This window comes from Erysipelatoclostridium sp. MSK.23.31 (assembly GCF_019125875.1).
GTDB lineage: Bacteria > Bacillota_I > Bacilli_A > Erysipelotrichales > Coprobacillaceae > Thomasclavelia > Thomasclavelia ramosa.
This window is the reverse complement of record NZ_JAHOCB010000019.1, coordinates 1-57,671: the sequence shown is the minus strand read 5'-3', so window position 1 is coordinate 57,671 and position 57,671 is coordinate 1. Positions and strand designations below refer to the sequence as shown.

Annotated in this window: 50 protein-coding genes and 1 pseudogene (1 of these 51 running past the window's edge); 43 read left to right on the top strand and 8 right to left on the bottom strand. The window is 30.8% G+C overall.

Going from position 1 to position 57,671, the window contains the following annotated elements; all coding sequences use genetic code 11:
* The 4 genes in view from KSU54_RS09915 to KSU54_RS09900 are tightly spaced (at most 8 nt apart) and all read left to right on the top strand, a layout consistent with a single transcriptional unit that may run on beyond the window.
* A protein-coding gene (locus KSU54_RS09915; RefSeq protein ID WP_003537805.1) for an aspartate carbamoyltransferase catalytic subunit crosses the window boundary here: on the top strand, window positions 1-692 show its 3' portion. The gene continues 181 nt to the left of window position 1, outside the view; 692 of the gene's 873 nt are visible here — the last part of the coding sequence; its start codon lies beyond the left edge, outside the window; the stop codon is at window positions 690-692.
* On the top strand, window positions 685-1,953 hold the full coding sequence (locus KSU54_RS09910) for a dihydroorotase (protein ID WP_003537806.1): 1,269 nt from the start codon (window positions 685-687) through the stop codon (window positions 1,951-1,953). Before KSU54_RS09915 ends, KSU54_RS09910 begins: the two co-directional genes overlap by 8 nt.
* An 8-nt stretch (window positions 1,954-1,961) precedes the next feature.
* Window positions 1,962-2,717 carry a dihydroorotate dehydrogenase electron transfer subunit gene (locus KSU54_RS09905; RefSeq protein ID WP_003537807.1) on the top strand — a complete coding sequence of 252 codons (756 nt, stop codon included), beginning with the start codon at window positions 1,962-1,964 and terminating at the stop codon, window positions 2,715-2,717.
* Window positions 2,710-3,627, top strand: coding sequence for a dihydroorotate dehydrogenase (locus KSU54_RS09900; RefSeq protein WP_003537809.1), 918 nt, complete (start codon window positions 2,710-2,712; stop codon window positions 3,625-3,627). The genes KSU54_RS09905 and KSU54_RS09900 overlap by 8 nt, the downstream gene beginning before the upstream one ends.
* 434 nt (window positions 3,628-4,061) lie before the next feature.
* Here the strand turns inward: KSU54_RS09900 and KSU54_RS09895 are convergent, their stop codons facing one another.
* The gene (locus KSU54_RS09895) at window positions 4,062-7,214 is read right to left on the bottom strand and encodes a family 20 glycosylhydrolase (RefSeq protein ID WP_117792168.1); all 3,153 of its coding nucleotides are present in this window, start codon (window positions 7,212-7,214) and stop codon (window positions 4,062-4,064) included.
* Between the two features lie 343 nt (window positions 7,215-7,557).
* Between KSU54_RS09895 and KSU54_RS09890 the strand changes: the two genes are divergently transcribed.
* The 21 genes and pseudogenes from KSU54_RS09890 to KSU54_RS09795 all read left to right on the top strand — a co-directional run.
* Window positions 7,558-8,340: a MurR/RpiR family transcriptional regulator gene (locus KSU54_RS09890; protein WP_008792948.1), complete on the top strand. Its 783-nt coding sequence runs from the start codon at window positions 7,558-7,560 to the stop codon at window positions 8,338-8,340.
* Between the two features lie 164 nt (window positions 8,341-8,504).
* Complete coding sequence (locus tag KSU54_RS09885; protein ID WP_003537812.1) at window positions 8,505-10,649, top strand: ATP-dependent helicase; 2,145 nt, start codon at window positions 8,505-8,507, stop codon at window positions 10,647-10,649.
* 78 nt (window positions 10,650-10,727) lie between these two features.
* On the top strand, window positions 10,728-12,722 hold the full coding sequence (gene ligA / locus KSU54_RS09880; protein WP_009009806.1) for an NAD-dependent DNA ligase LigA: 1,995 nt from the start codon (window positions 10,728-10,730) through the stop codon (window positions 12,720-12,722).
* 44 nt (window positions 12,723-12,766) lie between these two features.
* The gene (locus KSU54_RS09875) at window positions 12,767-13,840 is read left to right on the top strand and encodes a CamS family sex pheromone protein (RefSeq protein WP_020994476.1); all 1,074 of its coding nucleotides are present in this window, start codon (window positions 12,767-12,769) and stop codon (window positions 13,838-13,840) included.
* A 10-nt stretch (window positions 13,841-13,850) separates the two neighbouring features.
* A complete protein-coding gene (gene gatC / locus KSU54_RS09870) occupies window positions 13,851-14,141 on the top strand; it encodes an Asp-tRNA(Asn)/Glu-tRNA(Gln) amidotransferase subunit GatC (RefSeq protein WP_003537815.1) in 291 nt (96 codons plus the stop codon).
* Window positions 14,141-15,589, top strand: a complete 1,449-nt coding sequence (gene gatA, locus KSU54_RS09865) for an Asp-tRNA(Asn)/Glu-tRNA(Gln) amidotransferase subunit GatA (RefSeq protein WP_003537816.1) — start codon at window positions 14,141-14,143, stop codon at window positions 15,587-15,589. Before gatC ends, gatA begins: the two co-directional genes overlap by 1 nt.
* A gap of 5 nt (window positions 15,590-15,594) precedes the next feature.
* Window positions 15,595-17,028: an Asp-tRNA(Asn)/Glu-tRNA(Gln) amidotransferase subunit GatB gene (gene gatB, locus KSU54_RS09860; RefSeq protein ID WP_008792950.1), complete on the top strand. Its 1,434-nt coding sequence runs from the start codon at window positions 15,595-15,597 to the stop codon at window positions 17,026-17,028.
* A gap of 49 nt (window positions 17,029-17,077) precedes the next feature.
* Window positions 17,078-17,821, top strand: a complete 744-nt coding sequence (locus KSU54_RS09855) for a hypothetical protein (protein ID WP_022008190.1) — start codon at window positions 17,078-17,080, stop codon at window positions 17,819-17,821.
* 37 nt (window positions 17,822-17,858) lie between these two features.
* Window positions 17,859-19,205 carry a 23S rRNA (uracil(1939)-C(5))-methyltransferase RlmD gene (gene rlmD, locus KSU54_RS09850; protein ID WP_003537822.1) on the top strand — a complete coding sequence of 449 codons (1,347 nt, stop codon included), beginning with the start codon at window positions 17,859-17,861 and terminating at the stop codon, window positions 19,203-19,205.
* 338 nt (window positions 19,206-19,543) lie between these two features.
* Window positions 19,544-19,813 carry a hypothetical protein gene (locus KSU54_RS09845; protein WP_009009811.1) on the top strand — a complete coding sequence of 90 codons (270 nt, stop codon included), beginning with the start codon at window positions 19,544-19,546 and terminating at the stop codon, window positions 19,811-19,813.
* On the top strand, window positions 19,779-20,045 hold the full coding sequence (locus KSU54_RS19435; RefSeq protein ID WP_199414797.1) for a methyltransferase family protein: 267 nt from the start codon (window positions 19,779-19,781) through the stop codon (window positions 20,043-20,045). The genes KSU54_RS09845 and KSU54_RS19435 overlap by 35 nt, the downstream gene beginning before the upstream one ends.
* A 117-nt stretch (window positions 20,046-20,162) precedes the next feature.
* The gene (locus tag KSU54_RS09835) at window positions 20,163-20,339 is read left to right on the top strand and encodes a hypothetical protein (protein WP_003537825.1); all 177 of its coding nucleotides are present in this window, start codon (window positions 20,163-20,165) and stop codon (window positions 20,337-20,339) included.
* 142 nt (window positions 20,340-20,481) lie between these two features.
* Window positions 20,482-21,015, top strand: a complete 534-nt coding sequence (locus KSU54_RS09830; protein WP_003537826.1) for a methylated-DNA--[protein]-cysteine S-methyltransferase — start codon at window positions 20,482-20,484, stop codon at window positions 21,013-21,015.
* A 275-nt stretch (window positions 21,016-21,290) separates the two neighbouring features.
* Window positions 21,291-21,656, top strand: a complete 366-nt coding sequence (locus tag KSU54_RS09825) for a hypothetical protein (RefSeq protein WP_003537829.1) — start codon at window positions 21,291-21,293, stop codon at window positions 21,654-21,656.
* A 185-nt stretch (window positions 21,657-21,841) separates the two neighbouring features.
* Window positions 21,842-22,771: a hypothetical protein gene (locus tag KSU54_RS09820; protein ID WP_003537832.1), complete on the top strand. Its 930-nt coding sequence runs from the start codon at window positions 21,842-21,844 to the stop codon at window positions 22,769-22,771.
* A 292-nt stretch (window positions 22,772-23,063) separates the two neighbouring features.
* Window positions 23,064-23,198 carry a hypothetical protein gene (locus tag KSU54_RS19150; protein WP_256184929.1) on the top strand — a complete coding sequence of 45 codons (135 nt, stop codon included), beginning with the start codon at window positions 23,064-23,066 and terminating at the stop codon, window positions 23,196-23,198.
* A 4-nt stretch (window positions 23,199-23,202) separates the two neighbouring features.
* The gene (locus KSU54_RS09815) at window positions 23,203-23,958 is read left to right on the top strand and encodes a class I SAM-dependent methyltransferase (protein ID WP_117792170.1); all 756 of its coding nucleotides are present in this window, start codon (window positions 23,203-23,205) and stop codon (window positions 23,956-23,958) included.
* A 519-nt stretch (window positions 23,959-24,477) separates the two neighbouring features.
* Window positions 24,478-25,092, top strand: coding sequence for a sugar O-acetyltransferase (locus tag KSU54_RS09810; protein ID WP_117792172.1), 615 nt, complete (start codon window positions 24,478-24,480; stop codon window positions 25,090-25,092).
* A gap of 475 nt (window positions 25,093-25,567) precedes the next feature.
* Window positions 25,568-26,749: an AbiH family protein gene (locus tag KSU54_RS09805; RefSeq protein WP_008792954.1), complete on the top strand. Its 1,182-nt coding sequence runs from the start codon at window positions 25,568-25,570 to the stop codon at window positions 26,747-26,749.
* A gap of 25 nt (window positions 26,750-26,774) precedes the next feature.
* Window positions 26,775-27,200, top strand: a complete 426-nt coding sequence (locus tag KSU54_RS09800; protein WP_009300813.1) for a nucleotide triphosphate diphosphatase NUDT15 — start codon at window positions 26,775-26,777, stop codon at window positions 27,198-27,200.
* Window positions 27,201-27,447: 247 nt separating this feature from the next.
* Window positions 27,448-27,636, top strand: a pseudogene (locus tag KSU54_RS09795) (DNA alkylation repair protein); the annotation flags it as partial.
* A gap of 529 nt (window positions 27,637-28,165) precedes the next feature.
* Here KSU54_RS09795 and KSU54_RS09790 read toward each other — a convergent pair.
* From KSU54_RS09790 to KSU54_RS09780, 3 genes are all read right to left on the bottom strand, one after another.
* Window positions 28,166-28,543, bottom strand: coding sequence for an HsmA family protein (locus KSU54_RS09790; protein ID WP_009300811.1), 378 nt, complete (start codon window positions 28,541-28,543; stop codon window positions 28,166-28,168).
* Window positions 28,544-28,559: 16 nt separating this feature from the next.
* On the bottom strand, window positions 28,560-29,399 hold the full coding sequence (locus tag KSU54_RS09785; protein ID WP_009010121.1) for a DUF2871 domain-containing protein: 840 nt from the start codon (window positions 29,397-29,399) through the stop codon (window positions 28,560-28,562).
* 72 nt (window positions 29,400-29,471) lie between these two features.
* Window positions 29,472-30,029: a TetR/AcrR family transcriptional regulator gene (locus KSU54_RS09780; protein ID WP_003537845.1), complete on the bottom strand. Its 558-nt coding sequence runs from the start codon at window positions 30,027-30,029 to the stop codon at window positions 29,472-29,474.
* A gap of 187 nt (window positions 30,030-30,216) precedes the next feature.
* Between KSU54_RS09780 and KSU54_RS09775 the strand changes: the two genes are divergently transcribed.
* The 17 genes from KSU54_RS09775 to KSU54_RS09710 all read left to right on the top strand — a co-directional run bounded on the left by KSU54_RS09775 (window position 30,217) and on the right by KSU54_RS09710 (window position 49,548).
* Window positions 30,217-30,354: a hypothetical protein gene (locus KSU54_RS09775; RefSeq protein ID WP_003537846.1), complete on the top strand. Its 138-nt coding sequence runs from the start codon at window positions 30,217-30,219 to the stop codon at window positions 30,352-30,354.
* Between the two features lie 182 nt (window positions 30,355-30,536).
* Window positions 30,537-30,659, top strand: a complete 123-nt coding sequence (locus KSU54_RS19145; protein WP_003537847.1) for a hypothetical protein — start codon at window positions 30,537-30,539, stop codon at window positions 30,657-30,659.
* Between the two features lie 25 nt (window positions 30,660-30,684).
* Window positions 30,685-31,485: a MurR/RpiR family transcriptional regulator gene (locus KSU54_RS09770; protein ID WP_003537848.1), complete on the top strand. Its 801-nt coding sequence runs from the start codon at window positions 30,685-30,687 to the stop codon at window positions 31,483-31,485.
* Window positions 31,486-31,536: 51 nt separating this feature from the next.
* Window positions 31,537-32,985 carry a glycoside hydrolase family 1 protein gene (locus KSU54_RS09765; RefSeq protein ID WP_003537849.1) on the top strand — a complete coding sequence of 483 codons (1,449 nt, stop codon included), beginning with the start codon at window positions 31,537-31,539 and terminating at the stop codon, window positions 32,983-32,985.
* 97 nt (window positions 32,986-33,082) lie between these two features.
* On the top strand, window positions 33,083-34,087 hold the full coding sequence (locus tag KSU54_RS09760; RefSeq protein WP_117792174.1) for a choloylglycine hydrolase family protein: 1,005 nt from the start codon (window positions 33,083-33,085) through the stop codon (window positions 34,085-34,087).
* Window positions 34,088-34,221: 134 nt separating this feature from the next.
* Window positions 34,222-36,729, top strand: coding sequence for a ribonucleoside-diphosphate reductase subunit alpha (locus KSU54_RS09755; protein ID WP_009300807.1), 2,508 nt, complete (start codon window positions 34,222-34,224; stop codon window positions 36,727-36,729).
* 9 nt (window positions 36,730-36,738) lie between these two features.
* On the top strand, window positions 36,739-37,779 hold the full coding sequence (locus tag KSU54_RS09750) for a ribonucleotide-diphosphate reductase subunit beta (RefSeq protein ID WP_003537856.1): 1,041 nt from the start codon (window positions 36,739-36,741) through the stop codon (window positions 37,777-37,779).
* Between the two features lie 280 nt (window positions 37,780-38,059).
* Window positions 38,060-38,329, top strand: a complete 270-nt coding sequence (locus KSU54_RS19430) for a DUF6688 domain-containing protein (protein WP_418361539.1) — start codon at window positions 38,060-38,062, stop codon at window positions 38,327-38,329.
* A complete protein-coding gene (locus tag KSU54_RS19425; protein WP_117792176.1) occupies window positions 38,317-38,523 on the top strand; it encodes a DUF6688 family protein in 207 nt (68 codons plus the stop codon). The genes KSU54_RS19430 and KSU54_RS19425 overlap by 13 nt, the downstream gene beginning before the upstream one ends.
* Before the next feature lie 534 nt (window positions 38,524-39,057).
* On the top strand, window positions 39,058-39,756 hold the full coding sequence (locus KSU54_RS09745) for an ABC transporter ATP-binding protein (protein WP_008792963.1): 699 nt from the start codon (window positions 39,058-39,060) through the stop codon (window positions 39,754-39,756).
* A 12-nt stretch (window positions 39,757-39,768) separates the two neighbouring features.
* The gene (locus KSU54_RS09740) at window positions 39,769-42,015 is read left to right on the top strand and encodes an ABC transporter permease (RefSeq protein WP_117792178.1); all 2,247 of its coding nucleotides are present in this window, start codon (window positions 39,769-39,771) and stop codon (window positions 42,013-42,015) included.
* A 41-nt stretch (window positions 42,016-42,056) separates the two neighbouring features.
* Window positions 42,057-43,010 carry a helix-turn-helix domain-containing protein gene (locus KSU54_RS09735; protein ID WP_003537862.1) on the top strand — a complete coding sequence of 318 codons (954 nt, stop codon included), beginning with the start codon at window positions 42,057-42,059 and terminating at the stop codon, window positions 43,008-43,010.
* An 83-nt stretch (window positions 43,011-43,093) separates the two neighbouring features.
* A complete protein-coding gene (locus tag KSU54_RS09730; protein WP_003537863.1) occupies window positions 43,094-44,857 on the top strand; it encodes an ABC transporter ATP-binding protein in 1,764 nt (587 codons plus the stop codon).
* Window positions 44,854-46,593: an ABC transporter ATP-binding protein gene (locus KSU54_RS09725; RefSeq protein WP_117792181.1), complete on the top strand. Its 1,740-nt coding sequence runs from the start codon at window positions 44,854-44,856 to the stop codon at window positions 46,591-46,593. The genes KSU54_RS09730 and KSU54_RS09725 overlap by 4 nt, the downstream gene beginning before the upstream one ends.
* Before the next feature lie 136 nt (window positions 46,594-46,729).
* On the top strand, window positions 46,730-46,957 hold the full coding sequence (locus tag KSU54_RS09720) for a DUF6110 family protein (protein ID WP_117792183.1): 228 nt from the start codon (window positions 46,730-46,732) through the stop codon (window positions 46,955-46,957).
* 7 nt (window positions 46,958-46,964) lie between these two features.
* The gene (locus KSU54_RS09715; RefSeq protein ID WP_117792185.1) at window positions 46,965-49,088 is read left to right on the top strand and encodes a heavy metal translocating P-type ATPase; all 2,124 of its coding nucleotides are present in this window, start codon (window positions 46,965-46,967) and stop codon (window positions 49,086-49,088) included.
* 103 nt (window positions 49,089-49,191) lie between these two features.
* The gene (locus KSU54_RS09710) at window positions 49,192-49,548 is read left to right on the top strand and encodes a metal-dependent transcriptional regulator (protein WP_003537869.1); all 357 of its coding nucleotides are present in this window, start codon (window positions 49,192-49,194) and stop codon (window positions 49,546-49,548) included.
* 1,104 nt (window positions 49,549-50,652) lie between these two features.
* On the opposite strand, the gene KSU54_RS09705 is transcribed toward KSU54_RS09710, so the two are convergent.
* The 4 genes from KSU54_RS09705 to gpmA all read right to left on the bottom strand — a co-directional run bounded on the left by KSU54_RS09705 (window position 50,653) and on the right by gpmA (window position 55,902).
* On the bottom strand, window positions 50,653-52,392 hold the full coding sequence (locus KSU54_RS09705; protein ID WP_009300804.1) for an ABC transporter ATP-binding protein: 1,740 nt from the start codon (window positions 52,390-52,392) through the stop codon (window positions 50,653-50,655).
* Between the two features lie 2 nt (window positions 52,393-52,394).
* Window positions 52,395-54,140, bottom strand: coding sequence for an ABC transporter ATP-binding protein (locus KSU54_RS09700; protein WP_117792187.1), 1,746 nt, complete (start codon window positions 54,138-54,140; stop codon window positions 52,395-52,397).
* Window positions 54,141-54,206: 66 nt separating this feature from the next.
* Window positions 54,207-54,821 carry a TetR/AcrR family transcriptional regulator gene (locus tag KSU54_RS09695; protein ID WP_117792189.1) on the bottom strand — a complete coding sequence of 205 codons (615 nt, stop codon included), beginning with the start codon at window positions 54,819-54,821 and terminating at the stop codon, window positions 54,207-54,209.
* Window positions 54,822-55,149: 328 nt separating this feature from the next.
* A complete protein-coding gene (gpmA, locus tag KSU54_RS09690) occupies window positions 55,150-55,902 on the bottom strand; it encodes a 2,3-diphosphoglycerate-dependent phosphoglycerate mutase (RefSeq protein WP_003537875.1) in 753 nt (250 codons plus the stop codon).
* Window positions 55,903-56,331: 429 nt separating this feature from the next.
* Here gpmA and KSU54_RS09685 point away from each other — a divergent pair, with 429 nt between their 5' ends.
* Window positions 56,332-57,522: an MFS transporter gene (locus KSU54_RS09685; RefSeq protein WP_003537876.1), complete on the top strand. Its 1,191-nt coding sequence runs from the start codon at window positions 56,332-56,334 to the stop codon at window positions 57,520-57,522.
* The last annotated feature ends 149 nt before the right edge of the window (window positions 57,523-57,671 follow it).

Sequence of the window (57,671 nt, the reverse complement as noted above, 5' to 3'; positions counted from 1 at the left end):
GTTGTCGAACTCAAAATTTTGAAGCAGCAAATTCAAGCGTTCAAAAAGGAGAAACTTTATATGATACGGTTAAGTTTTTTGAATCAATTGGGTGTGATGCTGTCGTAATTCGCCATCCCAAGGAAAACTATTATGAGGATTTAATTGAAAGAATTAAGATTCCTGTTGTCAGTGGTGGTGATGGAACTGGGAATCATCCAAGTCAATCTCTTTTAGATTTAATGACAATTCGTGAAGAATTCGGTCATTTTGAAGGGTTGAAGATTGTAATCGTTGGGGATATCGTTCACTCTCGAGTCGCTCATAGTAATTATGAGATAATGCAGCGTTTAGGAATGGAAGTATATACTAGTGGACCACGTGAATTTGAAGAAGCTGGATATAACTATGTTGATTTTGACAAAATTTTACCAGAAGTTGACATTGTGATGTTATTACGAGTACAACATGAACGTCATCATGATTTGATGCGATTAACGACTGATGAATATCATCAGATGTTTGGCTTGAATCAAAAACGTGTTGATAAAATGAAAGAAGGGGCGATTATAATGCATCCAGCACCATTTAACCGTAATGTTGAAATAGCTGATGAAATTGTTGAATGTGCACAAAGCCGTATTTTTAGACAAATGGAAAATGGTGTATTTGTAAGAATGGCATTATTAAATCGGGTGTTAACAAATGACTAAAATATTATTCAAAAATGGTAATGTATTTTATCATAATAAACTCCAAAAATTAGATGTTTTGATTGAAAATGATCGTATTGCAGCAATCGCTCAAGAATTAACGGATGCTGATGAGATTATTGATTTAAAAGGTAACTTATTAACACCTGGATTTGTTGATATTCATGTTCATTTAAGAGAGCCTGGATTTGAACACAAAGAAACTATTGCAACCGGGACTAATTCTGCTAAATACGGTGGTTATACTCATCTAGTTGCAATGGCTAATACAATCCCATGTATGGATGATGTAGCCACAATTAAAGATTTTGCTTTGCGGGTAGCAAAAGATGCGAAGGTACATACTTATACATATAGTGCAATTACGACTGAATTAAGAGGTCAAGAACTAGTAGATTTTGATGCTAATAGTAAAGAAGAAATTGTAGTTGGTTTTTCAGATGATGGTCGTGGAGTTCAATCATCTATGATGATGGAAACGGCAATGAAAGCTGCAAAAGCGAATAATAGTATTATTGTAGCTCATTGTGAAGACGAAGCTGAATTACAGCCAGGTGCTTGTATCAACGATGGTAATTATGCAAAAGAACATAATTTAGTTGGAATAAATAATGCATCTGAATTTAATCATGCTGTTCGTGATTTAAAGTTGGCAAGTGAAATCGGAAATCGTTATCATATTTGTCATATATCAACTAAAGAAACAGTAGCGGCATTAACCGAAGCTCGGAAAACAAATCCATTAGTTAGCGGTGAAGCATGTCCACACCATTTAATTTTAACTGATGATAATATTAAGGATATGAATCCCAATTATAAAATGAATCCACCGCTTCGAAGTAAAGAAGATTTAGCGGCATTGATTCAAGGAATCAATAATGGGGGTGTAACTGTAATTTCTACTGATCATGCACCACATGCGATTGAAGAAAAAAATAAACCAATCGACAAAGCTCCATTTGGAATTATTGGGAATCAACATGCATTTAGCTTAATGTATACATATTTAGTTAAAAAAGGACTTATTTCTTTAGAAAAAGTTTTGACATGTATGTCTATAAATCCAGCAAAGGTAATTGGAATCGAGCATGATCTAGAAGTTGGGTTAAAGGCAAATCTTGCTGTTTTTGATTTAGAAGAAGAATATGTAATTACAAAAGAAAGTATTAAATCAAAATCAATTAATACACCATTTCTTGAAACTAAGTGTTTTGGAGCATTAAAGTATCATGTTTTAGATGGTAAAGTTACAAAAATATAGGAGGCATTATGGCAAACTTACATGGGATGATGAAGATTACAAGCATTAAAAATATTGCAGATGATGTATATGAAATGATTTTAGAAGGTGAAGGAGCTAAATATATCAGTGCTCCGGGCCAATTTATCAATATTAAAATCAATGATAGTTTACAACCTTATTTAAGAAGACCGATGTCAATCAGTGATTATGATGATAGTCATATTGTGATTGTTTTTAAAGTAGTTGGAGAAGGAACTAAAATCTTAAAAAATAAAGAAATCGGCAGCTATTTAGATTGTTTGATTGGGTTAGGTAATGGATTTACCATTAAGGATGGTAAAGCTTTATTGATTGGTGGTGGATTAGGAACACCACCCCTATATAATTTAGGTAAAAAGCTTGCAGCCAAAGGAATAGAGATAACGACAGTACTAGGTTTTGGCAGTGCAAAAGATGTTTTTTATCAAGAAAAATTTGCTGAATTTTCTAATGTTTTTGTCGCAACAATGGATGGCAGCACCGGAACAAAAGGAACGGTTGTTGATGTAATTAAAAATGAAGGATTGACTTTTGATAATTATTATACTTGTGGACCAGAACCAATGCTAGATGCTTTAGCACTTAATTATCCAGAAAATGGGCAATTATCATTTGAAGCTCGGATGGGATGTGGCTTTGGTGCCTGCATGGGATGCTCTTGCAAAGTTAAAACTAGACCATATAAAAGAATCTGCGTTGAAGGACCAATCTTAGAAAGTAACGAGGTGATTGTAAATGGCTAATTTAAAAGTATCTTTACCTGGTTTAGAAATGAAAAATCCCATTATTCCAGCGAGTGGAACATTTGGGTTTGGATATGAGTTCGCAAAGTTTTATGATATCAATATTCTTGGTTCAATGATGCTTAAAGGGACTACGTTAGAACCTCGCTATGGGAACCCTCTACCTCGAATTGCTGAAGGACCAAGTGGTTTGTTAAATGCAATTGGTTTGCAAAATCCTGGTGTTGATGCTGTTATGGCTGAGGAATTAGAAAAACTAAGACCGCTATATAATGATAAAGTAATTGCTAATATTGGTGGTAGTGCACCTGATGATTATGTCGAAACTGCTAAAAGGATTTCTACTCATGACATGGTAGGAGCCTTAGAATTGAATATTTCATGCCCGAATGTCCATAGTGGTGGAATTCAATTTGGAACTAATCCAGAAATGGCAGCTGATTTAACACGTCGAGTTAAGGAAGTTTCTAAAGTTCCAGTTTATGTTAAATTATCACCAAATGTTACTGATATTGTAGCAATGGCTAAAGCAGTTGAAGCGGCTGGGGCTGATGGTATAACGATGATTAATACTTTAGTAGGGATGCGCTTTGATTTTAAAACAGGAAAACCAATTATTGCTAATAAGACGGGAGGATATTCGGGACCCGCAATTTTCCCGGTTGCTCTAAGAATGGTTTATCAAGTAAGTCAAGCAGTAAAGATACCAGTAATTGGTATGGGCGGGATTCAAAATGCCCGTGATGTTATCGAAATGATGTCGGCTGGTGCAAGTGCTGTTGCAATTGGTTGTCAGAATTTAATTGATCCATATGTATGTGAAAAAATTATTAATGATTTAGAACCATTATTAGAACAAATTGGTATTAATGATATAAATGATTTAGTTGGACGTTCACATAAATTTTAATAAAAATACTAGAGTTTATTTTAATACAAACTCTAGTATTTTTATTTATTGTATCGTTTTTCTTTTTTATCGAGTATTACTAAACTAAATAAGGCAGTTTTTAGTAAATTTAAATATAATAAATTATTGCTATCTCTAATTTTAGCAGTTATTTATTCCAAATCAAATGGTTTTATAGTAGAAGTTTCATTTTTAGTATGAATATAGTTATTAGGGTCAACGTTTTCATAATTATAAATCAAATCATTAAGATTATTTAAATAATATTTTCTGATTAATATAATGGTTTGTTTATATATGCTTGCACTTAATTAAATTGTATAGCCTATTATTGAGGTTTACAAGATGATAAATTATATTCAATATTTGAAAAATGAGCCAAGTATTGAACATAGAAAAAACCTCACTAAACATAGTGAGATTTTTTGAGTGTTTTAGTTATGTCTTTTCTTTTTTAATACTAATGGTAATACTAACGCACCCATAATAAATAATGAAGTGTATAGAGCGATATTTGTATTATCACTAGTTTTGACGTTACCTTGTTTAACATCGTCTTTTTTATTAGCATCTGGAGTGTTAGGTGTAGTTGGCTCTGCTGGAGTAACTTTAACTAAATTATTGATGGCATTTTGTAAGTTGTCATATGCGGTTTCAATTTCGGTAACAGTGGCAACTTCATTGGCTGCAACAGCTTTTACATCAATAAGAATATTAGCTAATGCTGCCCAGCTTTCACTAGTGTATTCTGCACTATTCAATGATTCAGCTTTATTAATTAATTCGTTAAGGGCATCTTTATTTGGTTTTAGTCTTAGCTGTAAGAAGGCTCTTACTAATTTATCGTGCGCTTCTTGAACTTCTGGTTCTAAAGCATTTTGATTATTAACAACAACTTTAGCTTCATCTAAAACAGGTAACATTGCATTCCAAGTGCTTGTTAGATAATCTTCAGCATTTAGTTTAGCAATTTTTTTAATTAAATTTTCTAAATCAGTTTTATCACCTTTTTTGAAAGATAATTTTTGCATTACGTCACTTAAACGGTCAAACGATGCATTTACTTCTTCTTGCGTAGCTAAAGAAGTTCCATTGATCTGTTGAGCTTCTGCTAGAGCGGCTTTAAATTCTGTAACTACAGCAGGAACAATAGTATTTAATTCTGCTTCAGTAACTTTAAGTGCTTCCTCAATTGCAATATTTAAAAGATTCTTTTTAACTACTACGTACTCAACATTTTCGTAATTATAAATCAAATCATTGATAATATCTGTGTAGAAACTATCTTTTTGATAATTAGCAGGGTTTGCTTTAACATCACTGATCATAGCATTTAAATTATCAATATTTTCTTGAACTGCAGTATTTGTTGTAGTTTTGTCAGCCAGAGCGGTTTCGATTTTATTTATTACTAGATCTAGATCAGTCTTGTTGTAGTTGATTTTTGATTGTGTAAATAAATCATCACGTGGTGATCCAAGTGTATACATCAGTCTTTCAAAGCTTTCGTAATCCATTTCCTTTTGATATTCTGCTCCCCATGTTTTTAATGCAAATCCAGCATAACGTGGGAATAGTGTCCTAGTCAAAATATATTCTGGTACATACCCGTGGGCATCATCCCAAATTGGGAATACTTGTCCTAATGACTTGTCAAGATTTTCTGTTAATACTTCATCATTTCCATAATGATATGATGATTTTGAATAATGATATCTTGTAAATTCTTCATATGTCCGTTTTGGTAATGGACGGTCTAGTTTGCTCTGTCCTTGTTGTGGCCATAAATCATGATAGTTTGATGAAGAACTTGACATGATTGTATATCCAGCATTAGCTGTAGTACTGGCTTTGATTGATCCGTACATTCCTCCAGCCCAGAAATCAACAATTAGACGGCTGTCTAATGGTACTATTCCTCCTAAATCAAAGATGTTGTCATTCCATACTAGTACTTTTAAGTTTTGTTTGATTAGTTCGTCTCCCGCTTCATTGAAGAAAAGTTTGATAGCATCATGGTCTGTCGCAGCTTCATTTCCTGTCACTTGACGTGCCCATTCCTGTAAAACTGTTTTACCGGCAGTTGTATAACCACTTTGGAAATATTCATCACCACCGATATGAATCGTTTTAGCATGGAAGAAATCTGCTGCTTCTTTATAAACAGAGATCATATATTCACGAACTTCCTGTTTAGAAAAGTCTAATGCTTTGGTTGAACCAGGAATGCACCATCCGCTATGGAAATTTGCTTCTTGTTCAGCGTGACCTGGGAAGTCGATTTCAGGAATAACTTCGATATTGAATTTAGCTGCATAGCTGACTAATTCATCAACTTCTTCCTGAGTCCAAAATCCACCTTTACGGTCAACAAAATCAGCAGCAATTTTCGAATCATAACGAATACCCTCGTTGTCTTTAAGTCTCAGCTGTAAGATATTCTGTTTGTAATATGCCATTTGTTCAATCTGATCTTTTAACCATTGAATTGAATAGTATCTTCTTCCAGAGTCGACCTGAAGCCCACGAACAACTTGATCACTGTAATCTTGAACAGAACCAGCAGGAAGGCTTTTTCTTTGAGCGAAGGCCTGCAATATAGTCATTGCACCATTTTGAATACCTTGAATGTAGTCAGAATGGATGACAGTTTTGTCTTGATCGATATCGATTTGATAGGCATCGATTTTGCTTGTTGTTACAGCTGCAGGAAGTTCAAAAGTGATTGGCTGTTTAACTAAAACAATACCTTCACCTTGTGAGGCATCAGTAACAGTTTTGATCGTATAGTCTTTGATCAGCCCTTTTTTAACCATACTGTCGGCTAGATATTGGGTCTTAGCTTTACTGAATTCATCAGTTGAAAAAACTTGCTTAGCTGTATTTAATTTATAAATTTCATTTCCATTTTTTTCAAAATTCTGAACAGCAGGGACAGTTTCTGGGAATTCAGAGAAGTCTGCATCATAGTTGATAGAAGCTTTCTCTTCAACTGTTTTGTTTTCTACTTTTTCAATTTTGAAATCATCGATATAGAAAACTCCAGAACCTAAGTCATTACCAGTCCATTCCATATAGGCAAAACCGTAAATTTCATTAGTTCTAGGACCAGTAGTGATAGTATGTTCATTAGTCTGCCACTCAGTGCTGACCTTTTGGTTAGTTTGGATATTAGAAGCAAGCTGCCAAGGAGACGTAGTATGCTTACCTTCAATATCAAGAACTCCGGTAGACATCTTTACTCCGGATTCATTCCAGTAATGGGTAGTAATCTTGTATGTAGTGTTAGGCTCAACGTTATGGAAAATAACATTAACACTACCTTTACCATAATTATAACGCCAGATAGGAACTTCAGAAGGATTTTCAGGTTTAGGATTCCCAACTTTGATAGAGTATTTTCCGTCAAAAGCTTTTTCGTCAGTTCTGACAGCTTTGTAGAGTTGAACTTCATTTTTATCAATTTCGTGTTCAAAAGACGGATTAGTAATTAGTGGAGCATCGGCAGCTTTAAGTGGACCGACGTTGATCGACATAGCCATAAGTGAGGCCATGACAATCGGTAATAATCTCTTTTTCTTTTTCATATATCTCTTTCCCTTTCATGATATGATAATAAATAAAATATAGCAGTTATTTGCGATAACACCTCCTGATTAATATGATGATTTGTCTATACATTTCTGTATCTAACTAAATTGTAAAGGGCATGAGGAAATGTTACAATATAGAAAATTGCAAATGATTTTTAATTTTTGAATAGATTTTCAAAAATAGAATATCTTTTCACTTCTTGAAAAGTAGTGTTATAATAATGGCATGGGTTAGTGCTGTTATAGTTTTATGAATAAGAGGGGAACAATAAAAGCCAAAAAATTTTGAAGTAGTACGGGAAAGGAGGATATCGAGGAGATTCCTCGATAACAGACAATGGCTGGTTTTATTTATAAACTGCAAAATATTGTAAACACATCACCAGATAGCGATGATACAAATATAAATATCGCTAGATGCATTTTAAAAAATATTGATAAAATAAAAAAACGGACTTCATTGCAAGATTTTGCTGATATTTGTTATACATCACAATCAAGTATTAGTCGTTTTTCGCAGTATTTAGGTTATGCAAATTTTAATGATTTTAAAGCTGACTGTATTGGGATTCAAGAAGAAACAGATGAAATGATCATAGATACTCGAGCGACTAAAAAAATTAATTGTGTTGACTATGCCCAAGCAATTTCTGAAAGTTTAGTAAGAATGCAAGAAACATCAATTGATCAAGAAATTGAACAGTTGTGTGAGTATATTCATAACGCTAAAAGAATTTTTATTTTTGCAACTCATATTCCTGGCGATCTTGGCTGCATTATGCAACGTGCAATTTTAACAACGGGTAAGTTTATTGAATTTTATCCTCGTAAAGAGCATCAAATGGAGGTTGCTAAGCAAATCCGTCGAGATGATCTCTGTATTTTTTTATCATTAGAAGGGACATTATTAATGGAAAAAGCAATCACTATTCCAGCAATTATTTCATTAGCTAAAAATGTTCTGATAACTCAAAATGTTCATATTAAATTTTCAGAACAATTTACACAAGTAATTGGTTTAGGTGGGCATGATAGTGAAAGTATTGGAAAATATAAGTTATTGTTCTTTATTGATTGTTTGTTAAATCGTTATTATCATAAGTACATAGTAAATAATTAAAGTAGAAGTACAGTTATTTGGACAAATAACTGTACTTTATTTTTAAAGGATATTTTTAGGTGTTAAAGAAAAAATATCTTGAGAGAAATAATCTTGAGAGAAATAATATTTTATATATCTTTTATATTTAATATCATATATAATATATCGGTGGTGGTGATTAGATGGAATTAGATGAATTATTAAATAAAAATCAAAAAGAAGCAGCAACATATCTTGATAGTCATTTGAGAATAATTGCTGGAGCAGGATCTGGAAAAACACGGGTGGTAACGTATCGAATTGCTTATTTGATTGATGAAATCGGTGTTGACCCGCGAAAAATTCTAGCTATTACTTTTACTAATAAAGCGGCAAACGAGATGAAAGAACGAATTACATCATTATTAGGACCTCATGCATTAGGTTCGTTAGTTTGCACAATTCATTCATTATGTGTCCGAATATTAAGACGACATATTAATGTGATTAATTATCCAAGTAATTTTATGATTATGGATGAAGAAGATCAAAAAGCATTAATTAAAAAAATTTATAATAATTTAGATATTGATGCAAAAACAATCAGTATTAAAAGTATGATTGCATCCATTTCAAATTATAAAATGGCTAATATTGATCCTGAACGAGCAATGGAATTAGCAGGTCAGTTTCAAGGTGAAATAAAGAAAGCTAAAGTATATAAAGAATATCTTGAATATCAAGAAAATCATTTTATGCTTGATTTTGATGATCTTTTATTAAAAGCAGTATATATTTTTGAAAATTATCCAGATGTATTAGAAAAATGGCAGCATAAATTTCAATACATCCATGTTGATGAATTTCAAGATGTTGGCAATATTGAATATCGTTTAGTTAAATTGATGTCACAAGACGCAATTACTTGTGTTGTAGGCGATCCTGATCAAACCATCTATTCATTTAGAGGGGCTAATGTTAATTATATTCTTGATTTTGATAAAGATTTCAAACCTTGTAAAACAGTGATTTTAGACCAAAATTATCGCTCTACGGGAAATATTTTAAATATTTCCAATAGCTTAATTCGTAAAAATCGAAATCGATTAGAAAAAGACCTTTATACTGAGGCTACTGGTGGTAGTGAAGTTATTCATTATATGGGAAAGAGTGAACAGGAAGAAGCAGATTATATTTGTAGCCAGATTGAAAAAATAATTAGTGAAGTTGACGGAGTCAATTATCGCGATTTTGCAATTTTATATCGTGCTAATTATTTATCTCGAACAATTGAACAGAGTATGATTAGTCATGGAATAGATTACCGGATTTTTGGTGGTTTGAAATTCTTTAGTCGAAAAGAAGTTAAAGATGCATTGAGCTATCTGCAGTTAGTATGTAATGATGAAGATCTTGCATTCGAACGAATCATCAATGTTCCTGCTCGGGGAATTGGAAAAAAAACATTAGAAAATATTCAATTAGTAGCTTTGAATAATCAGGTTAGTTTGTATGAGGCGTTGACACTATTTAGTGATCAAATTAAGCTGTCATCAAAAGCCAAAAAAGAAATAATCACATTGGTTAAAGCTGTTGAAACAGCAAAACAGTCAAGTCTGCCGCTTCATGAAATGTTTGAAAATTTGATGAACGATGTTGGATATATTGATATGTTGAAAAAGGATTTAGAAGATAATCGAATTGATAATATTCATGAGTTACAACGGTCAATTTATGAATTTCAAAATCAAAATCCTGATATTGCAACAATTGAAAATTATTTACAAGAAATTTCATTATATACAGATAATGATAATTTGGATGATGGACAATATGTCAGTCTGATGTCAATTCATATGGCTAAAGGTCTAGAGTTTGATTACGTTTTTGTTTTAGGTTTATCGGAAGGGATTTTCCCAAGTTTCAGAGCATTAAGCGAATCAGATGAAGGATTAGAGGAAGAGCGGCGTTTGGCTTATGTTGCTTTTACTCGAGCAAGAAAACAATTGTTTTTGACAGATAGTGAAGGCTTTAGTTTTGTAACAGATTCTCCTAAAATTTCAAGTCGCTTTATTGATGAAATCGGGAGTGAGGGGATTAAGCATGTAGGAACAAAGCCACGATTTAAAACAGCAAACTTTATTAATACAGCTCCAACTAAAGAAGAATTAGTAGGGAATAATGAAGTGACTGACTGGTCAAATGGGGACTTTGTTTTACATGATACTTTTGGTAAAGGTGTTGTTGTTAAAGTCAATGGTAATACTTTAGATATAGCTTTTGAATTGCCTGCTGGTTTAAAGACTTTGATGGCAAATCACAAAGCATTAAAGAAACTAACAAATTAATGTGCTAAACGCACATTTTTTGTTTTATAGTTATACGTATTTTGGTATAATAGTTAAGATTAAATTAGGAGTGAGATAATGGATGATTTAAGTAGATATAAGGAACTAAAAGCAACAATTTTATATCATAATGATCGTTATTACAATCAAGATAATCCAGAGATTACTGATTATGAATACGATATGATGATGCAGGAATTAAAAGGATTAGAACAAAAACACCCTGAATATATTACTAGTGATTCACCGACTCAAAAAGTAGGTGGTAGTGCAAAGCGTGAAGCTGGTGTACTCGTACGTCATAATGTGCCGATGTTATCATTGCAGGATGTATTTTCTAAGGAAGATGTAGATGCATTTGTTGCGGATATGCAAGAACAACTGGTAGATCCGACTTTTGTGGTTGAATACAAGATTGATGGGTTGTCAATGGCATTGCGCTATGTCAATGGTAAGCTTGATGTTGCTGTTACTCGTGGTGATGGTGTCTTACAAGGTGAAGATGTTACTGTTAATGCTAAAGTAATCAAGGATGTAAAAAATACTTTAAAAGAACCGATTGAATATCTTGAAGTCCGTGGTGAAGTCTATATGACCAATGAAGCATTTGATAAAGTTAATGAAATTCAGGAAATTAAAGGGAAGAAACTTTTTGCGAATCCTCGCAACTGCGCTGCTGGAACGTTAAGACAGCTTGATAGTTCAATTACTAAAGAGAGAAATTTATCAATGTTTGTTTTTAATATTCAAGATGCTAAAGGCAGAGAATTTATAAGCCACAGTGAAGGATATGAATATTTAAAACGGCAAGGAATTAAAATCATTGAAGATTATAAAATTTGTAAAACAGCTAAAGAGGTTTGGGAGGCAATTGAGGCGATTGGTGAAAATCGTGATAAACTTGGATATGATATTGATGGTGCTGTTGTTAAAATCGATAGTTTTGCTGATCGACAAAAACTCGGAGCAACAGCTAAAGTACCTCGTTGGGCAGTAGCTTATAAATATCCGCCTGAAGAAAAAGAAACAAAATTATTAGCAATCGAATTGTCAGTAGGTAGAACTGGAAGAATAACTCCAACAGCCATTTTTGAACCAATTCGTTTATGTGGAACGACTGTATCTCGAGCAACTTTACATAATCAGGATTTTATCGATGATCTAGATGTGCGGATTGGTGATACGATCGTTGTTTATAAATCTGGTGAGATAATTCCCAAGGTTAAAGGAGTCGTTAAAGAAAAACGCCCCGCTGATAGTGTTCCATATGTAATTGGCAATACTTGTCCAGTCTGTGGAGCTCCAGCTGTACGTGAAGGTGATAATGCGGATATAAAATGCACGAATCATAGCTGTCCAAGTAAGTTAGTTAGAAATATTGTTAACTTTGTTGGACGTGATGCTATGGATATTAAAGGTTTTGGCTTTGCTTATGTAGAAACATTAGTGGATCATGGTTATTTAAAAGATTTAAGTGATATTTATGGTTTAATTGATAAACGTCAGGAATTACTTGATAAAAAAATTATTGGTTTAGTTAAAAGTACAGATAATTTATTAAATGCAATTGAAGGTAGTAAAAATAATGATGCAATTAAATTGCTAACGAGTTTGGGGATTAGTAATGTGGGAAAATCTGCTGCTAAAAGTTTAATGAAAAAATTTAAAAGTATTGATAATTTGATGAAAGCTAGTTATGCTCAGTTGATTGAAGTCAATGATATTGGTGATATTAGTGCTATGGCAATTATAAATTACTTTAAGAATCCTGATAATCAGGCAGTTGTTCAACGTTTAAAAGAGTATGGAGTTAATATGAATATTATCGAAGCTCAAGATGGCGATGAACGTTTTGATGGCAAAACATTTGTCGTAACAGGGACATTACCAACTCTTTCAAGGAAAGCCGCAAGTGAATTGATTGAGAAGCATGGCGGTAAAGTCTCAGGTTCGGTGTCCAAAAAAACGGATTACTTATTAGCTGGTGAAAATGCGGGAAGTAAACTTACCAAGGCCCAAAATTTGGGAATTAATGTAATTAGTGAAGAAACTTTACTAGAGATGGTGAAGTAGCTAAAATAGTGTTATAATGCACTGTATAAAGGAGGAACACTAGAATGAAAAAAATAGTGGCTTTATTAGCGATAGCATTGGTGCTGAGCGGTTGTAGTGATGCTAAAGAGACCGTTGAAAATCAAACAGCAAATGATGTATCCACTACCGATAGTTTAGATGATTCATTTTATCGAGTAGTTAATCTTAATACGAATTTAAGTCGAGAAGATTATTATACTGCTTTTGGAAATACTATGGATTTTCAAACAATTGGACGAGAATTACAGATTTTATCTACTGATCATTTCTCAACTAATGATTATTATATGTCTGAAGGGCAATATCTTAAAACGGATGATATGAATCAATTATTAAAACGCTCTGAGGATACTAGTAAATATCCTTATACCTTACAAGCACAGCGGGGAACTACTATTGGCGGAGTTGCAAATCCAATCATGGTAAGTACAGTGCATGAACAAGATTATTATGAAAAAAACGGATCTGAATATGTCTTAAAGGGTCTATCATTAGCAATCGTACTAGATCCTCGTGATGAAAAAAATGAACGTTTAGACACCTCATTAGATGAATCGTTAGTTGTTGATTTTGGGCGTGAAGCAATTAGTAAATTATACAAATATTTACAGAGTAAAAAAGACTTAAAAGATATTCCTGCTAATATTTGTGTTTATTATGCGACTAATACTAACGAAAGTGATATTAATGGTCGTTATATTTTAAAAAGTTATTGTGATGGCAGTGTGGGAAATATTGAAACATTAGATTACAAAAATTATATGTTTACAAGTACAGAAGCAACTGCTGCTGATGAAGATACAGCATCACAATTTGAAATTTTTAAAAGTAATATGAAAAAAGCTGCAACTGAGGCAGTTGGTGTAATTGGCTATGGTCGTTATAAAAATGGTCAGATTCAGTCAATGAAAATAAATTTAAAAGTAAATATTAAAACATATACTGAATTGCTTTATTTGATTTCTACTGCAGCTGATGAATTAAATACTCAATTTAGTGGTTTTGATATTAAAGTATTAGTTAGTTCACAAGATCAACTAGAGGCATTGATTGTTAAAGATAAAGGTGAAGATGCGAAGAGTATCTTGTTGTATTAGGAGGTAATTTATGGAAAATAAAGAAGAAATGTTAAAAAAGCTTGGATTGAAAACAATGTTTAATATTACTGATGCAGAAATGCCAGAGTTAGTAGAAGAATATGAGATTTTTATGAATCACGTTGCCGTATTAGAGAAAATAGACACTGATGGTAAGGCACCATTAGCATATCCTTATGAAATTGAGACATGCTTTTTACGTGATGATGAACCGATTGATGTAATAAGCCGAGAAGATGTTTTAAAAAATGCTAAGAGTGTTCAAGATAATCAAATTAAAGTACCAAAGGTGGTGGGATAATGAAAGTTTATTCAATTGAAGAATTGCATAATTTAATCGTTAATCAAGAAATAGATTTAAATGAATATTATTATGATTTATTTAAAGAAGTGGAATTTCAACAAAATCGCTTAAATGCATTTGTTACAATCACTAAAACTCAAGCAATGGATAATATTAAAGAACTTAAAATATCTGATGAAGAAATATTGAAAGGGATTCCTGGAGTATTTAAAGATAATTACAATACTAAAGGAATTAAAACGACAGCTTCAAGTAAAATGCTAGAGGATTATGTACCAGTTTACGATGCTGCGGTTGTTGAAAAATTATATAATGAAGGTGTTAGTTTAATTGGTAAATCAAGTATGGATGAGTTAGCAATGGGTGGTACTAACAAATCCGCTCTAACTGGGCCTGTATATAATCCGTGGGATTCATCAAGGATAGCGGGAGGATCATCAGGTGGCAGTGCAGCACTTGTTGGTAGTGGGGTTGTTCCATTTGCCTTAGGTAGTGATACCGGAGATTCAATTCGTAAACCGGCTGGATTCTGTGGTGTAGTTGGTTTCAAGCCAACTTGGGGAAGAATTTCAAGATTTGGTGTTATTCCTTATGCCTCAAGTTTAGATCACGTAGGTGCTTTTACTCGAAATGTTCGTGATATGGCAATTGTAACTGAAGCATTAGCTGGTCGTGATGAAAGAGATATGACTTCAAGCACACGGCCAGTACCACATTATTTAAAAGAATTGAATAGTGATATTAGGAATATGAAAATTGCTGTTTTAAAAACAGTTAGTAATGAAATTAGAAATGATGATATTAAAAATAATTTCAACCATGTAGTTGCAACCTTAAAACAATTAGGGGCATGTGTCGAAGAGGTAGAAATTCCAGTTCATCTAGCTAAAGCAATTTTACCAACTTACACGATTATCGCTAATAGTGAAGCAACAAGTAATCATTCGTGCTTAGATGGAATTAAGTATGGTGATCGGCAACCTGGTTCATCAACTGACGAAGTAATGATTAATTCTCGAACTGATGGATTTGGTGCTCATATTAAACGTCGTTTTATTTTAGGAAATTTAGCCTTAGCTACAGAAAATCAGGAACGGATGTTTAGAAAAGCTCAACGAGTACGTCGTTTGATTGTAGAAGAATTAAATAAAATTTATGATAATTATGATATTATTTTGACTCCTAATGGTGGTAGTGTAGCCCCAAAACTTGATGAAGCAAATGATGATCGCCTATCAGATGAATACTTGATTTTAGAAAATCATTTAGCTTTAGGAAATTTTGCTGGGACGCCAAGTATTTCAATTCCGTCTGGTTTTAGTGAAGGAATGCCGATTGCTATAAATCTGATGGGACGTTTATTTGAAGAACAAACAGTATTAAATGTCGCTTATGCTTTAGAACAAGCATTAGGATTTGAAAATCAATATTCAAGAGAGGGGTAGAGAGAATGAATTTTGAAACTGTTATTGGATTAGAAGTTCATTGTGAACTTAAAACAAAATCGAAAATGTTTTCTGGGGCCCCAGTAACATTTGGTGAGGCACCAAATACAAATGCCAATATCGTCGATATGGGGATGACAGGGGCAATGCCGGTACTAAATAAATCTGGTGTTGAATTTGCGATACGGGTATGTAGTGCTTTAAATATGGAAATAGATGAACTGGTACAATTTGATCGTAAAAATTATTACTATTCAGATTTACCAAAAGGATTCCAAATTACGCAAGATCGTTTCCCAATTGGGCGAAATGGAACAATGAAGATTGAGGTAAATGGTCAAACACAAGTAATTGAAATTGAAAGATTACATATGGAAGAAGATACTGCAAAACAATTACACTTTGACGATTATTCATTGATTGATTATAACCGAGCTGGTATTCCGTTAATTGAAATTGTTACTAAACCGACGATCCGCAGTGGTGCGGCAGCAGCTGCCTATTTAGAAAGATTAAGACAAATTTTCTTATTTACAGAAGTTAGTGATGCTAAAATGGAAGAAGGCTCAATGAGATGCGATGTCAATGTATCAATTCGACCATATGGTAGTGAAAAATTTGGTACAAGAACAGAAATTAAAAATTTAAATTCAATTTCAAATGTACAAAAAGCAATTGAATTTGAAGTTGCTCGACAAGAGAAAGTCTTAATTAGTGGTGGTGAGGTACTCCAAGAAACACGCCGTTATGATGAAGATAGTAAAGAAACTGTAGTAATGAGAGCTAAAGGTGATGCAGTAGATTACAAATATTACCCAGAACCAAATATTTTACCTATTCGATTGAATCATCAATGGGTTGAAGGGATTATTGAAAGAATTCCAGAGATGCCAGAATCACGAGTAGCTCGATACATAAATGAATACAAAATTCCTAAAACTGATGCATTGATACTTGTTCAAACTAAAGAAGTTTCGGATTTCTTTGATGCGACAGTTGCTTATACTAAGCATTATAAAATTGCATCTAACTGGTTATTAGGCGAGGTACAAGCATATTTAAATAAAAATAATTTGATTATTACAGATACTAATATAACTCCTGAGTATTTAGCAAAAATGATCAATTATATTCAAGATGGAACAATCTCAAGTAAACAAGGAAAGAAAGTGTTTGAAATCTTGATGAATGAAGGTAAAGATCCAGAAATTATTATTGAAGAAAATAATATGAAACAAATTTCTTCACCGGAAGAATTAACTAAAATTATTAATGAAGTTCTTGATAATAATCCTCAATCAATTGAAGATTATAGCAATGGTAAAGATCGAGCTGTGGGATTCTTAGTTGGACAAATTATGAAAAAAACCGGTGGTCAAGCTAATCCTGGTCTTACAAGTAAATTACTAATTGAACTATTGAAACAAAGAATTTCATAATGTACAAATAATTCTATATTTGGTACAATGGTTGAAGGAGGATATAAATATGTCTCAAAGAAAAAGATTTAGTTTTGATGATGAAGTAGATGATACAATTGATCTATCAAAAGATGATCTTAAAAATTCATCAATAACTAATAATGATAAACCTTCAAACGACAATGTCTTTGCTGATGAAGATGGTTTAGATGCCAAAGCTTATCCTACTGATAACGGGGGAGATAAATCAATGAAAAACAAGAAGAAACGCAAGTTTAAAATTAAGAAATGGCAAATTGCATTAATTGCTTTTCTATCAATAATTATTGTGTTCGTCATCTATGTATTTGTTGCTGGAGGAAATGATGGACCAGTTTATGGTGATCGTTGTGCTTCTTTAATTGCAATTGACAAAAGTAAATTTACAGGAGTTGAAGATGCAATCAAAGCAGACCCAAGCGTTAATAGTATCAATATTGAAGTAGATTGTCGAATTGTTAAAATTAGTATGAATTTTGTTGATAATACTTCTTCAGATACTGCTAAACAACTGGCAACAAACGCCTTACACACATTAGATGATACTTTAGGTGAAAATAAGGAAGAAGGTAGAGCATATAGTAATTTATTTACTACTGCTAATGGCCGTGGACAATACAACGTAGAGTTTGTTCTAACGAGCAGTGGTGATACTAATTTCCCTATATTTGGTACTAAACATCCAAATAGTGATGATATTACTTTTACTGGAGCTAATGTAGTTGATCAAGCTGCAACTGATCGTGCGGCTAATACGAACGCTAATCAATAGACGAGCATGGCTCGTCTTTATTTATGAGGAGGACTAAATGAAAAAAAATGATTATTTTTATGGTGAATGCACAGATTTAACTCACGATGGTCAAGGAGTTGTTAAGATTGATAACTTTACATACTTTGTAAAAGGTATGCTTACGGGTGAAAGAGGACGGCTAAAAGTAATAAAGGTATTAAAGAATTACGGAATTGCACGTTTAATTGAATTAGAAGTTACTTCAAAATATCGTATTGATCCCAAATGCTCTGTCTTTAGACCATGCGGAGGCTGTCAGTTACAACATCTTAATCCTCAAGGACAGATGATTTATAAAACAAAACGGGTCAAAGATTGTTTAGAAAGAATCGGGAATTGTAAAGTGGCGGTAAATGATTGTATTATGATGGAAAAACCGTGGCATTATCGCAATAAAGTTCAAATGCCAGTTGGAGTTAAAGGAAATCATTTAGTAACTGGTTTCTATAAACAAAAGTCTAATGAAATCATCCCATGTGAAAACTGTTATATTCAAAATGAATTATCAAATCAGATAACTAATCGAGTTAAAGAATTAATGGAAGAGTTTAAAATTTACCCATATGATAAGTTAGCTCATCAAGGTAATATTAAGCATATTTTGACTAAACACGGTTATCATACAGACGAAGTAATGTTAGTACTAATTAGTTATCGTAATAAAATTAAAGATATAGATAAATTAGTGGAAATAATTACAAAAGAATTTCCAATGATTAAAACAGTTATTCAAAATATTAATCATCGCACTGATAATGTAATTTTAGGTGAACAAGAAGTCATTTTGTTTGGTAATGGATATATTTATGATACTTTATTAGGTAATAAATATAAAATTTCTTTAAAATCTTTTTATCAAGTTAATCCAATCCAAGTAGAGAAATTGTATTCAAAAGCAATTGAATTTGCTGGTTTATCTAAAGAAGACATAGTTTTAGACGCATATTGTGGAATTGGAACAATTACATTATCAGTAGCCAAATACGTAAAAAAAGTGTATGGTGTTGAAATCGTTGAAACGGCAATTGATGATGCAAAAAATAATGCAGTTTTAAATAATATTAGTAATGCTGAATTTAAATGTAGTGATGCTGGTAAATATATGCTAGAACTAGTTAATCAAGATCAGCATTTAGATGTTGTCTTTGTTGATCCACCACGTAAGGGGTGTTCAACAGAATTTTTGGATAATTTGATTCAAGCAGAACCCAAGAAAATAATTTATATTTCTTGTGATGTAGCTACTCAAGCACGTGATATCAAGTATCTTCAAGAATTTGGGTATCATGCTGATGTCTGTCAGCCTGTTGATATGTTTCCTCACACAACACATATAGAAAATATAGTTCGTTTGTCAAAATAGCCATGATAAAAATAATTACTAAACAGATTTCCTAAAAGAAGTCTGTTTTTTTATAATTTATGACGAGTAAATTGATTTCAATTGTTCTAAATCTATAATTATAGTAAAATTAGATAACCTAATAAAAGCGGGCGACTGATTGTGAAAAAATGGTATAATGAAGAATATGAATTTACAATTGAAGTAACAGTTTTTACGTGGGAATAAAGCAGAACATTATTGCTGTAATGGTGAAGAAATTGGTGATAAATACACTTGTACATATGGTTGCTCTAAGAGGTAATGATGATCATGTTTCCAATTATAGGGGTAGTTAGATTAGAAATAGGGGAAACAAAATGAATGCATTTATTTTACTTATTCCTTTTTTATTAATAGCATTTATTAACGAAGGTGCAATCAAACGGGCTGGATATTTTGCTCCACTGCAAGGCAATGAGAAAATAGCTTATGTAATTTATCAGATGGCCAATATCGGAATATTTATATATTTTTTCTTATCAGTAATAATTGATTTATCTTGGCAGTTTTGTTTAGGTCTACTGGTTTATTTGTTAGGATTGGGAATGTGCATTGTTTTGGTTAAAGATTTTTTATCCAAGAAATGATGGCTTAAATACTAACGAGATTTACCGTTTCTCTCGAAATCCAATGTATATGTCATATTTTATTTTCTTTTTAAGAACCGTATTATTAACACAATCAATAATCTTATTTATAATTTTATTACTATTTCAAATCTCTATACATTGGGTTATTCTTTCAGAGGAGCAATGGTGTATCAGCAAGTTTGGAATTGCTTATGAACAATATATGAATCAAGTAAGAAGATATATATAGTTAAATAAAGAATTATAAAAAGAACAATAATAAATATTAGTAGCATACTTATGATGTCTTATTGTTGTTTTGAAGTAATATTAATGGTATACTGAGTTCCAGTATAGAGGTGCGAAAATGAAAATAGAGTTTAAAATGTCTTATAAATTAGGATTATTAGAATTTAAAGTTGGCGATCAACTAGAAATTAGTAAGAACACTATATTTGAAAGTATAAATGATAAGTATTATATGTTAATTTTAAAAGGATTGCGTTATGATCTTCTTAAAGAAGATATTAAAATTATTCAATAAAATATTTAATTTGGCTATATCTTAGTGATTAGCCATTTTTTGTTATGGAAAATAAACTTAAAATAATTTTATTATCTGTGCTATAATAAATATTACTAATAAACATTTAATATTTAACAATTATTATTTATAAGGAGGAAATATGCAATACATATCTAAATATACTTCACCGTTAGGAGCAATAACATTAGCTAGTAATGGTGAAGCATTAACAGGTCTATGGTTTGATGGTCAAAAATATTTTGGCGCTAATTTATCAAAAGAATATAAGAACGTAGAGTTACCAGTATTTAAACAAACAAAGGAATGGCTTAACTTATATTTTAATGGTCAAAAGCCAGATTTTATTCCTCTTTTGGCTCTTCAAGCAAGTGAATTTCGTCTTGCTGTATGGCAAATATTGCTAGAAATACCATATGGACAAACCCTCAGCTATGGCGACATTTCAGCCGTTTTAGCAAAGCAAAAAGGTTTAAAAACAATGTCAGCACAGGCTGTTGGCGGTGCAGTTGGACACAATCCGATCTCAATCATTATTCCTTGTCATCGAGTCGTTGGAAGTAACGGAAACTTAACTGGTTATGCTGGTGGTCTTGAAAAAAAGATTGCACTGCTTCAATTAGAAGGAGCGGATATGGGAGCGCTGTTTACTCCTAAAAAAGGGACAGCATTATAAGTTAATTAAACTTAAAAATGGAGGCATTTATTATGAATGATTTTGTGAATCTTATTAAAGATGAAGTTATAAAATCTCCATTTTATTATAGTCAAGGGTACCAATATAGGGATTGGAGATTACTGTTTTATTAATTTTGATTGTATTTTTTAGATTTGAATATAATAACCTTGAGTTACCATGTAAGAAATATATAATTTATGCAATAAATTGTAACAAATAAATGAATATAGTATAATATATTTAAATATTATAGGAAAGAAGGAATGTAGTTTATGAACAAAGAAGTATTAAATTATATTGCTGAAAAGACACGTGAATTGATTGTTGCTCCAACTTGCAGTAATGAAACAAAGGAAGCTGCCCAAGCATGGTTAAATGCGATTGGAACAGAAAGCGAAATGGCTGAGACTAAGAAATATATCGCTGAATTAGAAGAAGATATTATGCCAATTGATAATTTAATTAGGTTTGCTGGTTCTGACAATGGTAAAGCTTATTTTGGTGAAGAAAATGCTAAAAATATTGAAAGCCATGCTAAAGAAATTAAAGCTAACGGGGCTAAATATTGCGATTGTCCGGCTTGTTTAGTTGTTGCTCAAATTCTTGAAAAGAAGTCTGAATTATTTAATGAAAAATAATAGGTTTATGAAAATATTGTTCCTTTAGGAACAATATTTTTATTTAAAATGTAAATCCTTTTTACAAAAATATTCTTTTTTAAGGATTGATTTGTAAAACCTCTTCTAAATAGACTTTAATGTATTTAAGTAAATAAAATATGATGTTAAATTAAATGCAAGAAAATATTAGAGGAGGAGTTTAAATGAGAGCAGTAACAACAATATTTCCTGTTATATTTATGATTGGAATAGGAACTTTTTCAAGAATAAGAGGTTTTATTACACCAAGTCAAAAAGATGGAGCAAATAAAATAGTATTTAATATTTTATTTCCAATAATGATTTTTAATATCCTTTTTACTTCTAAGCTAGAGACTTCAGCTATTTTTATTGTTTTATATGTGTTTATTGCATATTGTGTTATTTTGTTTATTGGAAGATTTATAATAAATTTTACTGGGGAAAAATTTGCTCATATTTCACCTTACTTGTTAACGACATGTGAAGGTGGTAATGTAGCTTTGCCCTTGTATCTATCAATTGTAGGGGCTTCAAGTAATACTGTAATATTTGATTTAGCAGGTGTTTTTATGGCTTTTGTAATTATTCCAATTATGGTTGCAAGAGCGGGTGCTGGTGAAACAAGGATTAGGGAACTTATTAAAACAATTCTAACTAATTCATTTGTAATTGCAGTTATTTTGGGGTTAGGACTTAATTTATTAGGTACATATAATTTTTTATCAAACAGTTCATATTTAGGAATATACAGTAATACAATCACCCAAGTAACAGCACCGATTGTAGGCGTAATTTTATTTATCATTGGGTATGATTTGAATATCAATATGGAAATATTGGGAGCAGTGTTAAAATTGTTAGTTGCTAGAATTATTTTTTATATTCTAGTGATTATTGGTTTCTTTATCTTCTTTCCAGGGCTTATGATTGATAAGGTTTTTATGATTGCAGTTTTGATTTATTTTATGAGTCCTACTGGTTTTGCTATTCCAATGCAGATTTCCCCTTTATATAAAAGTAATGATGATTGCGGTTTTGCTTCGGCAATCATTTCTTTGAATATGATAATCACTTTAGTAGTTTATGCTTTGATCGTTGTGTTTATTGCTTAATGTTAGTATTGTTAATAAATTTTTGATATGGCATAATGAAAATATATTATTATTGGAGATAGTTTATGGTTATTTGATTTTAACATATTTTTAGTAGCCGTAAGAGAAGAAAATATGACTAAAGCGTCTAAATTATATATTCAATTTAGCTGATATTGCTATGGTGGTTGATGCAGTTGGAAGAAGAATTAGGTGTAAAACTATTTAAGAGCAACAATCACAGCATTTATTTAACAGATGAAAGAAAATTGTCTAGTAACGGGCTCAAGAAATTGTTAATTTAACTAAAAAGGTGCAAGAAGAACTTATTAAAGATGACATGGCTTTATCTGGTGTTATTACGAGAGGTTGTGGTGGAATGCAAAGTATTGAAGAAGCAACAAGATTAATAACTGATAAAAAAGACTTATCAATAAAGGAGTATTAATAATATGGATAGTACAATAAAATTCGATGGCCTAGCAAATCTTTATGAGGATGGTAGACCGGAGTACCCGACTATATTAATAGAAAAGTTATATACTGACTATGGTTTTAAATCAACATCGATAATCGCAGATATAGGTGCTGGAACTGGTAAATTTTCAAAGCTGTTATTAGAACAAGGTAGTAAGGTTTTTTGTGTCGAACCTAATAAAGATATGAGAAATGAATTAGTCAATAAATTAAATAAATATAATAAATTGCATGCTATCAATGGAACTGCTGGTAATACTACGTTAGATACTAGTTCTGTTGATTTTATTATATCTGCTCAGGCATTTCATTGGTTCAATGTTCATGAGTTTAAAAGAGAATGTAAGAGAATCTTAAAATTAGAAGGGCGGGTAGCATTGGTTTGGAATGTACGAGAAATGGAGTCACCATTGAATCAAGAGTGCTTTCAAATTTATAAACAGTATTGCCAAAACTTTGTTGGTTTTAATGGCGGGATTAAACGCGATGATGAAAGAATAAAGGAATTTTTTGATATGCACTATAAGCGTATGGAGTTTCCAAATCCTTTATTTTTTGACCAGAAGGGTTTTATTAAGCGCTGTATCTCAGGTTCATATTCTTTAAAAAAAACTGATCAGAATTATTTTGAATACATTGCTGCCTTAGAAAATGTATTTGATAAATATAGCAATAACGGACAGTTAGTAATGGAGAATAAGACGGTTGTTTATATAGGAAGATTAAAATAAATGTAGTTCAATGTCAATGAGAAATACTTTTATAGCTTTACCATTAGTTAAAGGGGCATATATGATTATATAGTCATAAAAGCGCTTTCTTAATTTAGGCGGTAATAAGAAGGAAGAGATGGCCATGTACCATAGATTCCCAACTAAATATCTTGAATTAGAATTGACTGAAACAATGGTCTTTGCCTAACTAGAAGTTTTTAGTAAAATTATTGAGAAAATTCATTAGGCTGGATTCAACTACTCTATGGATGATTTTGGAAGTGGCTATTCTTTTTTAGGAATATAAAAAGATTCAGATATCGTTAAGCTTGATGGTACATTCTTTTCTTCTGAAACGATGAATAAGGGGAAAGAAAATATTATTGATAAGAAATAGTGATTAAATCACTGAACAAATTATTTATAGTTAACATTTTGATAGCATTATCAAACATTAGATACTATTACATTGATTAAAGCTATATTATAATATAATTGGATTTAAAATTTGAGATATAAATGTAAGGGAGTTAAACCATGGGCTTTAATGATGAAAGAAAACGAATGAATGAGGGTGAACTTTATCGTTCAAATGATGCGGAAATTCTAAAAGAACAACTACAGTGTGTAGAAAAATTATATGATTATAATGTAACAAGACCTTCAGAAAAACAAAAACGTAAGGGATTGCTAAAAGAAATGTTTGCAGTGATTGGTGATGGATGTCATATTGAACCACCATTTCATGCTAATCGGGGTGGGAAGTATGTACATTTTGGTAAAGGAGTATATGCCAATTTCAATCTAATTTTAGTAGATGATGTTGAGATTTATGTTGGTGATTATACTATGATGGGTCCAAATGTTACAATTATTACTGGAACTCACCCAATTTTACCGGAATTAAGAAAAGAAGCATATCAATTCAATCTTCCAGTTTATATTGGTGAAAATGTATGGATTGGTGCTGGAACAATTATTTTACCAGGTATTACAATTGGTGATAATAGTGTTATTGGTGCTGGAAGTATTGTAACAAAAGATATTCCTAAAAATGTTGTTGCTTATGGGCAACCATGCACAATTAAACGGGAAATAAATGATCATGATAAAATTTATTATTATAAGGAAAGAAAAATCAAAAGTGTTTAATATTTTTGATTTTTTTATTTATGGATTAAATACGTATTACTAATAATATTAGTAATAGCTTTAGGTTTAAGCTATAATATAAAAGTATAATGTAATATTATTGTGATCCAATCCAAGAAGATAGTAAGATGCTTAAAGAAGCAAAGAATGAGGATTTAGAAGCACTACCAGAACTTTATACACAATTTGAAAACGTGGTTACTGCTTAAGCATTGGAAAGTTAGCCCTTGTTCAATGACTCTAAATCAATATGCCTAATCAAATTAATATTAATGATAGAACAAAAGAATTCAAAATAAGAAGATATTTATTTTATTTTTATTGCAATTTTTTTATTATCTTATCATTGTTAAAGGTGAAAATGCCTAGCACTGAGTCTATCTGTTTATAAAGGTTTATTTAATAGTTGACAGTAAAAAATAGTTAGATAATAATTAGTAAATTAAAATTTTGATTGATAAGGGGGAGTATGGTGATGGAGAATATATTAGTAATTGGTAACGGCTTTGATATTGCACATGGTTTTAATACTCGTTACGAAGATTTTATAAATTTTTGTAAGACTATTGCAACGGTTTATCAAGGATTTAAGGATAATCAATTCATATATCAAAATGAATATAATGATATATTAAAAGAAAAATTAGATAAGGTTTTTAAAGAAAAGTCGGTTTCTGCCAAAGCAATAAAATATTTTTCAAACTTAACTCCAACATCTGAAACTTCTCAATTTATCAAAGCATGTAAAGAAAATTATTGGCTTACATATGTCTTAAAAAATAAAAGTATGATTGGGGATAAGTGGTCAGATCTTGAATATGTCATTGCTAAACAAATAGAGATATTATCATATATTTCAAATAATCTTAACTGGCATACTCGAGAAGAAACTATGCTCGCTTCACGATATTCTAGTAATTTAATTGAATTATTTAAGATTGTAACAGAAGAACGTGGAAATAATACCGATTTTCAGCATCAGATAGAACTCACAAAGAAACATTTATATCGAGAATTGGAAGAATTAACATGGTTATTAGAAATATATTTAACACGATTTTTAAATACTAAAACCAAGAAAATTGAATTATTTAAATATTTACCAGTAACTAAACTCATTTCTTTTAATTATACTGATACGTACACAAGAATGTATAAAAAAGAAACAAATACAGTTCATTATATTCATGGATTTGCTGCTAAAGATAGGATAAAAGAAGAAAATAATATGGTTTTTGGAATTGGCTCAGAAATTAAAAATGTCACCGATAATGATAAGTATGATTATCTTGAATTTCAAAAGTATTATCAAAGGATTGTTAAAAAAACAGGTAATAACTACACTAAATGGTTAAATGACAATGAACAATTTTATATCTATTTTTTTGGTCATTCCTTAGATATTGTAGATGGAGATGTAATTAGAAAACTGATTCATTGTAAAAAAGCAAAAGTAATTATCTTTTATTATAATCAAAAAGCCTTGAATGCATTAGTTGTTAATTTAGCAAAGATTTTAGGAAAAGATGAACTTATTCAATTCACTAATGAAGAAAAAATCACTTTTTATAAATCTGATGATCTTGAAATAATTAAAAAACTTAAAAATACAATGTATCAAACTCGTCATGAGAAGCTTAAGAGTACAGTTAGATAAATCCAATTAGAAATGAGGAAATAATATGGAGAAAATCATTAAAGTGGGAATAGGTGTTTTGTTAATCAAGAATAATCAGATTCTTTTAGGACATCGGGTAAAAGATGGGGTTGATACTGGTGGCATCTATGAACCGGACACATGGTGTCTACCAGGTGGAAAACAAGAGTATCATGAAACTATTTTTGAAGGAGCAATTAGAGAAGTTAAAGAAGAAACTAATTTAAATATCTCACAGATAGAAGTTTTTAATGTAGTCGATGATATTCAATTAAATAAGCACTATGTAACGATACATATTATTGCTAAAAATTACGATGGAGATTTAAAAGCTATGGAACCAGATAAACAAGATGAGTGGTGCTGGTTTGAAATAGAAAAGCTGCCTAATAATATTTATTCCCCTTCAAAAAAATTTATTGAAGCATATTTAGATAGAAGTATCACCTAGATAAATCTTATTATAAGAACGATATTTTTGAAATCATTGGCGTTGAAGAATAGACTAAATACATTATTAACAATGTGGTTAACACGTGTTTATACTATTAAAGGAAATATTATGAATAAATATACAATGATAAAAGAAGTTATTTGAAAAACAACAAGATATTAAAAAAGCAGATAAAACGTCAAAATATATGAGAGATTTATTTACATTTTATGGAATTCCCTCACCCTAGCGCAAAGATAAGACAAATACAAACTTGCTGGAGCAAAAAATTGTTAATAGTTTTGGAAGTGATGAGTTTTTTATTAATAAAGCAATTGGCTGGAGTTTAAGAAATTATTCTAGAACTAATTTGGTATGGGTAATAAACTTTATTATTAAATATCGTACTCTAATGAATAAGCTAAGTATTAAAGAAGCTAGTAAATATTTATAATTTATAGTGTTGCATGTATTTTTTTGATATTTAAGATGGATATAATTGATAATATACAAAGTTATTATAAGAATATATTTTATGAAAGAGTATTTCGCCTGTAGGTATGATTTGTTAATAGACTGTTTATTCTGAGAGTCTGACAAATCTTAAAGATTGAGACGCATATGAGTCTGTTATTTTATATAGAAAATTTTGTAGTTGTAGGAAGGACATATCCTTTAATATATACCGAGGAAAAGGAAAAAGGCAAGACATTATTTGTTGAAATACTATTAATTGGAGTTGGACTCGCAATGGATACATTGTTGTATCAATTTATAAAGCTTAAGGAATAAAAAATAGCTAATTATGCTATTGGAAGAATTGATATTAGAAATACAGTTTTAAAAGAATATTACCTCCATTGATTATTGGGTAGTGTTACTTTTTTAACTATTATTGATGGAAAATGATTTTTGAATATTTAGGAATGCTTGTATTTTTATATATAAGTTAAAAGAAGGGAAACATGACAGTCTCTCTTCTTTTAACCGTTCATTCCAATATAAATACCAATTATATAAGGAATCAACCATATTGACCAAACGATAATACTAAATTTATGAAAAGTTTTTTTAGCACGATCATTTTTCTTAATTAGTATTACTGTTGCCCAAACTGCATGAAAAGCCATTAAAAGTAAAGCAATTGATCCAGTAATGCCGTGGAGATTAAAATTAAAATTGTGCCCTGATATTTGTCCCATAATATTCGTTCCTGATGTATCACAAATAAAGCCAAGCCAAAATATCAAAGCATGCCATTTTAGTAAACTGCCACTCTTTTTTTCAGCAAAAACACCGATTGTATAAAAAACCAATGCTAGCGTCATGAAAATAATTGCCATAATAAGTAATATTGACATATAAATGTATTTCTCCTTAATCTGTAAATTCTTTTTTTAAAGAAATTAATAATATTAGTAATGCAATCATCATAGTAATATGTGAAAGTCCTGCAAAACCAGAAAGCATCTTATCTATCAAACTATTTATAGCCGTATTAGTTATTTGTAGAATCCCACGAATTAGCATAGTGAGGATCATAAAAGGTAAAGAAAAATTATAAATGATTACAAATTTTTTAAATAGTCTATTATTTTGTATATTTGTTACTTTTGCAATTACAGCTAGGATGATAAACAGTAATGTTCCTAAAATTAATAAATGAGGATGAATTACACTTAATACGGTAGGCATTGAATAAGCATAAAATTTTGTAAATTCACGATAAAAAACACCCCCAGCCATTGCTAAAATAAAATATATAATAGCAATATTTATTAAAGATTTAGGAGAATAATCTAAAGTCTTATTTAATGATTTATAGTAATTTAAACCAAAGATGATACCGGCCAAAAATAGCGCAGCTCCTAAACCAGTATAGAAAATAGCGATAAATCTATCCGGTAATAAATTAAATGTTCGAATTGTTATACCAAAAATTATCATAAATGCCATAATAATAAATGATTTAAGATCAAAGAAATTTAAAAAGAATTGTTTTTCTATTTCATAGCTATGAATTCTATGGGTATGTTTTTTAGTTAATTTGTAAAATATAGCAAACCAAAAAATAATAAAAACAATGATTGAGAGAAAGAAATTTAATAACTTTGTATATCCAACATATGTTTCAATTCCAATTTTTAAAATATTGAAACCAGCAATAAGCCACACGATTGAAGCTATTAATAATAAATTATGCTTTTTTACTTTCATAATAAACCTCCATAATTAATCTGAACACTGTTCACTTTGAATTATAAGTATTCCCACTTCGTAATAAGTGGGCTAGTATAAATATCGTTCAACTAACTCAATAATACCTTGGTAGTTTTGTTGTGGATTAACGATTGAAAAAATGAAAAGTTCAAAAATATACTCAATGAATAAAGTTTGATCTAATTTTTGATTAAAAGCATCTTTTCTTATTTTTTGATCTTTTTTTAATACAATTAATAAATTTTGTTTTAAATGGAAAAAATATTTTTTCATCATTTTTTGTCCAACGACTTTATCTTCAGCAGCTAAAGACATTGCATGTTTTGAAAGAAATTCAGGATATTCTTGGCTGCCTTCTTGAATACTTTCAAATAACCAAGTCAAACATTCAATGAAATTCGTAAAACTAAATTGTTCACTAGACATGTGAAAAATATCTTTCCAAATACTTTCGATAGTCGAACATAAGAGTTCTGATTTTGATGGAAAATAGTTATATATTGCGCCTACTGAAACACTACATTCAATTGCAACAGAACGCATATTAATTGAAGATAGACCTTTTTCTTTAGCTAAACGTTGACAGATAGAAATTATTTCTTCTTTTGATGTTGATGGTAAATTCAAAATATTTCCTCCTTATAATTTTATATGAACCATGTTCATGTTGAATAATACGCCTTATTTTTATAATAGTCAAACATAATGACTTTGCTTTTTTATCAATTATTTTAAATGAATCTAGAGTTTGGCTGATTACTATTTTATGTTAGAATGATAGTATCAAAATAAATTATATTTGAGGTGAAAAATAATGTTGATTGTTGATGGAGAAAAATATCTTGCGGAAATAAAAGAATTGATTATTGAGTATACAAATTCATTGAATCGAGATTTCTCTTTTCAAAACATAGATGCTGAATTAGAAGATTTAAAAAGAAGATATCTATAGTCTCATGGGCGTATTTTAGCGGTTGTCGACTGATGGTAAAGCTGTTGGCTGTATTGCTTATTGTCACCATCGTAATCAATGCTGTGAAATGAAACGTCTATATGTAAAACCAGATTTTCATAATCAGTGACAAGGTCAAAAATTAATTGAAGCAATTATTGAAACTGCTCAAGGAGATGGTTTTGGATACAATCAAACCGTTAAAAAGGGCGATTTCGTTATATAAAAAATATGTTTTTAAAAAAATTGAACCACATTATGATAATCCAACGGATGACGTAATTTATATGAAATTAGTATTCTAATAAGCAAAGAAAGTGAGATAGGTTAATGGGAATATTATTGGTTAGGCTTATTGATGTAATAAATGAATATAGTGAAGATAGTACTTTTTATAGTATTGCTTATACAATGCTTTTGAATTTTGATAATTTGCAAAATCTTAGTATTAATGATGTTGCAAATTTATGTCATGTATCAAAATCAACTATTAGTAAGTTTGTACGATCATTAAATTTTGAAGATTATTCCGATTTTAAGGCAGAAGCATATTTTAAGGAAAATCGTTTTAACAGTGATTATAATTATGTTGCCAATATCCAACAATATATTGCTAATCAAGACGCAAATACCTATATTGACAAAGTTATTCAGGATATTGAAATAATCAAAAATATTGATATGACAGTGATTAGAAAAATTGCTCAAATAATTTATCAATATCCAAAAGTCACGGCATTTGGAACACTTTTTTCACAATTGGGAGCGTTAGATTTGCAGTATAAACTGGCCTATAATCATAAATTTATTATGAGTTATGTAAATGATGTTAAACAAGACGAATACTTAAAAAATAATAGTGAACAAGGTGTTGTGATCATTTATTCTAATTCTGGTAACTATTTAAATAAGTATCAGTTATCATCATTTGATGAAAAGAAAAAATACGACTATAAAAATAAAAAGGTTATTTTAATTACTGCAAACGAAATGATGGTAAATCATCCCGATGTTGATATTTGTCTTGTCTATCAGCATTTATCTAAATTACAAACACATAGTTATATCTATCCTTTGATTAATGACTTGATTGTTGCTGAATATAGAAGTTTCCAAAATGCGAACTTTTAAGTTTATATAAAAAACTCCGTTATAATAGTAGTATCAAAGGAGGAACAAAGTATGAGTAGATTTCCAGATAATTTTTTATGGGGTGGAGCTAGTGCTGATTTTCAATATGAGGGTGGATTTGGTGAAGGTAATCGCGGCTTGATTACAGCAGATTTTGTAACAGATGGTAATGTTGATACGTTACGTCAGGTAACTTATAAGTGTAAAGATGGAACGCTTGGTTCGTCACCATTAAAGGCTGAAATTCCTGAAGGAGCAACTGGATATATTGATCCTGAGCGTTATTATCCAAGTCATGATGGAGTTGATTTTTATCATCGTTATAAAGAAGATATCGCTTTAATGGCAGAAATGGGATTTAATGTTTATCGTTTTAGTATTTGCTGGACAAGAATTTTTCCGACAGGCGAAGAGGCTGAAGGAAATGAGTTAGGTTTGAAGTTTTATGAGAATGTTATTGATGAATTATTAAAGTATCACATAGAGCCTTTAATTACAATTTGTCATGATGAAATTCCTGCATATTTAGCTGATCATTATGATGGATGGTCATCACGCCATACAATTAATTGCTACTTAAAATTATGTAAAACATTATTTGAACGTTTTAAAGGGAAAGTAAAATATTGGTTGACATTTAATGAGCTTAATGTTGTAAAGGGTTATGCTCAAATGGGAACTCATAAAATTGATAGTCAAACGCATTATCAAGCGATGCATCATGTTTTTGTTGCTAGTTCATTGGCAACAAAAATGGCTCATGAAATGATGCCAGGGTGCATGGTAGGAACAATGTATGCAATGAGTGGTTTATATCCATTAACTTGCAAGCCTGAGGACATGATGGCACATATGAATACTAGAAGATTATCATATTTTTATGCAGACACTATGGTAACTGGCGGATATCCATATTATGCACAAGCATTATTTGAAAAAGAAGGGGTCGTACTGGTTAAGGAGCCAGGTGATGATGATTTACTAAAAGAATATCCACTAGATTTTATTACTTTTAGCTACTATAGAACAACAACCGTTAATGCTAACACTAAATTAAATATTATCGGATTAGCAATGGATCTAAATCCCTATTTAGAAGCAACCCCTTGGGGTTGGCCAATTGATCCTGTTGGATTGCGCTATGTTATGAATGAACTTTATGATCGTTATAAAAAACCAATTATGATTGTTGAAAACGGAATGGGTGAAATCGATCATTTTGAAAATGATACAGTTATAGATGATTATCGGATCCGATATTTAAAAGATCATTTTAAAAACATGAAAGATGCCATTAATATTGATCATGTAGATTGTATTGGCTATACGATGTGGGGGGCTATTGATCTTGTTTCACTTAGTACCGGGGAAATGAAAAAACGTTATGGTTTTGTTTATGTAGATAAAAATGATGATGGTAGCGGAACATATAATCGATATAAAAAGAAAAGTTTTGATTGGATGAAAGAAGTTATTGCAACAAATGGAGAAAAGATATAAGGAGGGAAATAAAATTCCCTTTTTTTAAATTTTAATCGGGTCTATTTATAATTTAGGTTAATATATTTAAAGGAGGAATGATTAGGAGGAATCATAGATGTGTACAGCAATAAAGATATATTCAGATAATGGAGATATTTATTTTGGTCGAACAATGGATTTTTCATTTGAATTAAATCCTGAACTTTATTATATTCCTGCAAAATACCAGTGGCGCAATGTTCTAAATACTCATGATATTGAAAATAAGTACAATATTCTTGGTATCGGGCAAGATGTCTCTCCTGTTGCTTTAAGTGATGGTGTTAATGACCATGGATTTGCAGTTGCGGCATTATATTTTTCTGAGTTTGCTCAATATGATGGGCTAAAAAAAGATAATACATCAATTATCCCGATCGCTGCTTTTGAACTAGTTTATTTTTTATTAAGTCAATGTGCTTCAGTAAAAGAAGCTCAAGAATTAATAAAAGTCATCAAAATTATTGGTGTAGAAGATAGTATTACACATATAGCAGCTCCTCTTCATTGGATAATAAGTGATGCAAATAACAATTGTATGGTGATTGAAAAAACAATAGATGGTCTACATGCGATTAATAATCCTATTGGTGTTCTTGCAAATAGTCCAGATTTTTCTTGGCATATGACTAATTTACGAAATTATTACAATTTATCGCCATATCAATTTCAAGAAGCAATATGGAACAATATAAAACTTACTCCATTTGGACAAGGTGCAGGAACATTAGGTTTACCAGGGGATTATACACCACCATCACGTTTTATTAGAGCAGCATTTCAAAAAACATATACAGATATTCCAATTGATCGTCATCAAGCTGTGATAACTTGTTTTCGGATCATGGAAACGGTCAGTATTCCTAAAGGGGTCGTCATTACAGCAGATCAAACTTCTGATTATACTCAATATACGATGTTTATTAACTTAGCAACTCGAGAATATTATTTTAAAACATATTGGAATAATCAGATAACAAGAGTTGAATTTCCTCAATATGATGAAAAAGATATGAAAATGCTTTCATTGGGACCGTTAAATCAAACGATTGAATTTAAAACTAGAAGTATTTTTTTATAAAAGGATGTGTTGTTAGATACATCTTTTTTTGTTTATATTTATGATTATTGTGAAAGAATAAAATATGCTTAAGCATATTCGTTGAAGATAATCGAATGACTATGCTAGAATGGCATTCTAAGGATGTGAAAAAAATGTTGATACAAAAAAGAAATGGTCTTTTTCAAGACTATGATAACAATAAAATAGAAACAGCAATAAAAAAAGCTTTTTGCAGTTTATCTGAAACAATAAAAGATGATGAATTAAAAAAGATGATTGCAGATATTGAAAAACATATTATAGCTGATATGTCTGTTGAAGCAATTCAAGATTTGGTTGAAGAAACATTGATGAAACATGGATATCTTCAAGTAGCAAAAGCTTATATTTTATATCGTCAAAAGCATACGGAGCAGCGATTGATAATTGATGAACTGCTTGCCTTATTGGGAGATCAAAATCTAAAAAAGGTTCTATTGAAGATTCACAAAGACTATCCTCAAGAAGAATATTCATTGCAATTATTATTAGTGAAATTTAAAACATTTTATAAAGAGGGTATGAGTCATTTTGAAGCGTTGAAAATGTTGATGAAAGCGAGTGTGGAATTAATTAGTAAAGAAGCACCTAAATGGGAGATGATTTCAGCTCGATTTTTAACTTATGATGTAAATCAACAGGTTGACCAAAAAATGAATACCGCTGGTAGATATACTTTTTATGAGCGGATTAACTATTTAGCACAACAAGGTTATTATGGACAATATATTCTTGAAAGCTATTCAAAAGATGAAATAGACATGTTAGGACAGTATATTAGCGAATCGCGAAATGAATTATTTACATATAGTGGTCTTGAATTGATTGTTAAAAGATACTTGATTCAAAATCATGACCGCGAAATTATTGAAAAACCACAGGAAATGTTTATGTCAATTGCTATGCATTTGGCCATGAATGAATCAAATAGAGTTAAGTGGGCAAAAGAGATTTATGATATTTTAAGTACTTTAAAAGTGACGATGGCAACACCAACTATGTCTAATGCGAGAAAGCCATTTCATCAAATGAGTTCATGTTTTATTGATACTGTCGATGATTCATTAGCAGGAATATATAAAAGTATAGATAATTTTGCTAAAGTTTCAAAAAACGGTGGTGGAATGGGACTGTATTTTGGAAAAGTACGTGCTAATGGAAGTAGTATCAGAGGTTTCAAAGGAGCAGCAGGAGGTGTGATTCGATGGCTTAAACTTGTAAATGATACTGCAACAGCAGTAGATCAATTAGGAGTTCGGCAGGGAGCAGCAGCAGTATATTTGGATGCATGGCATAAAGATCTACCCGAATTTTTACAAATTAGAACAAATAATGGCGATGATCGAATGAAAGCACATGATATTTTTCCTGCGGTTTGTTATCCAGATTTATTTTGGAAATTAGCTAAAAATGATTTGGAAGCTTCATGGTACATGATGTGTCCACACGAGATACATGAAGTTAAAGGTTATTATTTAGAGGATTGTTATGGTGAAGAGTGGGAAAGGAAATATTATGAGTGCGTTGAAGATGACCGAATTCCTAAACGCGTTATGACAGTTAAAGAAATTGTTCGTTTAATTATTAAATCACTAGTTGAAACAGGAACTCCTTTCACATTTAATCGCGATCATGTTAATAATTTTAATCCTAATCCTCATCAGGGAATGATATATTGCAGTAATCTTTGCACAGAAATTGCTCAAAATATGCAAGCGATGGAGATCTTACCGTCTGAGGAAATTGAGGTTAATGGTGAAACTATTATTGTTGAAAAAACAAAACCAGGTGATTTTGTAGTTTGTAATTTAGCTTCATTAACATTAGGTCATCTTGATGTCTTAAATGATGATGAATTGAGACACGTTATCAGTGTTGTAATTAGGGCTTTGGACAATGTAATTGATTTAAATTATTATCCAATTCCTTTTGCCAAAATAACTAATCAAAAATATCGTGCGATTGGATTAGGAACAAGTGGTTATCATCATATGCTGGTAAAATTGAAAATGTCATTTGAAAGTGATGAGCATTTACAGTTTATTGAGCAGCTTTATGAAAAGATTAATTACTTTGCGTTGGAAGCTTCATGTGATTTAGCTAAAGAAAAAGGAAGTTACTCATTGTTTAATGGTAGTGATTTTGAAACAGGTGCATACTTTATAAAACGTCGCTATCAAAGTAAAGCATGGCAAAATCTTCAAGCTAAAATCAAAGAAAATGGTTTAAGAAATGGATATCTTTTAGCGATTGCCCCAACCAGTTCAACTTCAATTATTGCTGGAACAACAGCAGCTGTTGATCCTATCATGAAAAAGTATTTTATGGAAGAGAAAAAGGGAAGTATGATTACTAGAGTTGCTCCCGACTTAGATTCTGAAACTTTTTGGTTATATAAAAATGCGCATTATATTGATCAAGAGTGGATTGTTAAAGCAGCGGGAATTAGGCAGCGTCATCTCGACCAGTCACAATCAGTTAATTTATATATGACAAATGAGTTTACTTTTAGAAAGTTGCTTAATTTGTATATTAAAGCTTGGGAGTATGGTGTTAAAACATTATATTATGTTAGAAGCCAGTCTTTAGAAGTTGAAGAATGTGAATCATGCAGTTCATAGGAGGTAATAATGGAACTTAAACAAAAAGCATTATTTAATGCTAAAGGTGATATTGATGTAAGAAAACGTCGAATGATAAATGGAAATACAACAAATCTTAATGATTTTAATAATATGAAATATCAGTGGGTCAGTGATTGGTACCGTCAGGCGATGAATAATTTTTGGATTCCAGAAGAAATAAATTTGACTCAAGATATTAGAGATTATCGTTTGTTAAGTGAGGCAGAACGAACCGCATATGATAAGATTCTTTCATTTTTAGTTTTCTTAGATTCTTTACAGACAGCCAATCTTCCTAATATTGGTGAGTATATTACAGCAAATGAAATTAATCTTTGTTTAACCATTCAAGCATTTCAAGAAGCGGTCCATTCACAAAGTTATAGCTATATGCTTGATTCAATTTGTTCACCAACTAAACGAGATGAAATTTTATATCAATGGAAATTTGATGAACATTTGTTGAAGCGAAATGAATTTATTGGTGAACAGTATAATGCATTTCTTGAACATAAAGATAGTTTTCATTTAATGAAAACGATTATGGCTAATTATATTTTGGAAGGAATTTATTTTTATTCAGGATTTATGTTCTTTTATAATTTAGGGCGAATGGGTAAGATGTCGGGATCAGCTCAAGAGATTCGTTATATTAATCGTGATGAAAATACACATTTATGGTTATTTAGAAATATGATTATTGAGCTGCAAAAGGAAGAACCGACATTATTTACCCCTGAAAAGATTGAGGTTTATCGTAATATGCTAAAACGTGGAGTTGAAGAGGAAATTGCTTGGGGGCAATATGTCTTGGGAAATCGAATTGAGGGTCTAACGATGGATATGGTCAGTGATTATATTCATTATCTCGGTAATTTAAGAGCATTTTCATTGAATTTTGAACCATTATATGAAGGATTTGAGACAGAACCTGAAGCAATGAAATGGGTAAGTATTTATAGTAATGCAAATAACATTAAGACCGATTTTTTTGAAGCAAAATCTACTGCTTATGCAAAGTCTAGTGCTATTGAAGATGATTTATAGAATATTTAGAAAAGCAAGATAGAAAACTACCTTGCTTTTTTGATTGATCTATTGTTCAGCTATTTGATGCATAAACGTTTATTAGAGGAGGATATATTGATGTATAGAATAAAAAAATCCGTTATTATTTTCTTCGCTTATCGCATTTATTGTTAGCCTGATCTATTTATTAATATCTATAGTAATAGCAGTATATTATAATCTATGGAATGGTCTATTCCTTCATTCTTATTGTAATTCAGTCGTTTTGGTGTTTTGTTTCCTGTGATAATGATGAGAAATTTTTTATACACCGCTATATATTTTATTTTCAAATATTAATGTGGATGTATCATTGGATAATTTAGCTTTGTCTTCACCAGTTGTCTCGAGCATGTACTTAAATATCATTATGATAGCATCAGTAGGAATCATCGGTTATATAATTTTACAGTCTATTCACCTTAATAAACAGCCACCTTTAATTACTGTCTTTAGTATTTCAGCGATGCATAGGTGCTATTTTAGTGATTTTAATTTTATTTTGTCAAAGCTCCGATGCTATTATTAAGGCGTGAACATGAAGCTATTGTTAATCATCAATTATGTATCACTAATACTTTTGAACAGGTTTTTAAAGAAAAAATGCTAAAACTTTATAAAAAAGTTCGGTATCTTTGTAATACTCATGGATATCCTTTTACTAAAAATATTCATTCAAAATATCTTGCTAATTTAATTTATCTAAAAATGAAGCTTCTATGATACTTTTTACTGATTATCTATCTGGTAGACAGTAAGCTTAAAAACTGTATTGCAATGTGATATATTAAACTTTGCCTAAAAATAATAACTATGCTAGTAATAGTTTATTTTTTTATTATATATTTGTTTGACAAGTCTAACACCAGGAGATAAGATATAATTGTTGGTTAGATTAGGCTAACTATTATAATTGTTTTAATTGAAATATTTAGCATTAAATCCTATTTTAAAAAGATTATAGAGGGTGTTGTGTGGTGAATCGGATGATTCTATTCGAAAAATCAATTTGTAAGATTGAAAAATGAGAATTATCCATATTGTGTGATGATGGAAATTAATGGGATGAGTTGTACCGATTGTCAGCAGCAAATTGAAAATGAGTTTAATCAGAAGAAAATTTATTTAGAACAGCATTTGGCTGTACTTCTACCAAAACAAGATGCAAGTGTGGAATCAGTCTAGGTCTTAATAAAGTTAGTTGGCTATCGTGTTATTAAATTAAAAAAATCTGAATTAAAAGATAGGGGGATTTATATGTATTTGCAATTAGAAAATGTAGAAAAATATTATGGTGAAAATGAAAATCGGGTTCAAGTTTTAAAAGGGGTCAATGGTTCAATAGAACGCGGTGAAATCTGTGTTATGCTAGGACCTTCAGGCTCTGGTAAATCAACATTATTAAATTTAATTGGAGGTATCGAAATAATTGATTATGGTAATGTGATAGTTGGTGGAATTGATTTAGCATCTTTATCAAAAACAAAATTAGGGTTATACCGGCGGGATACTTTGGGCTTTGTTTTCCAATTTTATCATCTAGTCCCAAATTTAACAGTAAAAGAAAATATTGAAACAGGTGCATATTTGAGTAAGACACCACTAGCTGTTGAAACACTATTAGATAAATTAGGATTAAAAGAACATTGCAATAGGTATCCTAATCAATTATCAGGAGGACAGCAGCAACGAACTGCAATTGGTCGTGCTCTAGCAAAAAATCCTAAATTATTATTATGTGATGAACCGACAGGAGCTTTAGATTATCATACATCTAAAGATATTTTAGAATTATTAGAACAGATTAATCAGGATTATGGAACAACTATTTTAATTGTTACTCATAATGATGCAATTGCTAAAATGGCACATCGCGTGCTGCGTTTGCGAGATGGACAAATTATTTCAAACTATTTAAATACATCACGAATCAATGCTAAAGAGTTAGAATGGTAGTAGGGTGTTAGCATGAAAAATCCATTAAATAAGAGTTTAAAAAAAGAATTCACTGATAACTTAGCTCGTTATCTAGCACTTGCTTTGGTCATGATAGTTATGATTGCAACTGTTTCAGGTTTTTTTAGTGTAGCTTATAGTGTTAATAATCTATTAAAACAAAATCAAGATGAATGTTTAGTCGAGGATGGACAGTTTACTGTTTTAAAACCATTGACTAAAGAAGTAATTAAAGAAATTGAAAAAGAGCCTGTAAAACTTTATGAAAATTTCTATAGCGAGCAAAAGATCAAAAATAGTGCTACATTAAGGATATATCAAGATCGTGAAAATATTAATTTGGTTACAGTTTACCAAGGGAAACTCCCAAAAAAGCATCAAGAAATAGCATTAGATCGGCTTTTTGCAATAAAAAATGGTTATAAAATAAATGATCAAATTAAGGTCAATGGTATAAAGTTAACTATCGTTGGATATTTAAGCCTACCTGACTATAGTTCGTTGATTAAGGATAATAGTGATTTAATGATGGATCCTATCCATTTTGGAGTTGCTATTGTAGATGAGTCAGATTTTGCTTTATTAAAAGAGAATAATATTAATTATACTTATAGTTATAAATCAAATGATGATTTAAGTAGTAAAGAAAATTACGATCAATTAAATCAAATTAGAGATATCGTAGTTGATAGTGGATGTAGCTTAACAGGAATGATGACCCAAGAGATGAACCAGGCAATATCATTTTTACCTAATGATATGGGTGGTGATATCCCAATGATGAATATGTTGTTTTATATCATTTTGGTTATTTTAGCCTTTATTTTTGTTGTAATTTCACAGGCGATAATTGAAGACCAAGCAACTGCAATTGGCACATTACTAGCTAATGGTTATACAAAACAAGAGTTGATTCACCATTATCTTACTTTAGTAATGATCATTGTTTTTGTAAGTGGACTAGTGGGAAATGTTATTGGATATACAATAATGCCTTCATTTTTTTCTAATATGTACTATAACAGTTATTGCTTGCCACCATTACAGTTAAAATTTATTCCTAGTGTATTTGTTAATACTACTGTGATTCCTTTTTTGGTTATTTTGATAGTCAATTATTTAATGTTATGGCATAAATTAAATATTTCGCCATTAAAATTTTTAAGACAAGATCTACATGAAAATAAGAAAAGTCATTATATTCATTTAAAGCAAACGTCGTTTATTAAGCGCTATCGTCAAAGAGTGATTCTTCAAAATAAGGGAAGTTATTTGGTTTTAATGATTGGAATTATTTTTGCTAGTTTTCTTTTAACTTTTGGTTTTTGTATTACCCCGTCGATTGAACGTTATTTAGAAAATATGGAAAATAGTATTAAAACAAACTACCAATATCTTTTAAAGGTACCAGTTGAAGCTGCTGGAGAAAAAATAACATATACATTATTACAAACCTATTTTGCTGCTGGGGAAATTGACTTAGATGTTTCATTCTATGGATTAGATGATAATTCTATATATTATGCGGATATTGATTTGCCAAAGGAAAAAGATCAAATTATTATTTCCTACGATTTTGCTAAAAAAGTTGGCTTAGAAAAAGGAGATAAAGTAACGTTTACAAACCAATATACTGAACAAGAATATCAGTTAAAGGTTTTTGATATTTATAATAGCCGAACTAATATAAGTGTTTATATGTCACGTGAATCATTAAATAATTTACTCGAAGAAGATCTGAATTATTATAATAGTTATTTATCAGATCAGAAGTTAAATATTGATAAAAAATATCTTAGTACGATGATTACTAAGACAGATATGCTGAAAATTGGTGATCAAATGACGGAAACCTTTTCACAGATGATTCCGATTATGAGTGGGATAGCGATAGTTATTTATTTAGTTGTAATGTATATTCTAACAAAACTAGTATTAGATCGAAATACTAATTATATGTCGTTTTTAAAAGTGATAGGCTATAACAGCCAAGAAATTGCTAAGATATATCTTAAAGCTACAGCTTTGGTAGTAGTATTTTCATTATTGATTAGTTTACCAATTTGTAAATATGGTTTAGAAATATTGTTTATTCAAGCAATGATGAGATTTGCAGGATATATAGAAATCTATATTCCAACCTACCTCTATGTAATGATTTTTACTGTTGGCTTAATTACTTATTTTGTTGTTAATTGGCTATTGAATAAACAAATTCAAAGAATTGATTTAGGGAAATCTTTAAAAGAAACAGAATAACTATAGGTTATTCTGTTTTCACCTAAAAGGAGGAGATTTTAATGCTTGAAGATATTAAGCTGCCGTTTATAGATAAAAAGGTTATTAATAAGCATGAAAGAGAGTATCAAATAGGTTTAATCGATGGACAGGGAGTAATGACGAGCATAGATATTTATCCAGGGATACAAGTTATATATAATAATTTTCATTGTTTTACTGCTCCGACTGATCAATCTCTCAATCGGCATCGTTATATTGAAATTAATCATTGTCTAAAAGGTAAATTTGAATGTCAGTATAATAAAAATTATTATGCATATTTATGTCAAGGAGATTTAGCAATTAGTGGTGGAACATTAAATAAATTAACTCACTCATTTCCATTGGGTTATTATAATGGTGTAGAAATTTTGATTGAAGTAGAAAAAGCTAAAGAGAATAAATTATTAGATGAATTCAATATTGATATTGATTTAATCAGTAAACGTTTAAAAGAAAGCCATAATGTATATATTTTTCGTGCTACTGCTCAAATTGAACATATTTGTTTAGAAATGTATGAGATAGAAGAGGAATTAAAGAGGAATTACCTAAAAATAAAAGTGTTAGAACTGTTATTATTTTTATCACATCATGACTTTGGAATTTTAGAAAATGAAAAGCATTATTATCCAAAAAAACAAATTGAGATTATCAAGGCAATAAAAACAGAGCTTAGTAACAATATTTCAGCTAAATATGATCTTGAAAAACTAGTAAAACAATACAATATTAATATTCATACATTTCGTAAAGCATTTAAAGAGATTCACGGTAAACCAATCTATCAGTGGTATAAAGAATATCGTTTAGAGTATAGTTTAGGTCTACTGATTAATACCGATATTCCAATTATCGAAATAGCTAATGAGATTGGTTATTCTAATCCAAGTAAATATTCAGCTGCATTTTATCAATATACTTCTATGACACCCCAGCAATATCGTAAATCACATCTTAAAATGGAGCAATAATAACAAAATGGAGTAGCAGTAATAATATTTAGGAGTTATACTCTCTTATAAAGTTAGTCTATTCTAACTAAAGGAGGGTTAATATGACAGTATTAAAATCTTTATTTGCTTATGCTGGCAAATATAAATATTTAACAATACTTTCTTTAGTATTTTCAATGATAAGTGCTATTTTATTATTAATGCCATTTATTATGATTTGGAAAGTTATTGAGGTTATTTTGGCAGAGTATCCAAACTTTGCCCAAGGAAGTATTGCGATACAATACGGCTGGTACGCGTTAATTTTTGCTGCAGTTGGAATTTTATTGTATGTTTCGGGCTTACTTTGCTCACATTTAGCTGCATTTAGAATTGCTTCAAATATGCGTAAAAAAGCTTTACATCATGCTGTTCAATTACCACTTGGATATTTTGCTAAAGAAGGAAGTGGTAAATTAAGAAAAATTATTGATGAAGCTGCAGCTTCAACAGAAACTTATTTAGCACATCAATTACCGGATATGGCACAATTGATTACTACTGTTTGTGCGGTAATAGTCTGTTTATTTATTTTTGATTGGAAGTTTGGGATAGCTGCACTAATTCCAACGATTTTAGCACTATCAAATATGTTTAAAATGATTGGTCCTGGCTTACAGGAATCAATGAAAGCATATATGGATGCACTTGAAGGAATGAGTAATGAAGCAGTTGAATACATTCGTGGGATACCTGTTGTTAAAACATTTCAACAGACAGTTTTTTCTTTTGACCGTTTTCATCAATCAATTAATAATTATGAAAAATTTGCAATTGGTTATACAAATAAGATGCGTTTCCCAATGACTTTGTTTACGACCTTCATCAATAGTATTTTCATTTTCATTATTGGCACAATGATGTTATTGATCTTAAACGGTTTTGATTTAAATTCTTTAATGCCAGATTTCTTATTTTATGTTATTTTTACACCAATTATTGCAGTAACAACTAATAAAATTATGTTTGCAAGTGAAAATACAATGATGGCTGCAGATGCTTTAAACCGAATCGAAGGAATTATTAATCAAAAGCCGTTTACGTATAAGCATAGTCTGCAAGAAATCACCAATAGTGATATCGAATTTGAGCATGTCTCTTTTACTTATCCAGAAAGTGAAAATGAAGTCATTCATGATGTTAATTTGAAAATAAAAAGTGGTTCTATTGTTGCTTTTGTTGGTAAAAGTGGAGGTGGTAAATCAACGCTAGTATCCCTAATACCGAGATTTTATGATGTGACTAAAGGGACTATTAAAATTGGTGGTGTCGATGTTAAAGAAATTAGTGAAAAAGAATTAATGAGTAAGATTTCATTCGTATTTCAAGACAGTCGTCTTTTAAAGAAAAGTTTTAAAGAAAATATTAAGATGGGATCAAATGCAAGTGTTGAAGATATTCAGACGGCAGTTCATAAAGCTCAATGTGATGATATTATAGAGAAATTTGATCAAGGATTAGAAACTAAGATTGGTAGTAAAGGGGTTTATTTATCAGGTGGGGAAACCCAAAGACTGACATTAGCACGAGCCATTGTTAAAGATGCTCCAATTTTGTTATTAGATGAGGCTACTGCTTACGCTGATAGTGATAATGAAGTCTTAATGCAAAAAGCAATTATGGAATTAGCAAAAGACAAGACTACGATTATGATTGCTCATCGACTTTCAACAATTGTAAATGTTGACTGTATCTATGTTGTTGATAATGGTGAAATTATTGAGAGCGGAACGCATCAAGAATTATTAATTAAAAACGGATTATATGCTCAAATGTGGCATCAATATTGTCAGTCAGTAGAATGGAAAGTAGGTGAACAAGAATGATAAAAAAGGTTCAAGAGCGTTTTGCTTTAACCCATTTGGGAGCAGTTAATTTAATTAAGGCTTGTGTTTCATGTACGATATCATATTTAGCAATCGCAATGTCAATTGGAGTGTTATATTATTTTACTTGTGATGTTTTAGAAATGCTATATGGCAGTTCAAATACAATCTTATATTCAATGTATCTGATTGAATTTGTAATAGTTGTTATCTTAATTTTTATCGCTCACTATATTCAATATAATATGACTTTTTATAATACTTATAAAGAAAGTGCAAGATTAAGGATTCGTGTTGCTGAAAAACTTCGAAAATTCCCGTTAATGTTTTTTTCAAAACGTGATTTATCAGATTTAACAACAACAATTTTGTCTGATGTTACGGGAATGGAACAGGCTTTATCACATTTTATTCCTGAATTCTTTGGGTCAATAGCTTCCACACTTTTACTATCTATATCGATGTTCTTTTTCGACTTTAGGATGGCTTTAGCAGCTGTTTGGTGTGTTCCTGTATCATTTTTATTAGTAGTTCTGGCTAAACGAAAATTAAGTAATGCTGGATTTAAAGATCGTCAAAAACAATTAGTTCGAACTGAAAAGATTCAAGAGACGCTGGAGACAATTAGGGATTTAAAAGCTAATCACTATACTCAGCAGTATCTTAATGAGGTAGATCAGGTTATTGATGATTGTGAAAAGAGTCAAATTAAAACAGAACTTACAAATGCTTTATTTGTAGTTAGTTCACAATTGATTTTAAAATTAGGAATTGCAACAGTAGTCATTTATGGAGTAACATCACTAATCAATCAAACGATTGATCTGAAAGTCTTTATGTTATTTTTAATTGTTGCTTCTCGTCTTTATGATCCTCTTAGTGGAACATTACAAAACTTAGCAGCGATTATCAGTTGCGATCCTAAAATTGCTCGTCTAAATGAAATAGAAAATTATCCCCTTCAAACTGGTGAAGAAAAATTCGAGCCAAGTAACTATGATATTGAATTTAAAAATGTTAGTTTTGAGTACCAAACTAAAAAAAAGGTACTTGAAGATGTAAGTTTTGTTGCTAAACAAAATGAAATTACGGCTTTAATTGGAAATAGTGGTGGCGGTAAAACAACCTGTGCTTCATTAGCTGCTCGTTTTTATGAATTAAACGAAGGGGTTATTAAAATAGGTGGAATTGATATTTCTACAGTTGATCCAGAAATACTATTATCAAAATTTTCTATTGTTTTTCAAGAGGTTGTTTTATTTAATAATACTATTTTAGAAAATATTCGCATTGGTAAAAAAGATGCAACTGACGAAGAAGTCATGGAAGCAGCTCAAAAAGCTTTTTGTGATGAGTTTGTTGAAAAATTGCCAGATGGATATAATACGGTTATTGGTGAAAATGGTTCAAAATTATCAGGTGGGCAACGGCAGCGAATTTCAATAGCTCGAGCAATTCTTAAAGATGCACCTATTATTTTATTAGATGAAGCAAGTGCTTCATTGGATGTTGAAAGTGAGACCTTTGTACAAAAAGCGTTATCACGTTTGATTGCTAATCGAACCGTCATTATGATTGCTCACCGGATGAGGACGATTGCTAATGCCTCTAAGTTGATTGTTTTAGAAGATGGACATGTAGTTGAGCAAGGAACTCCAGAACAATTATTACGTAAAGAAGGGGTTTATCAAAGAATGGTTGACCTGCAAAAAATGAGTAACGAGTGGAAATTATAAAAACTAGCAAGATATTGCTGGTTTTTTTGTTAGACTTATATAACTTTAGATTGACTATGACGAAAAAAAGAGTATTCTAATAGTATAGAGTGTTAGCTTTGACTAACATCTTTATAATAAGTTAGGAGGAACATTAATGAAAGATTTATTAAAAAACAAAACTGTATTATCCTTTGTAGGAGGAATTGCAGCAACGATTGCTGGTGCAAGGTTTTTAAAAAGCGATAAAGCTAGAACAATGGCGGTTAATTCTTTAGCTTCGGGAATGAAGCTAAAAGACGATGCGATGGCTACTTATGAAACGATCAAGGAAGATGCAAAAGATATTTGTTACGAAGCAAAAGCTAAAAATGAGGGAGAATAGATAGGTTATGAAAGCTTATCAAATTGTTCATGATATGCCTGGACGAATGCGAATTCGTTATGGTAAATATACTTTTTCAAAAACTGCAGCAATTGGATTAAGCTATGAATTAGAACGTTGGAAAATGGTTAATAAGGTCGAAGCTAATGATATAACAGGAAGTATTTTATTTATTTATGATAAAAATAGAAGAAGAGAATTATTAGCTTTAATACGACAATTTGAAATAGAAAAATTTGATGTAACACCATATCTAGCGACAATCAAGGAGTATAATTCTTATGAAATAACACAAAAAGAAGTTAGCCAAAATTATACTTCTAAATTTATAAAGTTATTGCTTCGCCGTTATTCAATTCGGTGGTTTTTACCAACTCCGATACAATATTTAAGCAGTATCGTTTTAGCGGTTAAATATTTCAAAAAGGGGCTAGCTTCATTAGGTAAAGGACATATTGATGTGCCAGTTCTTGATGCGACAAGTATCGCTGTATCGATGCTTAATAGACAGTTTAAAACAGCTGGCGATATTATGTTTTTATTGTCGGTATCACAATTATTAGAAGACTATACAAGAAAAAAAACAACTTTACAATTAAAAGAATCATTATCACTTCATCTAGATAAGGTTTGGATCTTAGAAAATGAGTCAGAAATAGAAATTCCTAGTGATACTCTAAAAAGAGGTGATATAGTTATTGTTCACATGGGGACGATGATCCCTGTTGATGGAGAAATAACCGATGGTCAGGCTTTGATCAATGAATCAAGTTTTACTGGTGAGCCTCTAAGTAAAGCGGTTGGTAAGGATGATACTGTTTTTGCAGGAACAATTGTAGAAGAAGGAAAAATTTATGTAAAAGTTAGAAATCTACAAAAAGAAAGTCGTATTAATAAAATTGTTGATATGATCGATGTTAATGAAACATTAAAAGCTGGTGTTCAATCGCGAGCTGAACATCTTGCTGATTCGATTGTTCCATTTAGTTTTTTTGGCTTCTTTGGGTTGCTATTATGGACAAGAAGTCTAACAAGAGCGACTTCAATTTTATTAGTTGATTATTCGTGTGCAATTAAATTGACTACATCAATTTCTATCATCAGTGCAATGCAAGAGGCTGGAAAACATTCAATCATGGTTAAAGGTGGTAAATATCTTGAAGCGATGGCTCAAGCCGATACAATTGTCTTTGATAAAACAGGAACTTTAACTAATGCGACTCCATTCGTTCAAGAAGTAACACCACTAGATGACTACAGTCGTGATGAAGTACTTAGAATTGCAGCTTGTCTTGAAGAACATTTCCCTCACAGTGTTGCTAACGCAATTGTTAAGCAAGCCCAAGATGAGGAATTGTTACATCAAGAAGAACATGCTGAAGTAGAATATATTATTGCTCATGGTATTGCTACTAATTTACATGGTCAAAGAGCAATTATTGGTAGTGAGCATTTTGTTTTTGATGATGAACAGATTGAAAAACCCCCTGAAATAGTTCAGTTGATCAGCAAATTACATAGTAAAGGAGCTAGCTCATTGATTTATTTAGCAATAGGTCAACGCCTAGCAGGGATCATTAGTATTTATGATCCGCTCAAGCCGGAAGCCAAGCATGTAATTAATAATTTACGGGAGATTGGTTTTAAAAAGGTTATTATGTTAACTGGAGATTGTGAAAATGCTGCAGAGCATATTGCAAATGAACTAGGAATAGATGATTATAAAGCTGGTATTTTACCAGAAGATAAAGCTGAGTATATAAGACTGTTAAAAGCGAAAGGTAAAAAAGTCGTGATGGTGGGTGATGGCGTAAATGATACTCCGGCACTATCAAGTGCAGATGTATCTATTTCAATGCAAGATAGTTCCGATATTGCCCGTGAACTAGCAGATGTGACATTGACTTCAAGTCGTTTGGATGAAATTGTTGAATTTAAAAAGATTTCGATATTACTAATGCAAAGAATAAAACATAATTATACTAATATCGTGGCATTTAATAGTTTATTAATTTTATCTGGACTAATTGGATTATTACAGCCTAATACAAGTGCATTTTTACACAATACTTCAACATTCCTATTTTCTGCTGTCTCAACAAAACCGCTTCTTTATAAAAAAGAAAATTAAGCAAGTAGGGAGATTTCCTTACTTGCTTTTATAATCAATTGAATTATAAGATAAATAAATGTCTATACTATAAAAAATTAATAAATTTAAGGGAGAAGTGGTTATGGGAGAAGCACTGGAAGATTATTTAGAAGCTATTTTAATTTTATCTAATCAAAATAAAGCCGTTCGTTCTGTTGATTTAGCAGTGTATCGAGGATATTCTAGGGCAAGTATTAGTTATGCAGTTAAAGAGCTTAGAAATAAAAATTATTTAGAAGTAAATAAAGATGGTCATCTCAAGTTAACATCGAGTGGTCAAGTACTTGCTAATAGAATTTATGAACGACACTGTTTTTTTAAAAAACTTTTAATCGCTGCTGGCGTAAGTTCAAACCAAGCAGAAATAGAAGCTTGTAAAATGGAACATGGAATTAGTGATGACAGTTTTGAAAAGTTGAAAACGTTGTTAGATTTTTAGCATGGAATTTTTGTTTGAGTATAAACATAGATATTGTAAAAATTGATTGAATAGAAATTTATTAAAAAAATGCTGTTAATATGTTTTAAAATAAAAAGACAAAATCAAATATTTTTGGTTTTGATTTTATCCGTTCATTTATCTGAATTTTAATGGTATATATTTTTATAAGAAAATTTCGTTATTTGCTGATTTCAGCATAAATGTGTAATTGATGTAGAGAATGAATATAATCATTAAGCACATGTAATCTTAGTTGTGTATCAACTGGTAATGATAAAAAATATTCGCGAGAACTAGAACTGCGCTGGATTAATTCATGTAAGTTTTGATATTTAATGTCACTCACCTCTAAACATATCATAGCCGTTATTGATAAAAATATACAGGTTCAAAAACATAATGATTTAATTGCATAAAATAGAAAAGGAAATACAAGCATATTAAAATTGCACGTTGCTAGAAACATTCATACGTAACAAATGTATTTTAAATTATTCTTTATTATCTATAATAAAAAATAGAAAAAAATAAAGGTGATTATAAAATTAATAAGGAAAAGTATTTCAATAGCTATGCGGTTGAATCCAAATTGGATAATACTGTTTAATAGTAGAAAGAATAATGGAGCTATAAAATCAACAACAGCTGCAAAGTCATGAATTATTGCTTCAATCGTATCTGGGCCTTTTGTTAATACTAAAGCATTCAGACAGGAGCTCGCCTCCAAAGGATAATATTATGATGGATAACACCATTAGCGATACAATAGGAAATGAGAAAGATTTTAAAATGATAAAAAATCTAATGGTAATATAACTAAGAAAAATTCTAAGCCAAATCAGCTAAAAATTATAAATTCTTTTTACAGGGTCTTTAGAATTTTCTAATATACCTTATTATCATAAATCTACTTTTACAGCTAGAATAAAATGATTTTAAGATTTCTGGTAATAAAAATTCACCAAAATCATTATTAAAAGAATCAACTAAGTAAATTGATGTATAGGTAGTTTTTCATAATAACTCATCACTTTATTTAATAATTATATTATTTTGTTGATTAACTTAATAAACAATAAAAACATGACATAAGTCATGTTTTTATTGGCTCCAGCCTTTGGTATTATTACGGACATTGATAAAATCTTGGTATATTCCAGTTTGTTTGATTAACTGGTTATGGCTTCCGCTTTGTGCAATTTTTCCATCAGCTATGACAAGAATCTTATCTGCGTAGCGAATAGTGTTTAAACGATGTGCTATTACTAATAAGGTTTTTCCTTGACATAACTGTGTAATTGCTTCTTGGATATAATTTTCGTTATCACCATCAATACTGGCAGTTGCTTCATCAAGGATAATAATAGGAGCATCTTTTAAAATACATCGAGCAATTGAAATTCGTTGTTTTTCACCACCGGAAAGGCTTGTACCACCTTCCCCAATAATTGTTTGAAAACCATTTGGCAGTGCCATGATAAAATCATAACACCGAGCTTTTTTAGCTGCTTCAATGACTTCTTCTTCCGTAGCTTCAAGTCGTCCGATGCTAATATTATTATAGATAGTATCCTGAAATAAATAAACACGTTGGAAAACCATACTGATATGATTCATTAAATCAGCAAGTTTAACGTTTTTGATATTTGTTCCACGGATGTTTATTGACCCGCTATCAACGTCCCAAAAACGTGTTAATAGATTAGCAATCGTACTTTTACCGCCTCCTGATGGACCCACAAGAGCAAGCATCTTATTTTTTTCTAATGTAAAATTTATATTGTGTAATACTTCTTTTTTATCATAAGAGAAACTAACATTTTTAAATTTTATTTCTGGTAGATCACTTTGTTCTGGAATTACTTCCATACCATCATCAGGCAGTTCTTTTTGAGCTAAGACATCTTCGACACGATCCATACAACTACTCATTACAGTTAACCGTGTACTTTGACTATACAACGCTTTAAGTGGACCAAATAAGTCAAATACAAATAAAGTTACTCCAATCAAGTAAGGAACAGTTAGTAAATTTTGAGTTTGTAGATATAATGAGAGTGCTAAAATAGCAGCTATTCCTAAACCATAAATAATATTTAGCCAACGTTGCCAGGGAGCATGTGTTTCTTCAAATTCTAAATTAGTTCGGCAGCTCTCTTTAAAATTATTAGAAAGTTCAGCTGATTTTTCACCTAACAGATTATAAGTTTTAATAATACTAATACCCTCAATAAAATCAAGTACAGCATTAGTGAGTTTTTCACTTTGTTCTTGTCTGATAGTTGAATGTTCTAATGTTTGTTGTTCCATCGCTTTACCTAACCATAGGATTGCTCCAGCAATTAACAATGAAAGTATCCCCAACCAAATATTTAAATAGAACATAAAGATGATCATAATAATTTCAGCAAAAATATAGCTCATCATGTCAGCAATCACGGTCATACAATTTTCTTCTATAAAGACCATATCCGTAGATAATACTGAACTAATTTTCCCAATATTTCCTTCAGTAAAGTAACCCATTGGCAATTTTCTAAGATGACGGCCTAATTCCATGCGCATATCTGAAAAAATTCGATAACCAGAATCACCTTGTAAACGATCAGAAATATTTTGAAAAACTGCTTGAAATAAAACACAAACTATTAATGTAATACCAAGCAGAAAACATAATCGATCAGACATTTTATTATTATAAAAAGCATTAAAAGCAATAAATGCTAGTCCGATTGGGGATTTTGCTAACATTGATTTTAAAAACGAGAAAATAAAAGCGATTTTAATATTGCGACGATATTTTCCGGCGATAGCAAGGATTCGTGACATTAATGAGATCATAATTAATTACCTCCTTGATTATGACTAACTCTCCAATTAGCACTATTATTTGCCATGGTCCATAACTTTTGGTATTCAAGGCAAGTATCTATAAGTTCTTGATGAGTTCCTACTGCGTTTAAATAGCCATTCTTAAGTACACAAATCTGATGTGCATTGATAATTGAATGTAGATGGTGGGCAATAACAATAACAGTTTTATCTTTGATAACTTCTGCAATTGCGGCATTCATTTTTTCTTCATTTTCTGGATCCATAAATGCAGTAGCTTCATCAAGAACAATGATTGGAGCATCTTTGAGAATTGCCCGAGCAAGAGAAATTCTTTGTCGTTCACCACCGGATAATTGTTTTCCTCCATCACCTGCCAAAGTATGAATTCCTAATTCAAGACGGCTTAAAAATTCATCACACTGTGCTTTACTAGCTGCTTGATAAACTTCTTCATCACTAGCATCAAGCCGTCCCATTCTAATATTTTCCATCAAAGTTGTATTAAATAGAAATTGTTCTTGTGATACATAGGCAATTTGATTATTTAACGTTTCAATGCTCATTTGTCGTAAATCTTGATTTCCTATTTTGATCGAACCTGAATGGACATCATAAAAATGAACAAGCAGTTTTGCTAATGTGCTTTTTCCACTTCCAGATTCCCCAATCAAAGCCGTTAGTGAGCCTTCTTTAATTTCTAAGTTAATATTATGTAAAACTACATTATTATTGTATGCAAAACTAACATTATCAAAGCTGATATGATGGTTTCTGTCTTTAAAACAATCAGATGTTTGTTGTAGTGGCGGTGCACTTAACATTTTTTCAAGAGACTCAATTTTATAACTGATTTGTGGTAAAGTTGAGACAAACGCCAAAGCCCGTAAAAGCGGAGTACCAATTGCGAATGATAAGCAAAGAATAAGAACTAAGTCAGGTAAATTCGAATAGTTGTGAAGAACTAACCAAGATCCAAATGGTAGAGTAAGTAAAGCTACACACGGTAAAATACTATTATAGAGTGCCATCCATGGCCAACAAGCTTTGTACCAGGCAAGAGTGAAATCACGATATCCACGTATATCATTTTCAAAACGATGATATGATTCACCATCGCGATTGAATACTTTAACAACTTCCATTCCATTAACATATTCAATAATAGTATTATTCATTTTTTGTGCAGCTACGTAGTAATTACTCATTTCTTTCATACCAATTTTGAACATTGCCCCCATCGCTAATAAACCAATGGGAAGAGAACCTAAAGATAATAAGGCAAGTTTCCAATCAACAATAAACATAACAATATAGATGAAGAGGGGAATAGCTAAGTTCGAGATGCCTTCCGGCAAAGCATGTGCCAATAGTAGTTCAATTGCTTCAATATCATCAATAAAAGTTTTTTTATGAGCACCAACTCCTTTTTCTTGAATAACTCCTAATGGTTGCTTTTCAAGTTTACATTGTAAAGAAATTCGTAGATTTTTTAATGTGTGATATGCACTTTGGTGTGATAAGGCAAGACCTTTAACATAAAAAACGGCATATAAGATAAGTGAAATTGCAATGGCAATAACTCTAAAAATAATATAATGAGTGCTTATTTGCTGATGCATGATTAAAGGTGTAATAATTTGATAGATAAAAAGAAACGGTAAGATATTCATTCCTACTCCAATCAGCATTGTGGCAATAGCTTGATAAGTTTTTTTTCGATAATCACCAGCGTATTCTAATACTTTTTTAAGCATGTAATCCCTTCTTTCTGGTTAGTTTTAGCTAACCTAAGTTTTTTTTAAAACTCCCATCTAGGGAGTTTAACGTGTATATCCAAGAACTTGGTACCAGTTAAAGAAATGGCAGACAATTTGGCAATGATTCTCTATTTGCTCCCAACTAAAACCATGGATGAATGGCTCATAGATCGTAGTCCAAAAAGAAGATAGTAGAGTATGAAATTCCGTTTTACTGATTTCCGTAGTAAAAATTCCTCGATTTTTAGCTTCAAGATAATATTCATAAGTATAGATGGACATTTTTTCAACCCAGTCGTGAGTAAAATTAGAAAAGGAAGTACCTTGTGAGCATGATAGTAATAGAATAAAGCCATCATAATGGCTATATAAAAATTTAAACCACCATAACATTACATCGTTATTCATATTCCAGGCTTCAATTAATTCAAATTCTGTAACTGTTTCAAAATTGATCCTACGGTTGTCAGCGACTTCATTTAAAGCTTCTAAAGTAGGGGTAACTACTGCTGTAAATAATTCCTCTTTACTTTTATAGCGTTTGTAAAGTGCCCCTGTAGTAACCTTTGCATTTGCACAGATTGTTTTCAAAGAAGCTTTCTCATAACCTTGTGATAAAAATTCTTCTTTAGCACTTTTTAAAATTTTTGGATCAATAGATTTATCGGGTTTTGACAATTTATCGCCTCCTTTTATACTGATAATTAAATTATCGATAATCTAATTATCAGTATAAAAGTAATTGCACTTGATGTCAATCGTTACAATAAAATTTTAGGTTGAAAGTAATAAATTTGTTTTTATAAAAATTTAATTGGAATAAATAAAAAAGCCAACTTTTGAATAATGTATAAGTTGACTTTTTGAGGATTATTTAATTTAGAGGTATTTCAAGTATATGTGCTTTATTGATGATAACGCTTTAAAAGAATTTTTTTTAAATAAGCTTTAATATAGAAAATTAAACTTAGCAATAATGCTAAAAGGATCAATGTTTCAATCATAATTAAACAGTAACTAGTTTTTTACCCTGATCAGCAACAGCATCGATCTTCTCTTTTAATAGCGTTTCATCACCTAAATAGTAATGTTTTATTACTTTAAATTCATCATCAAATTCATATACTAAAGGAATTCCAGTTGGAATATTAATATTCATGATTGCTTCGTTACTTAACTTATCAAAGTATTTAACCAACGCTCTTAATGAATTACCATGTGCAACAATTAAGGCTCGTTTACCAGCCTGCATATCTTTTTTTACTGTTTCATTAAAATAAGGAATAACCCGCTCAATTGTTGTTTTTAAGCTCTCACCTGCTGGTAAAAGAGCAGAGTCAATATTTCGATACATTGCCTGCTTTTGCGCGCTGCGTTTATCATTTATATTTAAAGCTGGTGGCAGTACATCAAATGAACGACGCCAAATTTTCACCTGTTCTTCACCGTATTTTTCTGCAGTTTCCGCTTTATTTAATCCTTGTAAAGCACCATAATGACGTTCGTTTAGTTTCCAGCTTTTATTGACAGGCAGCCAGCAGAGATCCATTTCATCTAATATATGATTTAATGTGTGAATGGCTCTTTTCAGATAAGAAGTGTAGCATACATCAAATTCATAACCTTCATTTTTTAAAATCGTGCCTGCTTGTATTGCTTCTCGATGGCCAGTTTGGCTTAAATCTACATCTGTCCATCCTGTAAAAAGATTTAATTTATTCCAGTCACTTTCTCCATGACGTACTAATACTAGTTTCATAATATCTCTCCTTTTAGTTAGCTTAAGCTAACTATATTTGTATAATATTCCAATGAACAAAATTTGTCAACTAAGATGATAATAAAAGCAAGCTGTTACAATATTTTTCACAAAAGAATTAATCTGATTTTACTGACTGAAAAGATTAAGATTTCATTTGAAATGATTTTTAGTTATAATAATTTTATAGGCTTGAGAAGTTAGAGAGTGAGGGAATGGTTATAGTAACAGCAAGCACTGATGTGGCTTTTTGATTATCAATGAAAATATATATAAAAATATGATAATATTTTAGTAACATTGGAAATAAAAATGCCGGTATCGATTAATATTGATGAAAGCGACTTTTCAACTTTTGAAAATGCTGGATTTAATATTAAAAATAATGATATATTAGAAATAATGAAAGCGATTTAATGAGGTAGGAAAATGAGTAGAGTAAAAAGTTTAAATATCAAGTATGTAGCCAGTCAAGTATTTTATTTTGCAACCTTTGCCGCAATGATGGGATATGCCTCAGTATACCTATTGCACAAAGGTTTTAGTAATTCAACAATTGGTATAATTTTGTCCCTATGCAATATTTTAGCGGTGTTCATGCAACCGGCATTAGCAACTTTTGCTGATAAGAATCAAAAGATTGAAATTCGTAAAATTATTACAACTATCGTTGCAATAGCAATTGCTTTATCTGCAATTTTATTAGTAGTTCCAAGTAATCAGGCAATTATTTTTATTTTGATTGTATCAATCTTTTCATTAATGACAACGATAATGCCGCTAATGAATACTTTGGCATTTGTTTTTGAAAAGTATGGAATTCAAGTGAATTATGGCTTGGCTCGAGGGCTGGGGTCTGTTGCTTACGCTGTTGCATCAATGGTATTAGGACATGCAGTTGATGCTTTTAGTCCGGATTTATTACCAGTATGTTATGTTGTCTTTAATGCACTATTATTTATTGTTGTTCATGGCTATGTATTGCCAAAAAGTGAACAAATCGAAGTTGCAGTTGAGACAAATGACGAGGATGAAGTTGCAGTAAATAATGAAGGTTTGCTAAGATTTGCTGGTAAATATAAAAAATTTATTGTATTTTTATTAGGGTTTGTTTTTGTTTATTTTGCCCATACAATTATTAATAATTTCTTTATCCAAATAATTACTAATGTAGGCGGTAATAGTAGTGATATGGGAAATGCTGTATTTTTAGCAGCGATGTTAGAATTACCGACAATGGCATATTTTACGAAGCTTAGTAAAAAAGTTAATTGTGGAACGTTAATTAAAATTTCTATTATTCTATTCTTAGTAAAACATGTGATTACTTATTTTGCAGATGGAATGACAATGATCTATATAGCTCAAGCTTTCCAAATGGGGGCTTATGCTTTATTTATTCCGGCATCTGTTTATTATGTGAATTGTAAAATTGCCCCACAAGATATGGTTAAAGGTCAATCATTTGTGACTACTTCAATGACAGTAGCAGGGGTTTTTGGTAACTTGATTGGTGGGATGTTACTAGATTCAGTTGGTGTTAGCCAAGTACTGTTAATTAGTGCTGTTCTATCATTAATAGGTGCGGTAATTGTAGTAATGTCTGTTGAAAAAGTATAATTTTATAGAATTAATGAAAGTGTTGGTTTAGTTATTTAAAATGGTGCTTTAAAATAATATAGGGTACTAAACAAAAAGTAGGATTAGAAGATGTATAATCTTCAATAATTATCCTACTTTTTTATGTCTAGATATAGTATTATTTCATT

Bases quoted from the DNA above. Each gene is read 5' to 3' on its own strand.
- KSU54_RS09875 (WP_020994476.1), top strand. From the start codon at position 12,767: ATGAAAAAAATAGTGGCTTTATTAGCGATAGCATTGGTGCTGAGCGGT.
- KSU54_RS09810 (WP_117792172.1), top strand. From the start codon at position 24,478: ATGGGCTTTAATGATGAAAGAAAACGAATGAATGAGGGTGAACTTTAT.
- KSU54_RS09715 (WP_117792185.1), top strand. From the start codon at position 46,965: ATGAAAGCTTATCAAATTGTTCATGATATGCCTGGACGAATGCGAATT.
- KSU54_RS09825 (WP_003537829.1), top strand. From the start codon at position 21,291: ATGAACAAAGAAGTATTAAATTATATTGCTGAAAAGACACGTGAATTG.
- KSU54_RS09855 (WP_022008190.1), top strand. From the start codon at position 17,078: ATGTCTCAAAGAAAAAGATTTAGTTTTGATGATGAAGTAGATGATACA.
- gpmA (WP_003537875.1), bottom strand. From the start codon at position 55,902: ATGAAACTAGTATTAGTACGTCATGGAGAAAGTGACTGGAATAAATTA.
- KSU54_RS09720 (WP_117792183.1), top strand. From the start codon at position 46,730: ATGAAAGATTTATTAAAAAACAAAACTGTATTATCCTTTGTAGGAGGA.
- KSU54_RS09685 (WP_003537876.1), top strand. From the start codon at position 56,332: ATGAGTAGAGTAAAAAGTTTAAATATCAAGTATGTAGCCAGTCAAGTA.
- KSU54_RS09740 (WP_117792178.1), top strand. From the start codon at position 39,769: ATGAAAAATCCATTAAATAAGAGTTTAAAAAAAGAATTCACTGATAAC.
- KSU54_RS19425 (WP_117792176.1), top strand. From the start codon at position 38,317: ATGCTATTATTAAGGCGTGAACATGAAGCTATTGTTAATCATCAATTA.
- KSU54_RS09790 (WP_009300811.1), bottom strand. From the start codon at position 28,543: ATGTCAATATTACTTATTATGGCAATTATTTTCATGACGCTAGCATTG.
- KSU54_RS09900 (WP_003537809.1), top strand. From the start codon at position 2,710: ATGGCTAATTTAAAAGTATCTTTACCTGGTTTAGAAATGAAAAATCCC.
- gatA (WP_003537816.1), top strand. From the start codon at position 14,141: ATGAAAGTTTATTCAATTGAAGAATTGCATAATTTAATCGTTAATCAA.
- KSU54_RS09895 (WP_117792168.1), bottom strand. From the start codon at position 7,214: ATGAAAAAGAAAAAGAGATTATTACCGATTGTCATGGCCTCACTTATG.
- KSU54_RS09705 (WP_009300804.1), bottom strand. From the start codon at position 52,392: ATGATCTCATTAATGTCACGAATCCTTGCTATCGCCGGAAAATATCGT.
- KSU54_RS09835 (WP_003537825.1), top strand. From the start codon at position 20,163: ATGAAAATAGAGTTTAAAATGTCTTATAAATTAGGATTATTAGAATTT.
- KSU54_RS09725 (WP_117792181.1), top strand. From the start codon at position 44,854: ATGATAAAAAAGGTTCAAGAGCGTTTTGCTTTAACCCATTTGGGAGCA.
- KSU54_RS09815 (WP_117792170.1), top strand. From the start codon at position 23,203: ATGGATAGTACAATAAAATTCGATGGCCTAGCAAATCTTTATGAGGAT.
- KSU54_RS09890 (WP_008792948.1), top strand. From the start codon at position 7,558: ATGGCTGGTTTTATTTATAAACTGCAAAATATTGTAAACACATCACCA.
- rlmD (WP_003537822.1), top strand. From the start codon at position 17,859: ATGAAAAAAAATGATTATTTTTATGGTGAATGCACAGATTTAACTCAC.
- KSU54_RS09820 (WP_003537832.1), top strand. From the start codon at position 21,842: ATGAGAGCAGTAACAACAATATTTCCTGTTATATTTATGATTGGAATA.
- KSU54_RS09735 (WP_003537862.1), top strand. From the start codon at position 42,057: ATGCTTGAAGATATTAAGCTGCCGTTTATAGATAAAAAGGTTATTAAT.
- KSU54_RS09745 (WP_008792963.1), top strand. From the start codon at position 39,058: ATGTATTTGCAATTAGAAAATGTAGAAAAATATTATGGTGAAAATGAA.
- KSU54_RS09700 (WP_117792187.1), bottom strand. From the start codon at position 54,140: ATGCTTAAAAAAGTATTAGAATACGCTGGTGATTATCGAAAAAAAACT.
- KSU54_RS09830 (WP_003537826.1), top strand. From the start codon at position 20,482: ATGCAATACATATCTAAATATACTTCACCGTTAGGAGCAATAACATTA.
- KSU54_RS09885 (WP_003537812.1), top strand. From the start codon at position 8,505: ATGGAATTAGATGAATTATTAAATAAAAATCAAAAAGAAGCAGCAACA.
- gatC (WP_003537815.1), top strand. From the start codon at position 13,851: ATGGAAAATAAAGAAGAAATGTTAAAAAAGCTTGGATTGAAAACAATG.
- KSU54_RS09755 (WP_009300807.1), top strand. From the start codon at position 34,222: ATGTTGATACAAAAAAGAAATGGTCTTTTTCAAGACTATGATAACAAT.
- KSU54_RS09845 (WP_009009811.1), top strand. From the start codon at position 19,544: ATGAATGCATTTATTTTACTTATTCCTTTTTTATTAATAGCATTTATT.
- KSU54_RS09765 (WP_003537849.1), top strand. From the start codon at position 31,537: ATGAGTAGATTTCCAGATAATTTTTTATGGGGTGGAGCTAGTGCTGAT.
- KSU54_RS09760 (WP_117792174.1), top strand. From the start codon at position 33,083: ATGTGTACAGCAATAAAGATATATTCAGATAATGGAGATATTTATTTT.
- KSU54_RS09710 (WP_003537869.1), top strand. From the start codon at position 49,192: ATGGGAGAAGCACTGGAAGATTATTTAGAAGCTATTTTAATTTTATCT.
- KSU54_RS09775 (WP_003537846.1), top strand. From the start codon at position 30,217: ATGTTGATTGTTGATGGAGAAAAATATCTTGCGGAAATAAAAGAATTG.
- KSU54_RS09805 (WP_008792954.1), top strand. From the start codon at position 25,568: ATGGAGAATATATTAGTAATTGGTAACGGCTTTGATATTGCACATGGT.
- KSU54_RS09770 (WP_003537848.1), top strand. From the start codon at position 30,685: ATGGGAATATTATTGGTTAGGCTTATTGATGTAATAAATGAATATAGT.
- ligA (WP_009009806.1), top strand. From the start codon at position 10,728: ATGGATGATTTAAGTAGATATAAGGAACTAAAAGCAACAATTTTATAT.
- KSU54_RS09730 (WP_003537863.1), top strand. From the start codon at position 43,094: ATGACAGTATTAAAATCTTTATTTGCTTATGCTGGCAAATATAAATAT.
- KSU54_RS09785 (WP_009010121.1), bottom strand. From the start codon at position 29,399: ATGAAAGTAAAAAAGCATAATTTATTATTAATAGCTTCAATCGTGTGG.
- KSU54_RS09750 (WP_003537856.1), top strand. From the start codon at position 36,739: ATGGAACTTAAACAAAAAGCATTATTTAATGCTAAAGGTGATATTGAT.
- KSU54_RS09800 (WP_009300813.1), top strand. From the start codon at position 26,775: ATGGAGAAAATCATTAAAGTGGGAATAGGTGTTTTGTTAATCAAGAAT.
- gatB (WP_008792950.1), top strand. From the start codon at position 15,595: ATGAATTTTGAAACTGTTATTGGATTAGAAGTTCATTGTGAACTTAAA.
- KSU54_RS09905 (WP_003537807.1), top strand. From the start codon at position 1,962: ATGGCAAACTTACATGGGATGATGAAGATTACAAGCATTAAAAATATT.
- KSU54_RS09910 (WP_003537806.1), top strand. From the start codon at position 685: ATGACTAAAATATTATTCAAAAATGGTAATGTATTTTATCATAATAAA.